Genomic DNA, 57,671 nt, shown 5'->3' on the forward strand with positions numbered 1-57,671 from the left:
GTCTCGATCCACAGCAGCTTCGCGCCGTCGAGCACGTCGAGCTGGGCGTCGCCGCCGGTCGGCGCGGTGCGTACCTCGATGCCGTACGCCTCCAGTTGCGCGCGCACCAGCGGCAGCACCTGGTAGCCGTCGCTGGGCAGCACGACCGCGTCCCCGGCGCGCAGCTGAGAGAAGAGCACCGACGAGATGGCGGCCATCCCGGAGGCGAACACGAGCGTCTCGACGCCGTCCCGGCCGGGCGCCTCCAGCTCGCCGATCGCCCGCTCCAGATGCGTCCAGGTCGGGTTCTCGTCCCGGCCGTAGGTGTACGGCCCGGTGGGCTCGCCCGGCAGGTGGAAGTGCGCGGCGAAGACCGGACCGGGCAGAGTCGGCTCGTGCTTCACCGGCTCGGGCAGCCCCGCCCGCACCGCGCGCGTGCCCTCGCCGACGCGCCTTCCGGCACCGGTACCGCCTGCGGCGCCCGCACTCGCACCGCCTGCGGCGCCACCGCCCGTACCGTCTGCTGCTTCACTCATGCCGCGCGTCCTTCCACGTGCTCGCTCACCACGGCGAGCAGTCCCGTGCTCGCTGCCTCCACCATCTCAAGGCACTCGACGAAACCGTCGCGGCCCCCGTAGTAGGGGTCGGGGACGTCGAGGTCGTTGCCCGCGGCGGGGTCGTACGACCGCAGCAGCCGCACCTTCGCCGCGTCCCGCTCGGTGGGCGCGAGGCGGCGCAGCGCCTCGAGGTGCCCGGCGTCGAGCGCGATGACGAGGTCGAGCCGGGAGAACCACGACGGCTGGAACTGACGTGCGATGTGCGCGCCGTCGTAGTCGTGCTCCTCCAGTACGGCCACGGTGCGCGGGTCGGCCGGCTCGCCCTCGTGCCAGCCGCCCGTGCCGGCGCTGTCGACCTCGACGAAACCGTCCAGCCCGGCCTCGGCCGCCCGCGCGCGGAAGACGGACTCGGCCATCGGGGAGCGGCAGATGTTGCCGGTGCAGACGAAACAGATGCGGTAGGTCATGGCGGTCACGAGGCTCAGTCCCCGTCGGGGAGGACGAGGTTGAGCGCCCAGGAGACGATCGAGATGATCAGGCCGCCCAGTACGGCCGTCCAGAAGCCCTCGACGTGGAAGCTCAGGTCGAGGGTGTCGGCGAGCCACGAGGTCAGCAGCAGCATCAGCGCGTTGACGATCAGGGTGAACAGACCCAGCGTGAGGATGAGCAGCGGCAGGCTCAGCAGTTGCACGATCGGCTTGACCAGGACGTTCACCAGACCGAAGATCAGTGCGACCAGGAGCAGCGTACCGACCTTCTTCCCGGTGCTGTCCCCGGTCAGGGTGATCTTGTCGAGCAGCCAGACGGCGACCGCCAGGGCGCCCGCGTTGGCGATCGTCTTGACTACGAAATTCATCATGTGTCTGATCGTGGCAGACGGGATCGGACACCGACACGGGCGCGAGGACGACGAGGCGATGAAGGCATTCCGGCTGGACGAACTGGAGGCGGAGCGCGCCGCCAACGAAGGTGCCTACCTGCAGTTCCTGCGCGAGCGGAACATGTCGGTCGGTCTGTACGCGCTCGACGCGGGCGAGCACGACCCGCAGAAGCCGCACAACCAGGACGAGGTCTACTTCGTCGTCAGCGGCCGTGCCGCGATCACGGTCGGCCTGGAGACCACCGAGGTGGCCCGGGGCAGCGTCGTGTACGTGCCGGCCGGCGTGGCCCACAAGTTCCACCACATCAGCGAGGACCTGCGGGTGCTCGTGGTGTTCTCTCCGCCGGAGAACTGACGTGCCGACTCGGGGTTCCCGGCTTCCGCTTCCCCGGATTCCCTAGGGGACCGGTCAGGGGAGGACAAGGGCTGCGAGGACCCCGGCGGGCACCGTGCCGGCCCTAGCATCGGGGCAGGACGTCACAGGACCCGGCGGAACCGGACGGCTCAGTGCAGCCGCGCGGCCGACGGGCGGAGAGAGAGGGGCGAGGACGATGCGAGAGATCTTCGCGGGTCTGCCGTGGTGGGTGAAGTGGGTCGCGGTGCCGGTCATCGCCCTGGTCGTGTTCGGCGGCGTGATAGCCAGCGTCGTGGGCTTCGTGATCGGGCTGCTGTTCAAGCTGCTGATCTTCGTGGCCCTGGTCGGCGGCCTCGTCTACGTCGTACGGAAGTTCACGACGAGTTCCTCGTCGCGCGGCGACTGGTGACCGCTGTGGGTGACGGGAACCGGTAACAGGAACCACCGGTTCCCTCGGGCGAGGGAAGTTTCCGGCCGGACGGCCTGCGAGCGGTGGCGGGGCCAATAGAGTCCGGAACTCGACGCGGGGGCGACCCCGCGAGCGGCGTACGCACCCGTACACCCCCTCCCGTGTTCACCCAGCACGGGCTGCCCCCCTCGCGCTTCGGGAGTGACCCTTGGCCACGGCAGACACCGCACCCGCGGACCACCACGCACCCCCCACGCCCCGGCACCACACCACCCTCATCGGATCCGTGCAGCGCGCCATGCGCCTGCTGGAGGCCGTCGCCGACCACGAGCACGGCGCCCCCGCCAAGCAACTGGCCCGGGAGACCGGTCTGGCGCTTCCCACGACCTACCACCTGCTGCGCACCCTGGTGCACGAAAGCTATCTGCGCCGGGAGAAAGGGCTGTTCTTCCTCGGCGAGGCGGCCGAGCGGCTGAGCAGCAGCGGAGCACAGCAGAAACGTCGCAGCACGGTCAACGAGGCTCTCGCCCGCTGGCGGGATTCGATCGGCGTGCCCGTCTACTACGCGATCTACCGCGAAGGCGAGATCGAGGTCATGTGCGTCTCCGACACCCCCGGCAATCCGGCGGTGGAGGAGTGGGCCGACTTCCGCGAGACCGGCCACGCGCACGCCATCGGCCAGTGTCTGCTGGCCCAGCTGGACGAGAGCACCCGCCGGGACCACCTCGACCGCTATCCCGTGCAGTCGATCACCCCGTACACCGTCCGTGACCATCGCTCCCTGATGCAACGGCTCGAACGGAAGAGCCGCATGGAACCGGTGACCGAGCGCCAGGAGTACGCGTTGGGGACGATCTGTGCGGCCATTCCCATCACTGTGGGTGATACCGCGGGGACGATGGCCATCTCGCTCCCCTGTCATCAGGTGGACCGACTGCTGCCCGCCGCCCGGCAGTTGCAGAGCGAGGTGGGCCGCGCTCTGGGATCACTGGCGCTCTCTATCAGTATCTGAAAACTCACTCCTTGTGATCTGGTGTGTACGTTCAGCAAGATGCACCAAGTGTCAGAGGTTCATTCCCGGCCAATCGAACGGCAAGTGACGGGGTAGGCGATGCGCGAGTCCGTACAGGCAGAGGTCATGATGAGCTTCCTCGTTTCCGAGGAGCTCTCCTTCCGCATCCCTGTGGAGCTGCGCTACGAGACGTGTGATCCGTATGCCGTGCGGCTGACCTTCCACCTGCCCGGGGATGCCCCGGTGACCTGGGCCTTCGGCCGGGAACTGCTGATCGACGGGGTCGGGCGGCCGTGCGGGGAGGGCGACGTGCGGGTCTCACCGGTGGAGCCCGAATCGCTCGGCGACGTCCTGATCCGGCTTCAGGTCGGCGGCGACCAGGCCCTGTTCCGCTCCTCCACGGCTCCACTGGTCGCCTTCCTCGACCGCACGGACAAGCTCGTGCCGTTGGGCCAGGAGGGTTCGCTCGCCGACTTCGACGCCCATCTGGACGAGGCGCTGGACCGGATCCTGGCGGAGGAGCAGAGCGCGGGCTGAGGCGTGCGGTGGGGAGGGTGGCGTAACGCTTCGCCTGGGGACGTTGGGGCCTGCGTGGCCGCCGGCTCCCCGTGCCTCCGTCTCGCCGGGGAGGCGCGGCGGGGTGGGGCGACAGGCGCGGGCCCCGGCGGTGACCGCGCGGCGGCCGGTGCCCGGGGCCGCGCCGGCGTACGGCAGGCCGACACGTCACCGGGCCTGGGCCTCGCCGCTCGCGACGTAGCCCTGGCCCCCTCGATCGGAGGCACCGCCGAGGAGCGGGCTGCCGGGCCCGGCGGTGCGGTCGCTCGTACGTGCGGTGGTCAGCGCTTGCGCCGCCGCCCCCGCCCCGTGCGGGCCGGTACGGACGCCTCCTCGCCGCCGGGGACCGCCGCCGCGGGCGCCTTGCCCGGGCGGTCGGCCGCCACCACCAGAGCCGCCAGCGCCGTGGTGACCGGCACCGAGGCCACCAGGCCGATCGAGCCGACCAGCGTGCGCACGATCTCCTCCGCGACCAGCTCGCTGTTGGCGACCGTCCCCACGCTGCTCTGTGCGATGGAGAAGAGCAGCAGCAGCGGCAGGGCGGCGCCCGCGTAGGCGAGGACCAGCGTGTTGACCACGGAGGCGATGTGGTCGCGGCCGATGCGGATGCCGGCCCGGTACAGCCCGCGCCGGCCCGTGCTCGGGTTGGCCTCGTGCAGCTCCCAGACCGCCGAGGTCTGCGTCACCGTGACGTCGTCGAGCACGCCGAGGGAGCCGATGATGACGCCGGCCAGCAGCAGACCGCTCATGTCGATCGACGGGTACAGGCCGTGGATCAGACCGGTGTTGTCGTCGGTGTTGCCGGTCAGCGCGGCCCAGCCGATGAAGAGTGAGCCGAGGACGCCGATCAGCAGCAGTGAGACCAGCGTGCCGAGCACGGCCACGGAGGTCCGCGCCGAGAGGCCATGACACAGGTACAGGGCGATCAGCATGATGGCGCTCGCCCCGACCACCGCTACGACCAGCGGGTTCGAGCCCTGAAGGATCGCGGGCAGGATGAAGAAGTTGAGCACCAGGAAGCTGATGGCCAGCGAGACGAGCGCCATGACGCCGCGCAGCCGTCCGACCGCCACGACGGCCAGTGCGAAGATGCCGGCGAGAAGGGCCATCGGGAGTCGGCGGTTCACGTCGGCCACCGAGTACTGGAGGTCCTCGGGGGCGGAGGGCTCGTAGGCGACCACGACCTTCTGGCCCTCGCTCAACTGCCGGGTCTGGTCCGGCTGCACGATCTCGGTGAACGTACGGCCCTTGTCTTCGCCGGTGTCGATCCGGATCGTCGCGCGCTTGCAGGATCCGTCTGCCTGCTGCTGGGCGGATGAGCCTTCGGCGGTGGAGGTGTCGCCGTTCGGTGTGGGCGCCGAGGGGTTGACCGAGTCGCAGGGCAACTCCTCGACCTTGGTGACCGTGGCCTGCTGCGTCTGCCGGTCGAACCCGACGCCGGTGCGCTCGTGCGGCGGGGCGCCACCGGGCCAGAGCACCGCGAGCCCGACCACGACGGCGACGGCGAAGGGGATGAGCACCGCCGCGATGACCTTGCGCAGGTGCATGGAGACGGGAGCCGCGGGGCCGTGGGCGTGACTGTGCGAGTGACCGTGACCGTGACCGTGTCCGCTGTTGCCGTGTCCTGGTCCGTCGCCGAAGCCGAAGCCGGAGCCGTGTCCGGGGTTGCCGTGTCCTGGTCCGTCGCCGGCACCCGGGCCGTGCCCGTGGCTGCCGCCCTGGCCGGGACCGAGCCCACGACCGTCGTCGGCCCCGTAGTGCCCGTGACCGCTCACCGGGCCGGTGCCCCGGCCCTGCCCCTGACCTTGCCCCTGCCCCGGCCCCTCGCCCGGTCCGAGACCATGCCTTGACGCGGCACCGTGGCCGGATCCCTGTCCTGACACGGCCCCCCGCCCTGACGCGGATCCCTGTCCTGATACGGCTCCCCGCCCTGACGAGGCCCCCTGCCCCGACCCGGCGCCGTGCCCTGACCCGCTGCCCTGGCCGAAGCCCCGCCCGGGCCCGCCCCCGGCGCCGGTTCCTCCGTGCTCGTGCCGGTCACCCGACCCGGAGCCGGGCACCTGACCGCCTTCGCCAGCGGGCCCCGGCCACTGGGGGCCCGTACCTCGATAGCCGACACCGGTTCCATATCCACCGCCGCCAGGCCCGCTCGCGGGACCGTGCCCGAAGCTTCCCGAGCCGGGAGCGTCGCCCCGCTCGCCCCGTCCTCTCCCCGGACCGGCTCCGGAAGCACCTTCCCCACCCCTGCTCGCGCCGCTTCCCGACCCCAGGGAGGAGCCGGTACCGCGCGGCGGTTCGTGCGGCGGGAACGGAGGCTGCTGATTCGTGGTCACCGACCGATCATCGCAAGAACGACCGGACCCCTCTGTTCACCGCGCCCGAACTGACGCTAGCGTGGGGGGCACCTTTGTACACGCGGGAGCTCGGAGCACCGGGCTGAGAGGGCGCTGACCTCCGTCTTCGTGATGTTTCACGTGGAACATGACTCGCTGCGAGTGATGTTTCCCATGAAACACCGGCAGACGGACACCGCTGCGTCGACCGCCGAACCTGTTACCGGGTAATGCCGGCGTAGGGAGATAGGTCTCATGGCCAATAAGGACGCACGCACGCCTGCCTCCACCCAGACGACCGACGACGCGAGCAACGGGGAGGCCGGGAAGTCCATCGGCTGGCACAAGGCGTACGTCGAGGGCTCACGCCCCGACCTGCGCGTGCCGGTCCGTCAGGTGCATCTCACCAACGGGCAGTCGGTCACCCTGTACGACACATCGGGCCCGTACACCGACCCGCTCGCCGATACCGACGTCCGTCGCGGCCTGCCGCCGTTGCGGGAGAACTGGATCACCGCCCGCGGTGACACGGAGGAGTACACGGGCCGTCCCGTCCGCCCCGAGGACGACGGAATCAAGCACACCTCGCCGCGTGGCGGGCTGCGCAACCTCGACGCGGTCTTCCCCGGCCGCCCCCGCCAGCCCCGTCGCAGCCGCGACGGCAAGGCGGTCACGCAGCTCGCCTACGCGCGCCGGGGCGAGATCACGCCCGAGATGGAGTACGTGGCCATCCGGGAGAACGTCTCGCCCGAGGTCGTCCGGGAGGAGATCGCGGCAGGCCGGGCCGTCCTGCCCGCCAACGTCAACCACCCGGAGATCGAGCCGATGATCATCGGCAAGCGGTTCCTGGTGAAGGTGAACGCCAACATCGGCAACTCGGCGGTGACGTCCTCCATCGAGGAGGAGGTCGAGAAGATGACGTGGGCGACCCGCTGGGGTGCCGACACGGTCATGGACCTCTCCACCGGCCGCAACATCCACACCACCCGCGAGTGGGTGCTGCGCAACTCCCCCGTCCCCATCGGCACGGTGCCGCTCTACCAGGCGTTGGAGAAGGTCGACGGCAAGGCCGAGGAACTGACCTGGGAGATCTACAAGGACACCGTCATCGAGCAGGCCGAGCAGGGTGTGGACTACATGACGGTCCACGCCGGCGTACGGCTGGCGTACGTTCCGCTGACGGCCAACCGCAAGACCGGGATCGTCTCGCGCGGCGGCTCGATCATGGCGGCGTGGTGCCTGGCGCACCACAAGGAGTCGTTCCTCTACGAGAACTTCGCGGAGCTCTGCGAGATCCTCGCCGCCTACGACGTCACGTACTCGCTCGGCGACGGCCTCAGGCCGGGGTCGATCGCGGACGCCAACGACGAGGCCCAGTTCGCCGAACTGCGCACGCTCGGGGAACTGAACCGGATCGCGAAGAGTTTCCACGTACAGACCATGATCGAGGGCCCGGGGCATGTCCCGATGCACAAGATCAAGGAGAACATCGACCTGCAGCAGGAGATCTGCGACGAGGCCCCGTTCTACACGCTCGGCCCGCTGACGACGGACGTGGCGCCGGCGTACGACCACATCACCTCGGGCATCGGTGCCGCGATGATCGCCTGGTGGGGCACGGCGATGCTCTGCTACGTCACGCCCAAGGAGCACCTGGGCCTGCCCAACCGGGACGACGTCAAGACCGGCGTCATCACCTACAAGATCGCCGCCCATGCGGCCGACCTGGCCAAGGGACACCCCGGTGCGCAGGAGTGGGACGACGCGCTGTCCGACGCCCGCTTCGAGTTCCGGTGGGAGGACCAGTTCAACCTCGCCCTTGACCCGGACACGGCCCGCGAGTTCCACGACGAGACCCTTCCGGCCGAGCCCGCCAAGACGGCGCACTTCTGCTCGATGTGCGGGCCGAAGTTCTGCTCGATGAAGATCTCCCAGGACATCCGCCGCGAACACGGCGGATCCCAGGCGGAGATCGAGCAGGGCATGGCCCAGAAGTCGAAGGAGTTCGCGGCGGCCGGCAACCGGGTGTACCTGCCGCTCGCCGAATGATCCGCTCTGCCGCTCGCTGACCGATCCGTTCTCCGACCGATCAGTTCTCCGACCGATCAGTTCGCTGGCTGATCAGTTCGCCGGCTGATCCGATCAACCAAGGGCCGTACGTCAGGGCTCATACGCCCGGTGATCGCTTCGCCCAGTGGCACCCACGGCTGATGGTCGTGGGTGCCACTGCTGTTTTCGGCCGTGTCGCTGCGCATCCGCGGGAGTCACCGCCGGCGCCGGAGGCTCGCACAGATTCCGGATACTGCCGACCGGTGATCCATTCGCTGAGCCGACGCGCGCATTCGTCGAGCCGGTGCGTCATCAGGTGGACGGTGGCGGAATCCAGTGCACCCCTTCCGTTTTTCTTGATCAATGCGCGCGCCGCGACAAAGAGGCAGTCGTCACTCCTCCCGGAAGCGCAAGCCTACTTTCGGCAGACGTCAACTTCCTTACATATTGGGCGGCTTGGCACTACCCTGGGGCTATGTCCGATGCGCCTCCTCTGGCTCTGATGTTGACTGCGCTCACCGTGGAGTATCAGGCGGTTCGGTCACATATCACCGACGTCGAAACACTCGTGCATCGGCACGGCACCATCGTCGAACAAGGCCTGCTTCCGGGTACCTCGTGGCGCGTCGCTCTCGTGGAAGCAGGTGAGGGATCACTGGGTGCCGCGGCCCTCACCACCCGCATGGTGGAGTGGCTCGCACCTCAGGCGGCCTTTTTCGTCGGAGTGGCGGGGGGACTGAAACCCGACATCGACGTCGGGGACGTTGTGGTGGGTACGAAGGTGTATGCCATCCACGGCGGCAAGCAGACGCCTACGGGATTTCTCGTGCGGCCCGAGGCTTGGCGGGCCTCGTACCGTTTGGAGCAGGCGGCCCGCGCCGCGCTGCGCGGCCGTACCGGCGTGCATTTCAAACCCATCGCCTCCGGGGACGTGGTACTCGCCGACGAGGCCTCGGACCTGGCCGCGCATCTGCGGGCCCATTACAACGACGCGGTGGCTCTCGACCTCGAGGACGCCGGGATCTCCCTCGCCGGCCACCTTTCCGGCGGGATGGACGTCCTCACCATCCGCGGTATCAGCGACACAGCGGATGCGGGAAAGGCGGCGGCCGAAGCAGGCGGCTCCCAGCAGCTCGCGGCCGAGAACGCGGCGGCCGCCGCGATGGACGTCCTGGCCGTGGTCGCGGCGGGACAGCGCGCGGCAGGCCCGAAGACGCCTGCCGCCGACCAGGGAACCTTGGCGTCCGCCCTGGTGGCGGGGCTCGCTTGGGACCGGCCCGACGGACGGGTCTCGGAGACCGAGCACACGGTGTTGAGGGCCCTGGCGAAGAAGGCGGCCGGCACCTACGACGGACGTCTGGACATGGCGGCGGTCGTCGACACGGCGACGGCAGCCACCGCGTCCCTGTCCGCCGAATCCGTGATGGGAGTGCTGCACTCCCTGATCAACCGCAACTGCCTGAAGCAGAGCCCCAGCGGCCGACTGGAAGTGACCTCAGTAGGACTTCAATCCATTGCTAGGGGAAGGACCGGACGTTGACGCGTCGCCAGTTCAGCATTTCCAATGTCTCTCATCTGGCAGGAGAGGGAATCCTCGACATTCCCAGTCTGTCGGTCCTTCGGTACAAGAACCCCGCTGCCCTGCTCGCGGAATTCAAGGACACCTGGGGGGTCGAGGCGCGCGCGGTCGCCCTGCCCGTGGCGGAGGCGGACGGCCTGCTGTACGACGTCGGTGGCCTGCGGGGCGTTCCCCTGTCGAGTCACGCACAACCGTCCCAGTCCCTCAAGGGGTTCGAGGACGTGGTGAAGGCGTTCCTCTCGGCCGGGGTGCACATCATGCTGACCCTCTGCCCGAACATGGGTTACATACCGGGTGAAGGACTTCAGCTGGCCGACATCACCGGCATCACGTCCGCCCAGCTGTGCATCGCGAACCCGCGGTCCGTCGAAGTGCTCGGTGCCATTCTCGGCACCGGTATCGACATCGTCCGGGACGTGACGGCCCGGTCGTCCGGCGTCAGGCTCCAGGGTGTGGCCGTGGACGTCACGGACCTGTGGGGCATGGGCGGCGAGCTGGGACGGGTCAGGGCGACATGCTTCTGCACCACGTGCACCCAGCATTTCTCCGACACGGCACCCGACCTGCTCAAACGGTTCAAGACGTTCCCCAACCCCTGGAGCCTGCTGCTGCGCCCCACGGGATCGGGAATCGACTTCGTGAGTGAGGTGCCCGTAGGTATCAGTCCGGAGGAGATCGTAGGGATCGCGCGCCAGCGGAACTACATCGAGCAGTTCCCGAAGGCGGAGCAGAGCGAATTGCTCGAGTATGCCAATCTCCTCCTGCGGTACATGCGGAGCAGGCATTCCCTCACGGTCGGGGCGATCGGCGCCCTCTTCGACTACGCCTGCAACGGCCTGGACGAGAAGCTGACCCGGATCGTGGTGATGGAGGGCGAGACGTACGGCTGGACCTCGGGCATCTGGCTGGAGGAACTCGACAACGCCTTCCGGGACGACGGGACCAGCGGCTACGACGAGGTGTGGCTGAACGTGACCCCCAGCTTCCTGCCGCAACGCGTCCCGTACCGCGCCTACATGTGGCGGCGGAGCCGGTACTTCATCAACAGCTTCTTCGAACTGGCCGGCAGTCTCGCGCACGCGTCGACGCGCGTCCACACGGGGCTGAGCAGGATGACCATCGAGGAGTGCCGCCGTATGGTCGCCGAGCAGTGGCAGCAGGCGTACGGAAGTGCTCTCAGCTCTCAGGCCGCACTCGTCGGACTGCCGGAACGGTCGGCCGCGGAAGGGTCGCAGCAGAACGTCCGGCGCGGTTTCGTGGGCGTCGGTCTGGACCGCGACTTCGGTGACCGTTTCAGCGACCAGCTCGTGATCCTGCCCAGCCGGGCGGACAGCCACGCCCGGGCGAGCTCCAACGACGTCGGCCTCGACATCCAGACGATCCTCAAGCGGATGCAGGACGGCGGGTAGGACGAGGGCGGCCGCCGCGGTGGAACGGCCGCTCGCCGACTGAGCCGGGACGGACCGACGGGGTGTGCGCGGGCGCGTCACCCCGTCGGCGTCCGGGGCGGACCGGACGGACGGCGCCGCCGGTCGGAACTCCGGCTTGCGCTCCCGTGGGGGCGCAAGCCGCAGGTCATTCCGGCTTGTGGTCCGGGCCTCCGAAGTCCGGACTGGTCCAGTCCGGACTCGTGTAGCTCGGGCGGGCGCCCGACGGGCCGTCGCCGGGGCTGGTGAAGCCCGGACGGTCGTAGCCCAGGTGCGGCATGCGGCTGGCCGGTAGCGTCGGCACCGGACGGTGCAGTGCGGCAGCGCTGGGGGTGGTGAGTGCCTCGCGGAAGAACGGCAGGATGCCGTTCTCCAGCAGGGCGTGCCGCCAGGCCTCCCTTGCCCTGGCCAGCTCGTCGCTGAGTTCGCCGTACGGTCCGGATTCGCGCGAGGGCCGGTTGCGCAGCGCGGTGAGCAGCAGCCCGACGGCGGCGAGCAGGATCGCGACCGCGGTGATGGCGCCGAACACCCATCCGGTGGAGACCATGGTCCGGGCGACGCCCGGCTCGGGGTCGAGCATCTTCAGGGTGTAGCCGACGAGCAGGAAGATCGCCGCGGCCGTGCCGGCCAGGACGGGTGCCAGGACCGCGACGACGGCGACGGCGCCCGCCCCGACGGCCTCGGTGGCGGTCTCCCCCATGGTGGTGGCGAGCCCCACGGCGCCCGTGCCCGGCTCGGTGGAGCCGGACTCGCGGGCGGACGACGGGGTGGACGGCGCCGGGCGGCGCAGTTCCTCGCGGACCGTCACGTAGTGCTGGTACTCGGTCGCCGCGGCCGCCGTGATGAGTGCGGTGGCGTTGAGCGCCATGGTGCGCAGCTGTTCGGGGCTGAGCCGCTGTCCCACAGCGGCCATTTCCGGTCGGTGGTGTGCGGAGCGCAGCGCCTCGTCGAGGAGCCGCTCGTAATCCTGGCGGTCCTCGCTCAGCAGGTGCTGCGGAACGCTGTTCATGTGCATCCCCCGATGCTCCGTAGGGCTTGGGCTCGCACGCTGACGAGCCGTCGGGCAGAAACGGAGGGGAGCCTGCTACGGATAAGGCGATGGTAGAGCGGCGACGGTGCGCCGTGACAGGGGATTTACAGAAATTGGGCCCTGGCCTGCGCCGTCGTACCCCGGTCCGGCGTCCGGGTACGCATGCCCGGGGAACGCTCAGGTGTCCAGCGGCAGTTGCTGGACCAGCAGCTTCCCGGCCATGGTCACCCCGCCGTCCATGGCGATGGCCAGGCCGTCGGCGTAGATGTGCGGTCCCTCGACCACCGGACCGGCGCTGTCCTCGCCGTCCTCGGAGCCCACCTCGCCCAGCAGGTAGGGAATGGGGCTGTGGCCGTGGACGATGCGGGTGCCGCCGTACGTGTCGAGCAGTGAGCGCACGGCGTCGGCGCCGCCCTCGTCGCGGAAGGAGAAGCGCTTGGTGAACTTGCGGAACAGGTCCCAGACCTCGTCCGCGTCGTTCCGGGTGAGGGCCTCGCGGACGCTGTCGTTGACGGCCTCGATGGAGTCGCCGTAGTCGAGGTACGCGGTGGTGTCCGAGTGGACGAGCAGATGACCGTCGGTCTCGGTGAGCGCGTCGAGGCGGGCCATCCACTGAAGGTGGTGGTCCTGGAGCCGGTCCATGTCGGTCTTCTGGCCGCCGTTGAGCAGCCAGGCGGCCTGGAAGGTGGCGGTGCCCGCGCCGGAGTTGACAGGCGTGTCGCCGAACCGCTTCGCGCCGATGAGCAGCAGTTCGTGGTTGCCCATCAACGCCTTGCAGTAGCCGCCGGCCGCGGCGGCCTCGGCGGACAGCCGCATCACGAGGTCGATGACGCCGATGCCGTCCGGACCGCGGTCGGTGAAGTCGCCCAGGAACCACAGCCGGGCGGTTCCCGCGCACCACTGGCCGGCGGCGTCGATGAGGCCCTTGTCCCGCAGGGCGGCGACCAGCTCGTCGAGGTAGCCGTGCACGTCGCCCACGACGTACAGCGGACCGGGGCCGGTGCCGGCCTGCTGCTGCGCGGCCGGCACGGCCGCCGGGTCGACGGTCACCTGAACCGTGTCACCCCGGTTGATGACGGGCAGGTCGCGCTCCGTGGGCGTGTACTCCTGCGGGTAGTCCACCGGCTCGGCGACGGGGCTCGCGACCTCGCCGGGGTGCGCGCCGCGGACGAACGGACCGGTCTCGTGGACGTAAGCGGGCACCCGGAAGTCGCGCAGCGTCGCCGTCCGCTCCACCTCGGGTCCCTGACCGGCCCCCTGAGTCATCGACCCCTCCACCATCGCGCCGCATCTGCACCGCATCGGACTGCCTGGTCGCAGCGGCCCGCGGTGTCGTGCGCCCATCATAGGAATGCGGATCGCGCCGTGTGATGACCCAGGGGTGGTGAATCGGAGCAGGACGTCGCCGCACCGCGGCTTTCGCCCCGATTGGGCTCAGCTTGCACCGGCCCGGTGGTGCGCCCTGCGTCACCCCGCCGGAGTGACGCGCCGCCGGCACGGGACTCGTCACGTCCCTCCGCGGCACCGGCGACGCCCTTCCCCCTGAACCGCCCGACCTGCCCCGACTCGTCCGCCTTCGCCTGACTCGTCCGCCCCGCCGGATGGGCCCTGGGGGCGGCGGGAATCGCCGGGGGTGCCTCGCCCGCTAGCCCTTGTCGGGCGTCCGCGGCGGGCTGACCGTGGTGCGCGGGGAGCGCCGCTGCGAGGAGGTGCGCACGATCAGCTCGGTCGGTATGACCTGCTCGACCGGGTGGTCCGCCTCGACGCCCTCGATGGCGTCGATGAGCAGCTGGATCACGGCCGTGCCGATCCGGCGCGGCTTCAGGGAGAGCGTGGTGATGGGCGGCTCGGTGTTGGCGTACACGGTGGACTCGCTGCAGCAGACCAGCAGCAGGTCGTCCGGTACGCGCAGTCCGTAGCGGCGGGCGGCGGCGAGCAGGTCGGTGCCGTTCGGGTCGAACAGGCCGTAGACCGCGTCCGGCCGGTCGGGCCGGGCGAGCAGCCGGTCGGCGGCGACGGCGCCCGCGCAGGGGTCGTGTGCCGGGTAGGCCTCGTAGACCGGATTCTGGCCGACCCGTTCGCACCAGCGCAGGTACGCCGTGGTGGACAGGTGGGTGTAGGTGTCGGTCGTGGTCCCGGTGAGCAGGCCGATCCGGCGGGCGCCGGCCTCGGCGAGGTGGTCGAGGATGCCGAGCACGGCGGCCTCGTGGTCGTTGTCGACCCAGGCCGTGACCGGGAGCGCACCGGCCGGGCGCCCGTCGGAGACGACCGGTAAACCCTGTCTGACCAGCTCGCTGACGACCGGGTCGTGGTCGGAGGGGTCGATGACCACGGTGCCGTCGAGCGCGACGTTCGACCACACGTCGTGGCGGGAGGTCGCGGGCAGGATGACGAGCGCGTAGCCACGGGCCAGCGCGGCCGAGGTGGCGGCCCGGGCCATCTCGGCGAAATACGCGAACTCCGTGAAGGTGAAAGGTTCATCCCCGTACGTCGTCACGGTCAGGCCGATCAGTCCGGACTTGCCGGTACGGAGGGTCCTGGCGGCCGCCGAGGGGCGGTAGCCCAGCCGGTCGGCGACTTCACGGACGTGGCGTCGGGTGGCGTCCGGGAGCCGGCCCTTGCCGTTGAGGGCGTCGGAGACGGTCGTGATGGAGACCCCGGCGGCGGCGGCCACGTCTCTGATGCCCGCCCGGCCCGGCCGATTGCCTCGACGAGAGGTTTCCGCGCGGCTCACCTGGTGCTTCCCTGCTGCTGTCATGGCGAGCCGATAGTAGGGCTCACGCAGTGGGGTAGTGCGGACGCATATGCACCCGTTGACAGGCACGTTTCTGCAAGGTGATGAGCGGGCAATTGCCTGAGAAAACAAGGGAGTTGCGCCGAGTCACCGCAGTACGTGACGTGTCGGCGCGTACCGGCCTGCCTAGACCTCGATGTTTCGAAGAGGTCTCAACTCACCTGACCGGAGGATGCGCGCTACGGCGCGAGCCACCGGCGCGTAGATATATGTGAGGCGCGCCCCTCACATCGTCCGCCTTCGTGCGCTGATGCCCATGATGCCGGTGGGACTCATGGGGTCCGTCCCCGGTTCATCCCCAGGACGTCCCCGGCCTGCTCCCAGTCCCTCCTCACCCGTACGCAGCCGCGCCGAATCCTCATAAGGTGAGAAGCATGGGAAGCCGGCGGCGGTCAGGGGCCGCCGGTGGTCGCGAGGAGGACTGCGGTGAGCCAGACGAGCCCCAAGCTGCGCGAGGAGCTGGAGGGGATCCCCACCTACAAGCCGGGCCGGCCGGCCGCGGCCGACGGACCGGTGGCGTACAAGCTGTCCTCCAACGAGAACCCCTATCCGCCGCTGCCGGGCGTGCTGGAGAGCGTGACGGCCGCCGCCGCGTCCTTCAACCGCTACCCGGACATGTACTGCACCGACCTGGTGAACGAGCTGTCCGACCGTTTCGGGGTTCCCGCGTCCCACCTGGCCACCGGCACCGGCTCGGTGGGCGTGGCCCAGCAGCTGGTGCAGTCGACCAGCGGGCCCGGCGACGAGGTGATCTACGCCTGGCGGTCGTTCGAGGCGTACCCGATCATCACCCGGATCAGCGGTGCCACGTCCGTGCAGGTGCCGCTGACGCCGGGGGCCGTGCACGACCTGGACGCCATGGCGGAGGCGATCACGGACCGGACGCGGCTGATCTTCGTCTGCAACCCCAACAACCCCACCGGCACGGTGGTCCGCCGGGCTGAGCTGGAGCGCTTCCTGGACCGGGTGCCGGGGGACGTGCTGGTCGTGCTCGACGAGGCCTACCGCGAGTTCATCCGCGACCCCGAGGTGCCGGACGGCTGCGCGATCTACCGGGAGCGGCCCAACGTCTGCGTCCTGCGGACGTTCTCCAAGGCGTACGGACTGGCCGGGCTGCGCGTCGGGTTCGCCATCGCGCACGAGCCGGTGGCGGCCGCGCTGCGCAAGACGGCGGTGCCGTTCGGGGTGAGCCGGCTGGCGCAGGACGCGGCGATCGCCTCGCTGCGGGCGGAGGACGAGCTGCTCGGCCGGGTCGGCTCGCTGGTGTGCGAGCGCATCCGTGTGGTCGACGGGCTGCGCGACCAGGGCTGGACGGTTCCGGAGACCCAGGCCAACTTCGTGTGGCTGCCGCTGGGCGAGCGCACGGGCGCGTTCGCGGCCGCGTGTGAGCAGGCGGGTGTGGTCGTCCGGCCGTTCCCGGGGGAGGGTGTGCGCGTGACGGTCGGCGAGGCCGAGGGGAACGACATCTTCCTGAAGGCGGCGGAAGGGTTCCGCAGGGAACTCTGACAAAACCGCGAAGAAGCTTCCAGGCAGCTTGGGGGAGCGCTGGGGAGCGTCGAGAAGCTCTGAGGGGGCGCTGGGGAACTTCGGGGAAGTTCTGAGGGAGCGCCGGGCAGCTTCGACGAGGCTGTGAGGGAGCGCGTGCGGCTTCGGCAGGGCTTCGGGCCTGTGCGCTGCGACGGGCCCGAGGTCTCGCTGCCCCACGCTCAGGCGTCCACGACCTCCACCCGGATCGCGGTCACCGTCGTGGACCGCCGCCAGGAGACGGGGATCGCCGTCGATGCGGCGGAGGCCGTCGCGCGGGCTCACGGCTCACGGGTTCACGGGTTCACGGGGCCCACAGGCCGGCTGGCGAGGCGGCACTCGTCGGCCCGGAAGATGGGCGTGGGCCCCTGAGGGAGGGCGAGGGCGTCGTCTCGGTCCACGACGCCAACAACCGTTGAAGTCGCCGTCGAGGGGTTGACGCGGACTGAGGGGACCCCCCCTGCACGGTTCGCGCACCTGTGCGTCATAATGGCTTGTGAATGTGAACGCGTTCACAAGCGCAGCCCGGTTGCCTTCGAAGTGAAGGGCAAAAGGGGCAAGTTGCCGCAGTGTCCACGGCGATGTAAGGAGAGGCGACGTGGAATTGGCTTTGGCGCCGGAAACCCTGGCGCGATGGCAGTTCGGCATCACCACCGTCTACCACTTCCTGTTCGTTCCCCTGACGATCTCGCTCGCCGCCCTCACGGCCGGCCTGCAGACCGCGTGGGTGCGCACCGAGAAGGAGAAGTACCTCAGGGCGACCAAGTTCTGGGGCAAGCTCTTCCTGATCAACATCGCCATGGGCGTCGTCACCGGCATCGTGCAGGAGTTCCAGTTCGGTATGAACTGGTCCGACTACTCGCGCTTCGTCGGTGACGTCTTCGGCGCGCCCCTCGCCTTCGAGGCACTGATCGCCTTCTTCTTCGAGTCGACCTTCATCGGCTTGTGGATCTTCGGCTGGGACAAGCTGCCCAAGAGGATCCACCTGGCCTGCATATGGATGGTGTCGATCGGCACCCTGCTGTCGGCGTACTTCATCCTCGCGGCGAACTCGTGGATGCAGCACCCGGTCGGCTACCGGATCAACGAGGAGAAGGGCCGGGCCGAGCTCACCGACTTCTGGGCCGTGCTGACCCAGAACACCACCCTGAACCAGGTCTTCCACAGCTTCTCGGCGGCCTTCCTGACGGGCGGCGCCTTCATGGTGGGCATCGCCGCCTTCCACCTGCTGCGCAAGAAGCACATCCCGGTGATGCGGACGTCCCTGCGGCTCGGCCTGGTCACCGTGGCCGTCGGCGGCCTGCTCACCGCGGTCAGCGGCGACACCCTCGGCAAGGTCATGTACGAGCAGCAGCCCATGAAGATGGCCGCCGCCGAGGCACTGTGGGACGGCGAGGAACCGGCGCCGTTCTCGGTGTTCGCCTACGGGGACGTCGACGAGGGGCACAACAAGGTGGCCCTGGAGATCCCCGGCCTGCTCTCCTTCCTGGCCCACAGCGACTTCGAGTCGTACGTGCCGGGCATCAACGACACCAACGAGGCCCTGCAGGAGCAGTTCGGCCCCGGTGACTACAAGCCCATCGTGCCCGTGGCCTACTGGGGCTTCCGCTGGATGATCGGCTTCGGCATGGCGTCGTTCTCCATCGGCCTGCTGGGGCTGTGGCTCACCCGGAAGAAGTTCCTGCTGCCGGCCGCGTCGCGCACCGGGGAGGACGAGGTCCCGCATCTGGTGCTGCTGAGGAAGCCGCTGCGGCCACGGCTCACCCGCCTGTACTGGCTGGTGGCGGTCTGGACGATGGCCTTCCCGCTGATCGCCAACTCCTGGGGCTGGATCTTCACCGAGATGGGCCGCCAGCCGTGGGTCGTCTACGGCCTGTTCCAGACCCGCGACGCGGTCTCCCCCGGGGTCTCCCAGACCGAGGTCCTCATCTCGATGATCGCCTTCACGACGCTCTACGCCGTCCTCGCCGTGATCGAGGTCAAGCTGCTCGTGAAATACGTCAAGGCCGGCCCGCCCGAGCTCACCGAGGCCGACCTCAACCCGCCCACGAAGATCGGCGGCGACCTCCGTGACGCCGACAAGCCGATGGCCTTCTCGTACTAGGCCGAGGGAGCTGCACCGTCATGGAACTGCACGACGTCTGGTTCGTCCTGATCGCCGTCCTGTGGACCGGCTACTTCTTCCTGGAGGGCTTCGACTTCGGGGTCGGTGTCCTCACCAAGCTGCTGGCCCGCGACCGGCCCGAGAAGCGGGTGCTGATCAACACGATCGGCCCGGTGTGGGACGGCAACGAAGTCTGGCTGCTGTCGGCCGGCGGCGCCACGTTCGCCGCCTTCCCCGAGTGGTACGCCACCCTCTTCTCCGGTTTCTACCTCCCGCTGCTGATCATCCTGCTCTGCCTGATCGTCCGGGGCGTCGCCTTCGAGTACCGGGCCAAGCGGCCCGAGGAGAACTGGCAGCGCAACTGGGAGCACGCGATCTTCTGGTGCTCGCTGATCCCGGCGTTCCTGTGGGGCGTGGCCTTCGGCAACATCGTCGGAGGCGTGCCGCTCGACCGTGACTTCGAGTACGTCGGCGGCCTCTGGGACCTGCTGAACCCGTACGCGCTGCTCGGCGGTCTGGTGACGCTGACGCTGTTCACCTTCCACGGTGCGGTGTTCACGGCGCTCAAGACGGTCGGGGACATCCGGGCTCGGGCTCGCAGGCTGGCGCTTCAGGTCGGCCTCACGGCGGCCGCGCTGGCCGCGCTCTTCCTGCTGTGGACGCAGGTCGAGAGCGGCAACGGCAAGAGCCTGGTCGCCCTGGTGGTGGCCGTGGCCGCCCTGGCCGTCGCACTGGTGGCGAACCAGGCCGGGCGTGAGGGGTGGGCGTTCGCGCTCTCCGGCGTCACCATCGTCGCCGCCGTCGCGATGCTCTTCCTGTCGCTGTTCCCGAACGTCATGCCGTCCTCGCTGAACGAGGAGTGGAGCCTGACGGTCACCAACGCCTCGTCGAGCCCGTACACACTGAAGATCATGACCTGGTGCGCGGCGATCGCCACACCGGTCGTCCTGCTCTACCAGTCCTGGACCTACTGGGTGTTCCGCAAGCGGATCGGTACGCAGCACATCGCCGAAGCCGCACATTGAGTCCGGCCGGGGTGTGTTTCACGTGAAACACACCCCATGGGACGGGAGGGCATGTTTCACGTGAAACCCATCGATCCGCGTCTTCTGCGCTACGCCCGCGCCACCCGGCGCTTCTTGGTGGCGGTCGTCGGCCTGGGTGCCGTCGGCGCCGGGCTGCTCATCGCCCAGGCCATGCTCATCGCCGAGACGGTCGTCGGCGCGTTCCAGCACGGGATGACCGTCACCGAACTGCGTACTCCCCTGGTGCTCCTGGTGGCCGTCGCCTGCGGCCGGGCACTGGTCTCCTGGCTCACCGAACTCGCCGCGCACCGGGCCGGCGCGGCGGTGAAGTCGGAGCTTCGGGGACGGCTGCTGGAGCGTTCCGCGCAGCTGGGCCCCGGCTGGCTGAGCGGGCAGCGCACCGGATCGCTGGTCGCCCTCGCCACGCGCGGGGTCGACGCCCTCGACGACTACTTCTCGCGCTACCTGCCGCAACTGGGCCTGGCGGTGGTCGTGCCGGTGGCCGTGCTGGCGCGGATCGTCACCGAGGACTGGGTCTCCGCCGCCATCATCGTCGGCACACTGCCGCTCATCCCGCTCTTCATGGTGCTGATCGGCTGGGCCACCCAGTCCCGGATGGACCGTCAGTGGATGCTGCTCTCCCGGCTGTCCGGGCACTTCCTGGACGTGGTCGCCGGGCTGCCGACGCTCAAGGTGTTTGGGCGGGCCAAGGCACAGGCCGAGTCGATCAAGCGGATCACCGGTGAGTACCGGCAGGCGACGATGCGGACGCTGCGCATCGCCTTCCTCTCCTCGTTCGCGCTGGAACTGCTCGCCACGATCTCGGTCGCACTGGTCGCCGTGACCATCGGCATGCGGCTGGTGCACGGCGAGATGGACCTCTCCGTCGGCCTGGTCATCCTGATCCTCGCGCCCGAGGCGTATCTGCCGTTGCGGCAGGTGGGAGCGCAGTACCACGCGGCGGCCGAGGGGCTCGCCGCGGCCGAGGAGATCTTCTCGGTCCTGGAGACGCCCGTGCCGGCGTCCGGGACCCGCACCCCGCCGGTGGGTGTGCTGTCGTTCGAGGGCGTGACCGTCCGCTACCCGGGGCGCGCCGCGGACGCCGTGTCCGACGTGAGTTTCGAGGTGGCGCCCGGGGAGACGGTCGCGCTCGTGGGGCCGAGCGGTGCGGGCAAGTCGACGCTGCTGAACGTGCTGCTGGGATTCGTACGGCCGGCCGAGGGGCGGGTGCGGCTCGGGGGAGTGGATGTCGCCGAGGTCGACCTGGAGCAGTGGCGGGCGCGGATCGCCTGGGTTCCGCAGCGGCCACACCTGTACGCCGGGACGATCGCCGAGAACGTCCGGCTGGCCCGGCCCGACGCGGATGACACTGCCCTGCGGCGGGCGCTGGCGGACGCGGGAGCACTCGCGTTCGTGGACGCCCTGCCGCAGGGCGCCGGCACCGTCCTCGGCGAGGACGGTGCCGGGCTGTCCGCGGGGCAGCGGCAGCGGCTGGCGCTGGCCCGTGCCTTCCTCGCGGACCGGCCCGTGCTGCTGCTCGACGAGCCCACGGCCGCGCTCGACGGGGAGACCGAGGCCGACGTCGTGGCGGCGGTACGGCGGCTGGCGGCGGGGCGGACCGTGCTGCTGGTGGTGCACCGGCCGGCGCTGCTCGGGGTGGCGGACCGGGTGGTGCGCCTGGACGGCACGGAAAGGGTGACGCGGCTCGACGGGGCGGGCCGGACGGCGGATCCGGTGAGGCGGCTCGACGCGGCGGACCGGACGGCGGACGAGGCCGTGCTGCCCGACGCGGACGATGAGGTGACGCGGCTCGACGCGGCCGTCTTCCCCGCCCACCCGGACGAGGCGGACCCGGCCACGCGGCCGGCCGGAGCGGGCTCGGTCCCCGGCACCCCTCAGCGGGAGCCCGGCGGTGACACCGCGACGGGCGGCGGCGGTGGCGTCCTGGCCCGTGTCCGTGCCCTGTCCGGTGCCCGGCGCGGCCGGCTGGCTCTGGCCCTGCTGCTCGGCAGCCTCGCCCTGGGCAGCGCGGTCGGCCTCATGGCCACCTCCGGGTGGCTCATCTCCCGGGCCTCGCAGCAGCCGCCCGTGCTGTATCTGATGGTGGCCGTGACGGCCACGCGCGCCTTCGGGATCGGGCGGGCCGTGTTCCGGTACGCCGAACGGCTCGTGTCGCACGACGCGGTGCTGCGGATGCTGGCCGACACCCGGGTGGCCGTCTACCGCCGGCTGGAGCGGCTGGCGCCCGCCGGCCTGCGCCGGGCCCGCAGGGGCGACCTGCTGTCGCGGCTCGTCGCCGACGTGGACGCCCTGCAGGACTACTGGCTGAGGTGGCTGCTGCCCGCCGGCGCCGCGGTCGCCGTCTCCACGGCCGCCGTCGGCTTCACCGGCCGGCTGCTGCCGGCGGCCGGAGCGGTGCTCGCCGCCGGACTGCTCGCGGCCGGCGCCGGCGTCCCGCTGCTCACCGCGGCGGTGGCGCGGCGCGCCGAACGCAGGCTCGCCCCCGCCCGAGGGGTGCTCGCCACGCGCGTGGCCGACCTGCTCACCGGCACGGCGGAACTGACCGTCGCCGGTGCCCTGCCCGCACGTACCGCCGAGACCCGGCGGGCCGACGCGGCGCTCACCCGGATCACCTCGCGCGCGGCCACGGCGACCGCGATCGGTGACGGGCTCACCGCTCTGATCTCCGGCCTGACCGTCACGGCCGCCGCTCTCCTGGGCGCACAGGCGGTCGCCGCCGGACGGCTGGACGGCGTAACCATGGCGGTCGTCGTGCTCACCCCGCTGGCCGCGTTCGAGGCGGTGCTCGGGATGCCGCTCGCCGCGCAGTTCCGGCAGCGGGTGCGCAGGAGCGCCGAGCGGGTGTACGAGGTGCTGGACGCCCCCGAGCCCGTACGTGAACCCGAGCGGCCCCGCCGGGCGCCCGCGTCGCCGTTCCCGCTCGTGGTCAAGGGCCTGACGGCCCGGCACGCCGGGCAGGACCGTGACGCGCTCGCCGACGTCGGGCTGACGCTCGACCAGGGGCGCCGGATCGCCGTGGTCGGCCCGTCCGGGTCCGGCAAGACGACCCTCACGCAGGTGCTGCTGCGCTTCCTGGACGCGGACGCCGGCTCGTACACGCTGGGCGGCGTGGACGCGTACGCCCTGGCCGGTGACGACGTACGGCGGCTGGTCGGGCTCTGCGCCCAGGACGCGCATCTCTTCGACAGTTCGGTGCGGGAGAACCTGCTGCTCGCGCGGCGGGACGCGACCGAGGAGGAGGTGCGGGACGCGCTCGCGCGGGCGCGGCTGCTCGACTGGGCCGAGGGACTGCCGCAGGGCCTGGACACGCTCGTCGGCGAGCACGGGGCACGGCTGTCGGGCGGCCAGCGGCAGCGGCTGGCACTGGCCCGCGCGCTGCTCGCCGACTTCCCCGTCCTCGTGCTCGACGAGCCCGCCGAGCACCTGGACCTGCCGACGGCCGACGCGCTCACCGCGGATCTGCTGGCCGCGACCGACGGTCGTACGACCCTGCTCATCACGCACCGGCTGGCCGGGCTGGCGGCCGTGGACGAGGTGGTCGTGCTGGACGAGGGGCGGGTGGTGCAGCGCGGGACGTACGCGGAGCTGGCGGTGGCCGAGGGGCCGTTGCGGACCATGGCCGAACGGGAGGCGGCGGCGGAGCTGCCGGCGGCCGTGGGCTGACCGGGCCGGTCGGCGCCCCGTGCGGGTGCCCCGCGCCCGGACTCGTCGACGGGCCGTCAGGTCGGTGCGGCCGGACCCCTGTTCGGCCGTAGCGGCTGCTCCATCCGTGCGCGCAGGTCCCCCATGCGTACGACTCGCGCAGGACCGCCGGCGGCCGCGCGGGCCAGGATCGCTCCCATGCGCTCATCCCGCCGTCCCCGCTGGCTCCTGCCGGCGCTGCTGTGCGCGCTCGCCGTGCTCGTGGCCCGGCCCACCGAGACGCCCGGGGGCAGCCCCGCCCGGGGCGGCGCCCACCCGGGGGCCAGTGCCGAGGTGGCGCGGCTGTACGAGGACGCGGCCGCGGCGACGCGGCAGTACGAGGAGGGCCGCCGCGCGGCCGAGGCCGAGCGGACGCGCGCCCGGCAGCTGGAGAAGCGGCTCGTCCGCGAGCGGCGGCAGCTCGCCGTCCTGCACGAGGACCTGGGACGGATCGCGCGCGCCCAGTACCGGAGCGGCGGGGACGTGTCCCTCACCGCGCGGATGCTCCTCGCGGACGACCCGGAGGGACTGCTGCGCGGGCAGCGCGCGGTGTCGGAGGCCGACCACGCCCTGAGGCACGCGATCAGCAGGAGCCGTCGTGCGGAGGCCCGGCTCGCGGCGGACGAGCGGAAGGCAGCGACGCAGTGGCGGGCCCTCCAGGTGCACAACGGCGAACTCGCGGAGCTGAAACAGCACATCGAGCGCAAGCTGGCCAGGGCCCGTGAGCGGCTCCGGGCGGAGGCCGACTCCTCGGCCGCGTCGGGCGCCTGCCGGAGCGCGGTCCGGCTCGCCCAGCCGGACAGGTCCGCCACGCGCGCGTGGGTGGCGCCGCTGAGGACGTATCAGCTGTCCGCGGCCTTCGGCAGCGGCGGCGCGCGGTGGGCCGACCGGCACACCGGGCAGGACTTCGCGGTGCCGATCGGTACGTTCGTGCGGACGGTCGGCGAGGGCCGGGTCGCGGCGGTCTCCTGCGGCGGCGCCTTCGGCATCCAGATCGTGATCGCGCACCCCGGCGGCTACTGGACGCAGTACGCCCATCTCTCCTCCGTCGCCGTCGAGCAGGGGGAGCGTGTGCGGCCCGGACAGCGCATCGGGCAGTCCGGCACGACCGGCAACTCCACCGGCCCGCACCTGCACTTCGAGGTGCGGGTCACGCCGGAATTCGGGTCGGGAGTGGATCCGTTGCCGTGGCTGGCGGCACGCGGGGTGCGCCTCTGACGACACACGGGACGGCGGCCCTTGGTGGCACGCGGACGGCGGCCGGGGCGCGGCACCGGGACGGCGGCCGGCCGTAACGACGGAGCGCTCGCGGAGGGTCAGGCCCGCCGCGCCAGCATCCGCTCGATCACGACCGCCACCCCGTCGTCGTTGTTGGCGACCGTCCGGCCCGACGCCGCGGCGATCACGTCCGGGTGGGCGTTGCCCATGGCGTACGACTGACCTGCCCAGGTGAGCATCTCCACGTCGTTGGGCATGTCACCGAAGGCGACGACCTCCTCGTGGGAGATGCCGCGCTCGGCGCAGCACAGGGCCAGCGTGCTGGCCTTGGAGACGCCGGGGCCGCTGATCTCCAGCAGGGCGCTGGGGCTGGACCGGGTGACGTTGGCGCGCTCGCCGATGGCCAGGCGGGCCAGGGTGAGAAAGGCGTCCGGGTCGATCTCGGGGTGGTAGGCGAGGATCTTGAGCACCGGCTCGCCCGCGCCGGGCGCGTCCGGCGTCAGCAGCCGCTCGGCCGCGGCCAGGCCGTCCGGGACCTCCATGTGCAGCTTGGGATAGCCCGGCTCCTGGTAGAAGCCGTACGTCTGCTCGACCGCGTACACCGTGCCGGGCGCCGCCTCCCGCAGCAGTCGCACGACGTCCAGCGCGTTCTCCCGGGCCAGCTCCCGCACCTTGACGAACCGATGGGCGCCGGGGCCGCCGTGCAGGTCGACCACGGCGGCGCCGTTGCCGCAGATCGCCAGGCCGTGACCGTGGACGTGGTCACTGACGACACCCATCCAGCGCGCCGGACGGCCGGTGACGAAGAAGACCTCGATGCCCGCCTCCTCGGCGGCCGCGAGGGCGGCGATCGTCCGTGGGGAGACCGACTTGTCGTCGCGCAGCAGCGTGCCGTCGAGGTCGGTGGCGATCAGCCGGGGCGGGACGGCGGCGGCCGGGATCTCGGGCTGTCGAGTCGCTGAGGTCACCCGGCCATTCTCGCGCATACGCCTGCACGGGCGGGCAGGAGTCAGCACGGGTGAGTGGAGAGACTGCTCACCCCTGACCGGTCCGGCTCAGCTCAGCTGGGCCGGCGCCTCCATCGCGATCCGCTCGAAGACCCGCTCCTCCGCCGCGAAGTCCGAGTCCGGGACGGGCCAGTGGACCACGATCTCCGTGAAGCCCAGCTCCCGGTGCCGCCCGGCGAAGTCCACGAACGCGTCGACGGACTCCAGCGGCCGGCCGCGGTCCGGGGTGAACCCGGTGAGCAGGACCTTGTCCATGCCGGAGGCATCACGGCCGGTCGCGGCGCAGGCGTCGGCGAGCCGCTCGGTCTGCCGGCGTATGGCCTGCACCGACTCCTCGGGCGTGCCCTCCGCGTACAGCGTGGGGTCACCGGTCGTCACCCAGGCCTGCCCGTGGCGGGCGGCGAGCTTCAGCCCCCGCGGGCCGGTCGCGGCCACCGCGAACGGCAGCCGGGGGCGCTGCACACAGCCGGGGATGTTGCGGGCCTCGTGCGCCGCGTAGTGGTCGCCCCTGTACGACACCGCGCCCTCGGTGAGCAGCCGGTCCAGCAGTGGCACGAACTCGGCGAACCGGTCGGCGCGCTCCTTGGGCGTCCAGGCCTCCTGCCCGAGCGCCGTGGCGTCGAAGCCGGTGCCGCCCGCGCCTATCCCGAGCGTGACGCGGCCGCCGGAGACGTCGTCCAGGGAGATCAGCTCCTTGGCGAGGGTCACCGGATGCCGGAAGTTCGGCGAGGTGACCAGCGTGCCCAGACGCATCCGGTCGGTGACGGCCGCGGCGGCGGTCAGGGTGGGCACGGCGCTGAACCACGGGCCGTCCCGGAAGCTCCGCCAGGACAGGTGGTCGTAGGTGTACGCGGCGTGGAAACCGAGCTGCTCCGCGCGCTGCCAGGCCGCACGGCCGCCCTCGTGCCAGCGGCGGCAGGGAAGGATCACAGTGCTCAGACGCAGACTCATGGACCCGAGCCTAAGCGGCAGCCGGTGTTTCACGTGAAACGGTCGTCGGGAAGACGCAGGTACTGCGGGGGTACGCCCTTGGTCAGCCACACGCCGTTCGCGCTGACCTGGAACACATGGCCGTCGCGGTGCATCGCGCCCGCGTCCACCGCAAGCACCACCGGGCGCCCTCGGCGGGCGCCGACCCGGGTCGCGGTCTCGCGGTCGGCGGAGAGGTGCACGTCATGGCGGTTCATCGGCCTGAGCCCCTCCGCGCGGATCGCCTCCAGGGCGGCGTCCACGGTGCCGTGGTAGAGGGAGGGCGGCGGGGTCGCCGGGGGCAGTCCGAGGTCGACCTCGACGCTGTGTCCCTGACTGGCCCGGATCCGGGTGCCCTCGATCGCGAAGCGCTTCTTGTCGTTCCTGGCGACCACATGGTCCAGCTCCTCGCGGGTGAACCGGAACCCGTGCGCGGCCGCCGCCGCGATCAGCGTGTCGATCTCGACCCAGCCGCTCGCGTCCAGCCTGATCCCGATGCGCTCGGGCTGGTGGCGCAGATGCTTGGAGAGGTACTTCGACACCTTCACGGTGCGTCTTTCGTCCATGCCCTCAGCATGCCGGGAGAGACGTGGATCACGCACGTGATGTAGTCCCAGAGGTTTGATCCACAATGAACTGAGGTTATCCACAGCGAAATGGCCCGGGCTGTGGACAAGTACCCCGGCGCATCACGCCTCTTCGTCGGCGTCCGGCCTCCGTGGCCCGCTCGCCGCGAGTTCGTCCAGCATCCGCGCCCGCACCTCCCGCTCGACGGCGAGCGCCACGAACGTCCCCGCCTGCTCGGCGCCGACCAGCGTCTCGACGGCCCGCACCGTGTCCGCCGGTATCCGCACCGGTCGCATCCCGTCCCCCGTGCCGGCGGCGACGCGTCCGCCGAGCCGCCGGCGCAGGTGCCGGGACGCCGACGCGCGCATCGCACGCGCCAGTTCGGCGTCCACCGTCTGGCGGGCGAGCGGGCGCAGCCGCCGTACCAGGGACGCCGCCTCCGCAGCGTCCGCGGCGGTCGCAGGGTGCGGTCCGTCGAGCCGGCGGGCGAAGACGTGCTCGGTGGTGAACTCCAGGAAGCGGGCGGTGATGTGCTCGACCTGTGCCCTCAGCTCCCGCAGATGACCGGCGATCGCGGACAGCGGCACCCCGGCGGCGTGCAGCTCCACCGCCACCGCCAGCTCCTGGGGGCCCGGGACGACGAACACGTCCGTGTCGCCCGGGACCGGCTCCAGTACGCCGAGCTCCACGGCCTGGGCGATCGCCGTGTCGTCGGAGGCGCCGCCGAAGCGCTCGGTCAGCTCGGCGCGGGTGATCCGCGACGGCTCCTCACCGGTCCAGGGGCTGTCCACCTCGGTGACCAGCCCGAGGATCCCGCCGAGGCCCCGCCCGGTGTCGTGGGCCTCCAGCAGCTCCTTGATCGAGGCCAGGGTGTAGCCGCGGTCCAGGAGGTCGGCGATCTGGTGCAGACGGTCGACGTGCGTGTCCGTGTAGGCGTTGGCGCGGCCTCGGCGCTCCGGGCGGGGGAGGACGCCGCGGTCCTGGTAGGCGCGGATGGTGCGGACGGTGGTGCCGGTGAGATGGGCGAGGTCCTCGATCCGGTACGTCCGCCCGCTCATACGTGGGCCCCGCTCGCAGACGGGAGTCCGCCCGGGCGGCCTTGGGCCTCGTTCGCAGACGGGAGTCCGCCCGGGCGGCGCTGGCCCCACCGCACAGAGGGCCTTCCGCCCGGGCGGCCCCGGACCCCGCTCACAGACGGATCTCCACCCGGGCGATCCTGCGCAACGCACCCGGCAGGAACCGCGCCAGCAGGTGGGCGGCGCGCGCCTCAGGCGTCACCGGCACCATCGCCTCGTTGCGCGCGACCGCGCGCAGGATCGCGTCGGCCACCTTCTCCGGCGGGTAGTTCCGCAGCCCGTACAGGCGGGCGGACCGCTCCCGGCGGCGCTTCGCCTCCACCTCGTCCACGCCCGCGAAGTGCGCCGTCGACGTGATGTTGGTGTGGACGAAGCCGGGGCAGATCGCGGTCACGCCGATGCCCCGCCCGGCGAGTTCGGCGCGCAGGCACTCGCTGAGCATCAGCACGGCCGCCTTGGAGGTGCTGTAGGCGGGCAGCGCCCGGGAGGGCTGGTACGCCGCCGCCGACGCGGTGTTGACGATGTGGCCGCCCTGACCGCGCTCGGCCATCTGCCGCCCGAACAGCCGGCAGCCGTGGATCACACCCCACAGGTTGACGTCGAGGACCTTGCGCCAGTCGTCCGGAGTGGTGTCCAGGAAGGGACCGGCCAGGCCGATCCCGGCGTTGTTCACCAGCACGTCCACGACGCCGTACGCGGCGGCGACCCGCTGCGCGAGCTTCTCCATCGCGTGCTCGTCGGAGACGTCGACCGTCTCGGCCCAGGACTCCCGCGCACCGCTCCGGCGGCATGCCCCGGCGGTCCGCGCCGCCGCCTCCGCGTCCCGGTCGACGGCGATCACGCGCGCGCCGGCCCGCGCGAAGGCCAGCGCGGTGGCCCTGCCGATGCCGCTGCCCGCGCCCGTGACCAGCACGAGCTGCCCGCCGAAGCGGTCGGCCCAGCGGCCCGTCGCCTCGATCACCGGTCTGCCGCCTTCGGTCGCGCGCACGAACTCCCCGATCCAGGCGGTGAGCTGGTCCGGACGCGTGCGCGGGATCCAGTGCCGGTCGGGCAGCGTCCGCCGGGTCAGGTGCGGAGCCCACCGCTCCAGGTCGTCGTAGAGCCGCTCGGACAGGAAGGCGTCCCCGAGGGGCGTGATGAGCTGCACGGGCGCGTGCGCGTACGCGTCCGGGCGGGGCATGCGCAGCCGGGGCCGCACGTTGTCCCGGTACAGCCACGCCCCGTGGGCCGCGTCGGTGGGCAGCGAGGGGGTCGGGTAGGCGCCGGAGGGGACCTTCTCGACGCGCTCCAGGATGCGCGGCCAGCGCCTGCCGAGCGGGCCGCGCCAGGCCAGTTCGGGCAGGACGGGCGTGTGCAGCAGATACACGTACCAGGACTTGGCGCCCTGTCCGAGGAACTGGCCGACCCGGCGCGGGGTGGGACGCCTGACCCGCTGCTTGAGCCAGTGGCCGAAGTGGTCCAGGGACGGCCCCGACATCGAGGTGAAGGAGGCGATCCGGCCCCTGGTGCGCGGCACGGTGACGAACTCCCAGGCCTGCACCGACCCCCAGTCGTGCCCCACCAGGTGCACCGGACGGTCCGGGCTCACCGCGTCCGCGACGGCCAGGAAGTCGTCCGTCAGCTTCTCCAGCGTGAACCCGCCGCGCAGCGGCCGCGGCGCCGTCGACCGGCCGTGGCCCCGGACGTCGTACAGCACGACGTGGAAGTGTCCGGCGAGGCGGACCGCGACCTCGGACCACACTTCCTTGCTGTCCGGGTAGCCGTGCACGAGGACCACCGTCGGCTGCTCCGGATCCCCCAGCTCGGCCACGCACAGCTCGACCCCGCCCGTGCGCACCCGGCGCTCCCGCGCTCCTGCAAGCACCGTCACTCCTCCTCCGCCCAGCGCCGCACTCCCACGCGGGGAGCCTCGCTCGCGTACCTCGTGACATCGATGAATGTGACAGTCGTCCAAGGCCGCGTCAAGGGACCGCGGGGGCCTGTGGACAAAAGGACCCGCGCGGGCCTGTGGACAGCCGCGCGGATGTGGACGACCAGGGACGCGCCGGTGGTGCCTCAGGGGAACGCTCAGGGTCCCGTCCTACTCGAGGCTGACCCGGAGACGGCCCCGCGGTCTGACGACTCACGTGGCGTGCATCACTATCGTCGACGACGTGACTGTGATCGCGACCGAAAGCCTGAGCAAGCGGTTCCCCCGGGTGACCGCGCTTGACCGGCTCTCCGTGGACGTCGGGCCCGGTGTGACCGGACTCGTCGGAGCCAATGGGGCCGGCAAGTCCACACTGATCAAGATCCTGCTGGGTCTGTCCCCCGCCACCGAGGGCCGCGCCGAAGTGCTCGGACTCGACGTCGCCACCGAGGGCGCCGCCATCCGTGAGCGCGTCGGGTACATGCCGGAGCACGACTGCCTGCCGCCCGACGTCTCGGCGACCGAGTTCGTCGTCCACATGGCGCGCATGTCCGGCCTCCCGCCGTCCGCCGCGCGCGAACGCACCGCGGACACCCTGCGCCACGTCGGCCTGTACGAGGAGCGCTACCGCCCCATCGGCGGCTACTCCACCGGCATGAAGCAGCGCGTCAAGCTCGCCCAGGCCCTCGTCCACGACCCGCGGCTGGTCTTCCTGGACGAGCCGACCAACGGCCTGGACCCGGTCGGCCGGGACGAGATGCTCGGCCTGATCCGCCGCATCCACACCGACTTCGGCATCTCCGTGCTGGTCACCTCGCACCTGCTGGGCGAGCTGGAGCGCACCTGCGACCACGTGGTCGTGGTCGACGGCGGCAAGCTCCTGCGCTCCAGCTCCACCACGGACTTCACCCAGACCACGACGACCCTGGCGATCGAGGTCACCGACACCGACGAGCACCCGGACGGCACCCGGGCGGTGCGCGAGGCGCTCCACGCGCGCGGGGTCGCCGTCGCCGCCGGCAGCGGACTGCCCGGCGCCGGCCACGTCCTGCTGCTCACCGCGCAGGGCGAGGAGACCTACGACCTGGTCCGGGACACGGTCGCCGAGCTCGGCCTCGGCCTGGTGCGCATGGAGCAGCGCCGGCACCACATCTCGGAGGTCTTCACGACCGAGAGCCGCACCGACACCGACGAGCAGCGGAAGGAGGCGGTCCGCCATGGCGGTTGAGCAGCCCGTGACCACGGCGCCGGGTGACCAGACCCGCATCCACAACATCGGCTACCGCGCGTACGACGGCCCGCGCCTGGGCCGCGCCTACGCGCGCCGCTCCCTCTACTCGCAGTCGCTGCGCGGCTCCTACGGCCTCGGCCGCTCGGTGAAGTCCAAGGTGCTGCCGATGCTGCTGTTCGCGGTGATGTGCGTGCCCGCGGCCATCATGGTCGCCGTCGCGGTCGCCACGCGGGCCGACGACCTGCCCGTGGACTACACGCGCTACGCGATCATGATGCAGGCCGTGATCAGCCTGTACCTCGCCGCCCAGGCGCCCCAGTCGGTCTCGCGGGACCTGCGCTTCAAGACGGTCCCGCTGTACTTCTCGCGGCCCATCGAGGCCGCGGACTACGTACGCGCCAAGTACGCGGCGCTGGCCTCGGCGGTGTTCGTCCTCACCGCCGCCCCACTGCTCCTCCTCTACGCGGGCGCGCTGCTGGCCAAGCTCGACTTCGCCGACCAGACCAAGGGATTCGCACAAGGACTCGTCTCCGTGACACTGCTCTCACTGCTCCTGGCCGGCATCGGCCTGGTCATCGCGTCGGTCACCCCGCGCCGCGGCTTCGGCATCGCCGCCGTGATCGCCGTGCTGACCATCTCCTACGGCGCGGTCTCCACCCTGCAGGCCATCGCCGACGCGCAGGGCACCTCGGACGCCATCGCCTGGATCGGCCTGTTCTCGCCCGTCAGTCTCATCGACGGCGTGCAGTCCGCCTTCCTCGGCGCGGTCTCGACGTTCCCCGGCGGGATCGGCCCCACGGCCGCCGAGGGCGCCGTCTACCTCGTCGTCACCCTGGGCCTGATCGCCGCGAGCTACGGCCTGCTGATGCGCCGCTACAAGAAGGTGGGACTGTGACCACGCTCTCCCTCGACCACGTCTCCCGCTGGTTCGGCAACGTGGTCGCCGTCAACGACGTCACCATGACCATCGGCCCCGGCGTCACCGGCCTGCTCGGCCCCAACGGCGCCGGGAAGTCCACCCTGATCAACATGATGGGCGGCTTCCTGGCCTCCTCCACCGGCACGGTCACGCTCGACGGCCGGCAGGTGTGGCGCAACGAGTCGATCTACCGGCACATCGGCATCGTCCCCGAGCGCGAGGCGATGTACGACTTCCTCACCGGGCGCGAGTTCGTCGTCGCCAACGCCGAGTTGCACGGCCTCGGCGCCAAGGCGGCCCAGAAGGCGCTCGCGACGGTCGAGATGGAGTACGCGCAGGACCGCAAGATCGCCACGTACTCCAAGGGCATGCGGCAGCGCGTGAAGATGGCGAGCGCGCTGGTGCACGAGCCCTCGCTGCTCCTGCTCGACGAGCCCTTCAACGGCATGGACCCGCGCCAGCGGATGCAGCTGATGGACCTGCTGCGGCGGATGGGCGACGAGGGCCGCACGGTGCTGTTCTCCTCCCACATCCTCGAAGAGGTCGAGCAACTCGCCTGGCACATCGAGGTGGTGATCGCCGGACGGCACGCGGCCAGCGGTGACTTCCGCAAGATCCGCCGCCTGATGACCGACCGCCCGCACCGCTACCTGGTGCGCTCCAGCGACGACCGCGCCCTCGCGGCCGCGCTGATCGCCGACCCGTCGACGTCCGGCATCGAAGTGGACCTGGCCGAAGGAGCATTGCGCATCCAGGCCGTCGACTTCGGCCGCTTCACCGCCCTGCTGCCCCGGGTGGCCCGGGACCACGGCATCCGTCTGCTGACGGTCTCGCCGTCCGACGAGTCCCTCGAGTCCGTGTTCTCGTACCTGGTCGCGGCGTAGGAGGCCGAAGATGTACGACCCCACAGTCGCCCGGCTCACCTACCGGGCCCTGCTCGGCCGGCGCCGGGCCCTCATCCTCGGCGCGCTGCCGCTGCTGCTGATCGCCATCTCGGTGGTCGTGCGCGCCCTGACCGGCGCCGACGACCAGACCGCCGCCGACCTGCTCGGCGGGCTGGCGCTCGCCACGATGGTGCCGATCATCGGCGTCATCGCGGGCACGGGCGCGATCGGCCCCGAGATCGACGACGGCTCGGTCGTGTACCTGCTGTCCAAGCCGGTGAAACGGCCGACGATCATCTTCACCAAGCTGATCGTGGCGATCGCGGTGACCATGGTGTTCTCGGCGGTGCCCACGCTGATCGCCGGCTTCGTCCTGAACGGCAACGGCCAGCAGATCGCCGTCGCCTACACGGTGGCCGCGCTGGTCGCCTCGATCGCCTACGCCGCGATGTTCCTGCTGCTCGGCACGGTCTCCCGGCACGCGGTGGTGTTCGGCCTGGTGTACGCGCTGGTCTGGGAGGCGCTGTTCGGCTCCCTGGTGGCCGGGGCGCGCACCCTCAGCGTCCAGCAGTGGTCGCTGGCGGTGGCCCACAGGGTGGGCGACGGTCAGCTGGTGACCTCGGACGTCGGGCTGCCGACGGCGACGGTGCTGCTGGTCGCGGTCACCGTGCTCGCCACCTGGTACGCCGCGCAGAAGCTGCGGACGCTGACGCTGGCCGGCGAGGAGTGAGGGACCGGGCCCCGGCGGCCCGGACCTGACGGCGCCTTGACCTCCGTCCGCGCACACTGGGCGGAGGCAGGCACCGCACGGACGGGAGGACGCGATGGCAGCCGGGACGCCGCAGCACGGGGACCAGGAACCATCCGGGGACGACGCCTGGGACGACGTGGTCCTGGACGACGACTTCGTCCGCGCGGCCGGGACGGCGGAACCCTCGGGGCGCGCCCGCATGCTGGCCGCCCGCTGGCGCCGTGAGCAGCCCGAGCCGCAGCCGTGGCGGTCCGACGAGCCGCCGGCGGGCTGGTTCTTCAGCAAGGTCCGCCGGCGCAGATGGCGGCGGCGGTAGGGCGATTCCGGCCGCGCTTAATTCGGTGGCGCCCAACGGGGCGCGCGGGCATGCTGGTTGCGTCCAGGACGCCGGGACCGAGCCGGCGCCGCGTACCGGGAGAGGAGCCGGACGATGTCCATGCACGGCAGTACGTCCGGCTCCCGTCAGGGCAGCCTGCGGCGGACTCCGGAGTAGCCGTTACCGCTCCGTCGAGCCCGCCCCGCACGGGGAACTGCCCGGGGCGGCCGCTTCGAGCACGCGATGTCGCTCTCGCGTGGGCCGCCCACCCGGAGGATTGGCCGAGTGGTAAGGCACTGGCTTGCTAAGCCATGGTCGGGCCTGGAAAGCCCGCGCACGTTCGATCCGTGCATCCTCCGCCGCCCGCAGCGGGCCGCGCATCCGCATCCTCCGCGGCCCGCTGGGGTCTGCGTGGCTGCGTCCTTCGCGGCCCGCTGTGGCCCGCGCATCCGCGTCCTCCGCGGCCTCGCTGCGGTCTCCCCGCCCTGCACCTTCGCGGCCCGCCGTGGCCTGTGTGCCTGCGTCCTTCACGGCCTGCTGCGGTCTGTGTGCCTGCGTCCTTCACGGCCTGCTGCGGTCTGTGTACTGCATTCTCCTGCGCCCGCACCGACTCGCGTGCCTGCACCCTCCACCGCCGCACCCTCAGCCGCCCGCACCGATCCGCGCCCGTACCGATCCGCGCCCGCACCGGCCCGGTCCGCACCGCACCGGCCCGCACCGCACCGGCCCGGACCGCGCCGCGCCACACCGGACGCGCTGACCCGCTCGGCCGGCTCGTAAGGCCCGCCGCGGACCGCGTCCGGAACAAGGGCCGGCCTCAGCCCGCCAGCAACCGCTCCAGCACCACCGCGATCCCGTCCTCCTCGTTGGACGCGGTCACCTCGTCCGCCACCGCCCGCAGTTCCTCGTGGGCGTTGGCCATCGCCACGCCCCGGGCCGCCCAGGCGAACATCGGTATGTCGTTGGGCATGTCGCCGAAGGCGATGGTGTCCGCGGCCTGCACGCCCAGGCGCCGGGCGGCCAGGGACAGCCCCGTCGCCTTGGACAGGCCGAGCGGGAGGAGTTCGACGATGCCCTGACCCGCCATGGTGACGGTGACGAAGCCGCCCGCGGCCCGCTGGGCCTCCTCCGCGAGTTCGTCGTCCGTCAGCGTCGGATGCTGGATGTAGATCTTGTTCAACGGCGCGGACCAGAGGTCCGCCGCCTCGGTGAACGGCGTCGCGGGCAGCCCGCCCTGGAGCGCGTAGCCCGGCCCGATCAGCACCTCGCCGTCCAGGCCGTCACGACTGGCCGCCAGGTGGAGCGGACCGACCTCTGCCTCGATCTTGGCCAGGGCCACCCCCGCCAGCTGCCGGTCCAGGGTCACCGACGTCAGCAGCCGGTGCTCGCCGGCGTCGTACACCTGTGCGCCCTGGCCGCAGACCGCGAGGCCGGTGTAGCCGAGGTCGTCGAGGATGTGCCGGGTCCAGGGGACCGCGCGGCCGGTGACGACGATGTGGGCGGCGCCCGCCGCGGTGGCCGCGGCGAGCGCGTCCCGGGTGCGTCGCGAGACCGTGTCGTCGGAGCGCAGGAGCGTGCCGTCGAGGTCGGTGGCGATCAGCCGGTACGGGAACCCGGTGGCGGAGTCCGCGCCGCTCACGGGGCCACCGGCGCCAGGACCTCCCGGCCGCCGAGGTACGGGCGGAGCACCTCGGGCACCCGCACCGAGCCGTCGGCCTGCTGGTGGTTCTCCAGGATGGCGACGATCGTGCGCGGTACGGCGCACAGGGTGCCGTTGAGCGTCGCCAGCGGACGCACCTTCTTGTCCTCGCGCACACGGATCGACAGCCGGCGGGACTGGAACTCGGTGCAGTCCGAGGTCGAGGTCAGCTCACGGTACTTGCCCTGGGTCGGGATCCACGCCTCGCAGTCGTACTTGCGCGCGGCGGAGGCGCCGAGGTCACCGGAGGCCACGTCGATCACCCGGAACGGCAGCTCCAGCGAGGTCAGCCACTGCTTCTCCCACTCCAGCAGGCGCTGGTGCTCAGCCTGCGAGTCCTCGGGGGCGACGTAGGAGAACATCTCGACCTTGTCGAACTGGTGCACGCGGAAGATGCCCCGGGTGTCCTTGCCGTGCGAGCCGGCCTCGCGGCGGAAGCAGGGCGAGAAGCCCGCGTAGCGCAGCGGCAGCTTGCCGGCGTCGAGGATCTCGTCCATGTGGTACGCGGCCAGCGGCACCTCGGACGTGCCGACCAGGTACAGGTCGTCGTCGGCGAGGTGGTAGACGTCCTGGGCGGCCTGCCCGAGGAAGCCGGTGCCGGCCATGGACTGCGGGCGGACCAGCGCGGGGGTGAGCATCGGGGTGAAGCCGGCCGCCGTGGCCTGCGCCATCGCGGCGTTCACCAGGGCCAGCTCCAGCAGCGCGCCGACGCCGGTGAGGAAGTAGAAGCGCGAGCCGGAGACCTTCGCGCCGCGCTCGACGTCGATCGCGCCGAGGATCTGGCCGAGCTCCAGGTGGTCCCGGGGCTCGAAGCCCTCGGCGCCGAAGTCGCGGATCGTGCCGTGCGTCTCCAGGGTGACGAAGTCCTCCTCGCCGCCCACGGGGACGTCCGGGTGGACGAGGTTGCCGAGCTTGAGGAGCAGTTCCTGGGTCTCGGTGTCGGCCGCGTCGCGCTCCGCGTCGGCGGCCTTGACGTCGGCGGCGAGCTGGCTCGCGCGCTTGAGCAGCTCGGCCTTCTCGTCGCCGGAGGCCTTGCCGATGAGCTTGCCGAGGCCCTTCTGCTCGTTGCGCAGCTCGTCGAAGCGGACGCCGGACGACCTGCGCCGCTCGTCGGCAGACAGGAGGGCGTCGACGAGCGCGACGTCTTCTCCACGGGCACGCTGGGAGGCGCGCACACGGTCGGGGTCCTCACGGAGCAGGCGAAGGTCAATCACGCGCTCCAGGCTACCGGTGCGGGGTGAGGGCCCACGACTCACTATTTCGTACTGCGGCTTACGCGGCGGTATGCGGGAATTGTCGGCAATTGCGCGTTCTGGTCAATAACGATCTCCCTGGTCCCTTGTTCGGGGCAGTCGCGGAGGTGCCGGTTGACTGGATTCCCCTGCGCGGGAAGGGACTTGGGATCTTGGTTGTCCACAGGAATCCCCACCCGCCGAAAAGTTATCCACAGGGTGTGCGGAAGAACTGTGGATTTCGAATTGATCAATCCGGCGGACCCCGGCAGAACCTTGGATTCCCAGGGGAAACTTCCCTTACGCCCACTTTTGGGTGGAAGTACATCGTCCCAAAGGGTTACCTGAAGGAAAAGGGTGGACGAAGGGTGACCTGCGCGCCGATGGATGCCAGAGAGGGTTGTAGGGCGATTTGTCGACAGCATCATGATTCACTGTCGACTTGTCCCCAGGTCGAGAAGCGGACCTGTGGATAACGCCTGTGGATAACGGCACTCTGCAGGTGGGACCGGTCGGTGGCCGGTCAGAACCGGCCGTCCTGGCACCGGGCCACCCAGTCCGCCGCCGAGGTGAACTCGGCGTCCGACGTTCCGGGCCGGGGCGGCGACACCTCCCCGGGCTGCATGCCCGCGCGCGGGTACGACCCGAGGAAGCGCACCTGGAGGCAGATCCGCTTCAGCCCCATCAGGGCGTCGGCGACCCGGCGGTCGGAGATATGGCCCTCGGCGTCGATGCAGAAGCAGTAGTTGCCGATGCCGGCACCGGTGGGCCGGGACTGGAGCAGCATCAGGTTGATGCCCCGGGTGGCGAACTCGCCCAGCAGATCGCGCAGGGCACCGGGGTGGTCGTCGCGCTGCCACAGCACCACGGACGTCTTGTCCGCACCGGTCGGCGCGGCGGGCCGGGCGGGCCGGCCGACCAGCACGAACCGGGTCTGCGCGTTCTCCGCGTCGTGGATCTCGGTCTCCAGGGCCACCAGACCGTACCGGGAGGCCGCGAACTCGCCCGCGAAGGCGGCGTCGTACTGGCCCTCCTGGACCAGGCGTGCGGCGTCCGCGTTCGAGGCGGCCGACTCCCAGACGGCGTCCGGCAGGTTCCGCTGCAGCCAGTTGCGCACCTGCGGCTGGGCCGCCGGGTGCGCGGAGACCGTCTTGATGTCCGCCAGCTCGATGCCGGGCCTGACCAGCAGCGCGAAGGTGATCGACAGCACCACCTCGCGGTAGATCATCAGCGGCTGGCCCGCGACCAGCTCGTCGAGGGTGGTGGTGATGCCGCCCTCGACGGAGTTCTCGATCGGCACGAACGCGGCCTCGGCCTCACCCACGCGGACCGCGTCCAGCGCGGACTGCACGGACACGTAGGGGATCAGCTCACGGGTCGCCGCCTCCGGCAGCGTCCGCAGAGCGACTTCGGTGAAGGTGCCTTCGGGACCGAGATACGCATAGCTCGCTGGCATGTCCTCACCCTAATGGGCGCCGGGCGCCCGGCTCACGCGTTGTGCGGGGGCCGCCTCCCGTGAGTGAACACGCCCTCTTTCTGGGGTGACCAGGGAAGAAGCGGCCCGTGCACGCGGCGATGCGAGGGACGGCTCACCCCTCCAGCAACGCCTGCCCCACGTATCCGCCGTCCGCCGCCCCGCCCGGCACGGCGAACAGCCCGCTCGCCTCGTGCCGGATGAACGGCGACAGCGCGTCCCCCCGGTCCAGCTTCCGCTGCACGGTCACGAACCCCCGCAGCGGATCCGCCTGCCAGCAGATGAACAGCAGCCCCGCGTCCGGCACCCCGTCCCCGTCGAAGCCGTCGTGGTACGAGAACGGGCGCCGCAGCATCGCCGCGCCCCCGTTCTGGTCGGGCCGGCTGATCCGCGCGTGCGCGTCGACCGGGACCACCGGGTTCCCCTCGGCGTCCGTCTTCTCCAGGTCCATCTCGGTCGTCTCGGACCCGCCCGTCAGCGGCGCCCCGTCGGACTTGCGCCGCCCGATGACGTCCTCCTGCTCCTTGAGGGAGAGCCGCTCCCAGTCGTCGAGGAGCATGCGGATCCGGCGGACGACGGCGTAGGAGCCGCCGGCCATCCACGCCGGGTCGGAAGCGCCGGACTCCGGCACGAAGACCCGCCGGTCGAAGTCGGCGTCCGCCGGCTTCGGGTTCCGCGTCCCGTCGACCTGGCCCATGAGGTTGCGGGCCGTCATGGGGTGGGCGGTGGCACCCGGCGACCGGTTGAAGCCGTTCATCTGCCAGCGGACCCGGGCCGCGCCGCCCGCGTCCTTCTGGATCGCGCGCAGGGCGTGGAAGGCGACCAGGGCGTCGTTCGCGCCGATCTGCACCCACAGGTCACCGTTGCTGCGCGCCGTGTCGAGTTGGTCGGAGGAGAAGGCGGGCAGCGGGTCGAGGGCGACCGGCCGCCGCTTCTCCAGCCCCGTACGGCCGAAGAAGCTGTGCCCGAACCCGAAGGTGAGCGTCAGCGACGACGGTCCGGCGTCCCGCGCCACGTCCGTGTCGCCGTCCCCGGCGGGCTCGCCCGCCATCAGCCGCCGGGCCGTCCCGGACCAGCGGCGCAGCAGGGCGGCCGCCTCCCTGCGGCCCGCGCCGGCGGCGAGGTCGAAGGCGACGAGGTGGCCGCGCGCCTGCATCGGCGTGGTGATCCCGGGCTGATGTTTCCCGTGAAACATCACCTGCTCGGCACCCAGCGAGGTGAGCGGTGTCGCCCGCGCGGGCGCGGCGGCGTACCCGGCGGCACCGCCCGCCGCGCCCAGCACCAGCCCGCCGGCGCCGGCGGAGGCGAGCAGCGTCCGGCGCGAAAGGCCCTCCCTGGGGGACGCGTCGGACGAGACGGCCCTCTGGGGAGGCGCGTCCGCCGGGACGGCCCCCGGGGGCGGTGTCCCGACCGTGCGGGCCCTTGCGGTGGACCGGTCAGCCGTGTGGTCAGCCATGGTGATGTTCAGCCGATCTGCGCGTTCTTGGAGACGGTCACTTGGTCGATGTCGGAGGTCCGCACGGTCACGGCGATCTTCCACTCGCCCGCCATGGGGATCTGCACTCCGCTCGCCGACCAGTGTCCGGTGGTGATGTGGTCGGGAACGACGGGCAGCGGCCCGAGATTCCTGGACTCCAGGGTGAAGGCGACCTTCACCTCGGGGGGGTCGAAGGCCCGCCCGTTGGGGCGCTGCACATAGACGTGCATCTCGTTGCCGCCCACCCGCGCGGGGTCGATGTCGAGCCGTACGACGCCCTTGCCGTCCGTGCCGCCGGCGTCGAAGGCCATGTCCAGGGTGACCACCCCGGTGGCCGAGGACGCGGCGGACGACGAGGACGCGGCGGCCGCCTCGGCCTCCTCGACCGTGCGTCCCGGCTCGGCGGACGTCAGGGCGGTCGTCACCGCGAGCAGGACCACCGCGACGCCCGCCTCGGCCAGCACCGAGCGGCGCAGCCCGTAGCGCTGCGGATCGGCGTCCCGCTCCCGCTTCCGCCGCGCCGCGGCCACGGCGGCCCGCTGCCGCGCGAGCTGAGCGGCCCGCCGCGAGTCCCCGGACCCGCTGCTCTTGCCCGGCTCGTCCCCACCGGCACCGGCGGCACCCCTCTGGGAACCCCCGGACCCGGACCCGGCCCGCGCCCCTGACCCGTTCCGCGCCGCCGCCTTGGCACTCTCCCGCTCGCGGCCCTTGCCCGCCGCACCGGCGGCCACGCTCTCCGCCAGCTGCCCGGTCCACCGCCGGGAGATCCACGCCACGCCGACCAGCAGCACCACCAGCCCCACCTTGACCAGCAGCAGCTGTCCGTACCGCGTCCCGGTGAGCGCCGACCAGGAGCCGACCTGGCGCCACGACTGGTACAGGCCGGTCGCCACGAGCGCGAGCACACTGCCGAAGGCGATCCGCGAGAACCGCCGCACGGCACGCGCCGGGAGCGGGGTCTGCACCGGCGCCCGGTACAGCGACACCAGCAGCGCGCCCAGCCCGCCGAGCCAGGCCGCCACCGCCAGCAGGTGGACGACGTCGACCGGCATCGCGATCCCCGGCTGGAGCCCGGAGGACGCGTGCTCGGCCATCGCCCAGGTCGCCGCGATCCCGGCGGCCACGACACCCCCGCCGAGCGCCAGCGCGAACGTCAGATCCCGCTTCTCGCCGTCGTCCCGTTTGTCGTACGCGCCGAAGAGCACGGCGATGAACAGCGCCGCCGCCGCGAGCAGCAGCAGCCGCGAGACGAGCGCCGCCCCCGTCTTGGTCTGGAGCACCTGCCCGAGCAGATCGAGGTCGAAGACGTCACCGAGCGCCCCCGAGCGGGTGTAGGAGCCGCGCAGCGCCAGCAGCCCCAGCGTCGCCGCGGTGAGCGCCATCCAGCCCGACACGACGAGCCGCTGCACGGCCCGCACGCCCGAGCCGCGCGGCCAGCAGGCCAGGACGAAGGCCACCCCGCCGGCCAGCACGGCGTAACCGGCGTACGAGACATAGCGCCCGAACCCGTACAGCCATCCGACGACCCCGCCCCCGGCGGTCCGCTCCGCCGGTGTCACGGAGGTCGACGAGGGGGCGCCGATGGAGAAGGTGTAGGCGCCGGACACGGGATGGCTGTCGGCGGACACCACCTGGTAGGCCACCGTGTACGTGCCGTCGGACAGGCCCGGGCGCAGCTTCACCGCGTACGTCGTGCCGCCGACGGCGCGCGCCTCGCCGGTCTGGGCCCGCTCACCCTTGGGGTCGAGCACCTGGAGCGAGTCGTCGGAGAGCGAGACGGCCTCGGAGAAGGTGAGCGAGACCTGCGCCGGGGCCGTGTCGACCACCGCCCCCTGCCGGGGGTCGCTGCCGGTCAGCGCGGCGTGCGCGGACGCGGGCGCCGCGCCGCCGAGGAGCAGCGCCGCGGCGGCCAGGAGCAGCAGTACCAGGCTCCGGACGCGGGGAACGATGGTCGGTGTCACGGTGGTCCCTCCCTCAGTGCCCGGAGTGCGGGGTGTACGTCGCGGACTCCACCGGCATCTCCACCGTGACGGGGTCGGCGCCGGCGAAGCGCAGTTCGACGGAGACCGTCTCGCCCTGCCTCGGCCTGCGCTTCAGCTGCTCGAACATCAGGTGGCTTCCGCCGCTCTCCAGGACGAGTTCACCGTGCGCGGGCACCGCGAGCCCGGTGGCCTCCCGCATCGCCGAGTCGACCGTCTCGTGCACGGTCACCTCGCCGATGTCGCTGGTCACGGATGTCAGCTCGGCCGCCGTACCGCCCTCGTTGGCGATGGTCAGGAAGCCCGCCGCCATGGAGTCCGAGACGGGCTGCGGCATGTAGGCGGCGCTGACGGAGAGGTCCGCCGGCGCGTCGGAGCCGCAGCCCGCGAGCACCAGCGCCCCCGTCAGCGCGGCCGCCGACACGGCCGTCCGCCTCACGGGTTCTCCCCCTTGACGAGCTTGGGGAGGTCCTTGATGTAGTCGTCGACGGTGGCGTCCTCGCCGTACAGGACGTATCCGGCGTCGGTCTTCGGCGAGAAGGCGACGACCTGGGTGCCGTGCGTGGAGACCGTCTTGCCCTTCTCCTGGTGCGGCGGCTCGATGGAGATGCCGAGCGTGCGGGCGCCGGCCTGGATGGTGTCGAAGTCCCCGGTCAACCCGACGACCTGCGGGTCGATGCCCTGGAGCCACGTGCCGAGCGCGGCCGGGGTGTCCCGCTCCGGGTCGGTGGTGACGAACACGATCCGCAGCTCGTCCTGCGCCGCGCGGGGCAGCTCGGTCTTGGCGACGGCGATGTTGTTCATCGTCAGCGGGCACACGTCGGGGCAGTTGGTGTAGCCGAAGTAGATCAGCGTGGGCCTGCCCGCGGTCTCCTTGCGGAGGTCGTACTCCTGGCCCTCGGTGTCCGTCAGGACCAGGTCCGGCTTCTCGAACGGCTGGTCGAGGACGGTGCCCGGCTTGTCGGAGCCGGCCTCCTCGGAGACCACGGTGACGGGCGCACCGCCGTCGTCCTGCGTGCCGCAGGCGGACAGGGTCAGGGAGGCGGCGGCGAGCAGCGCGGCCGCCGCGAACGTCTTCTTGCGCATAGAAAAATGTCCCAGATGTGAGATAACCGATGGGGCCGGGGGCGCATGGCCCCGCACGCACCACGGCATCACGCGCGGCGATGCCGTACGGCGGGGGCGTACGCCCCGGCGCACACCGTCGGAGCGGGAGGGGTCAGGCGGCGGTGCCGCGCCGACGGCCGGCCAGCACGCCGTACGCCACCCCGGCCGCGCCGACGACGATGCCGACGACCCCGAGGACGCGGGCGGTGGTGTCGGTGCTGTCGGCCGGCTCGGCGGCCTCGGTGGTGGTGCCGGCGGCGGCCGAGGCGTCGGCGGCGGGCTCCTCGGCGGAGTCCGCGGCGTCCGACGACCCCGCCGAGCCGTGGTGGCCGTCCTCGGCGGCGGACAGCTCCAGCACGGGCGCCGGGTTCTCCGGCTCCTCCTGGCCCTCCTGCGGCACCTCGATCCAGCGCACGACCTCGTCGTTGGAGTACGTCTGGACCGCCTTGAAGACGAGTTCGTCGGCGTCCTCGGGCAGCGCGCCCACGGAGACCGGGAACTTCTGGAAGTAGCCCGGCTGGATGCCCGTGCCGTCGGCGGTCCAGGTGACCTTGCTGACCGCCTCGGTGATCTGCCGCCCGTGCGCCTCGATCGGCTTGTCCAGCGTCGACTTGGTCACCTTGATCTCCCAGCCCGGCACCGGCTCCGGCATGACCGAGGACAGCGGGTGCTCGGCCGGGAAGGAGATCTCCAGCCGGGTGGTCGAGGCGTTGTCGCGCTCGTTGGGGACCCTGAAGCCGACGACCGCGTAGGCGCCCTGGGCGGCGGTGCCCTCCGGCTCCACGCTGACGTGCGCGAAGGCGGGGGCGGACAGGACGACGACGGCCGAGGCGGCGACGGCACCGGCGGCGGCGAGACGAGAGGCCTTCATGGTGATGAGCACTCCACTTCAGTGAGGATTCCGTTGGTGAAGAGGGATACGCGCGCGTGGCGGTGCCCGGCGAGGGCCGCACCCGGTGCGACGGGTACGCGCGCGTGCCGCGCGACGGCGGCGGCCCACGGAAGGAAGTGGCGGCGCGCGTCGCGTCAGGCGGCGAGGACGAGCACGGCGGCAGGCGGTCCGCGCCGGATCACCGTGTGCTGGAGTGCGGCGGTACGAAGCTCGGGGACCGCGTGCGCGGGTGCGCGCCGCAAGCGCGGGCGGGCGTCCGGCGCTGCGGGGAGCCCGGCCCGCAGCGCGCGCGCCAGCGCGAACGCCGCGCGCAGGGAGCGCACGAGCGCCCCCTCCGCGACCCCCTCGGCGACCGACTGCGCCGACAGTTCGGCGATCCGCAGCAGGGCGAGGTCGCCGCGGCGCAGCAGCCACCCCGCGGCGACCGCCGCGAGGACGTGACCGAGCAGCATGGGCAGGGACGGCAGCAGGGCGGCGGCGGAGCCGGCGGCGGTGGACAGGGCGTCCGCCGGGGGGTGCGCGGCGTGCGCGCCCGGACCGGAGCCCTCGTACAGCCGGGCGTCCACGAGGATCCGCCGGGCCTGCGCCGGGCTGAGCGCCGCCGCCGTGGTCCCGCACACCAGCCGTGCGGCCTGCGCGACCAGCGCGGCGTCGGAGGCCGCCGCGCCACCGGCGGACGCGGCCGCCGTGCCGTGCTGGCCCAGTCCGAAGAGCGTGTGCAGCACGGTCTGCCCGGCCGCGAGCAGCGCCACGATCCCCGGCAGCGAGCGCTCCCGCCCGGCGAGCGGCGCGGCGACCGCCAGCACGCCCAGGAACCCGGCGCCCAGCGTCCACAGGGGGACGGTGGCGCAGGAGGCGATGGCGTGGCCGGCCCCGGACAGCACGACGCAGACCGCGGCGAAGACCGCGGCCCGCGGAAACCGGAGCCCGGCTCCGGGGCGCGCCGTGCGCGGGTGGGGGGCAGACATGGCGGGGTCATCATCGCACTGGGCGACTCCCGCCCGTACGGCAGGTCCGCAACATTCCGGTCGACACGGAAGATCCCGTTCTGTACCGGCCTGCCCGGCCCCGCACGGCCCGCCTGCCATCGGTCGTCACCCACCTGGCACACCCCGGCCCCACATACACCGTCCGCCACCTTCAGAACATCCCCCGTATGGGCGGCATCACGTTGATTCTGCGCTTACACACTCCTACGCGCGGTAATAGGTAACGGTATGTCGAGCCGCAGCCAGGAGGCTGGAGCATGAGCATCTGGTGGTCACTCCATCTGCGGCGTGAGGCCGCGAGCGTGCCGCTCGCCCGGCGTCTGCTGCTCGGCACGATGGAGACGGCGGGCGTCGACCCGGACGTCTCGTACGACCTCTCCGTCGCCCTCACCGAGGCGTGCGCGAACGCCGTGGAGCACGGCGGGGGCAGCGCACACGGCCGCTCCTCGGAGGCGTACCGGGTCACCGCCTACCTCGACGGCGAGAAGTGCCGCATCGAGGTCACCGACTCCGGCCCGGGCTTCGACCGCTCGCACCCGCACCCGCGGCCCGCCCGCCCCGACGCCGAACACGGCCGCGGCATGTGCCTCATCGAGGAACTGGCCGACCACGTCCACTTCGGCAACAACCCCGGCCGGGACGGCGCCGTGGTGAGCTTCGACAAGATCCTCAAGTGGAGAGCGGACGCCCCGCTGATGACGGCGTCCTGACCGGGCGGCCACCGGACCCCACCGCCCGCGGACTCCACTGCCCGCGGACTCCACTGCCCGCGGACCCCGCTGCCCGCGGACCCCACTGTTCGCGGACGACGGACGACGACGGACGACGACGAACGGCGGTGGACGACGACGGCCGGGCAGCCCGTGGGCACCCGGCCGTCCCCGCACGCCACCCCGTGGCGGCTCAGCCCTTCAGGGAGGCCATCCAGGCCTCGACCTCGTCCGCCCGCCGCGGCAGCCCGGCGCTGAGGTTGCGGTTCCCGTCCTCGGTCACCAGGATGTCGTCCTCGATGCGCACGCCGATGCCCCGGTACTCCTCCGGCACGGTCAGGTCGTCGGCCTGGAAGTACAGCCCCGGCTCGACGGTCAGGCACATCCCCGGTTCGAGGACCCCGTCCACATACGTCTCGGTCCGCGCCGCCGCGCAGTCGTGGACGTCCATCCCGAGCATGTGCCCGGTGCCGTGCAGGGTCCACCGCCGCTGCAGCCCCAGCTCCAGCACCCGCTCGACGGGCCCCTCGACCAGACCCCACTCGACCAGCTTCCCGGCGAGCACCCGCTGGGCCGCGTCATGGAAGTCCCGGTACTTCGCCCCCGGCCGCACCGCCGCGATCCCGGCCTCCTGGGCCTCGTACACCGCGTCGTAGATCTTCCGCTGGATCTCGCTGAACCGCCCGTTGACGGGCAGCGTCCGCGTGACGTCGGCGGTGTAGTACGTGTGCGTCTCCACGCCCGCGTCCAGCAGCAGCAGATCGCCCCGGCGCACCGGGCCGTCGTTGCGCACCCAGTGCAGCGTGCAGGCGTGCGGCCCGGACGCGCAGATGGAGCCGTAGCCGACGTCGTTGCCCTCCACGCGGGCGCGCAGGAAGAACGTGCCCTCGATGTACCGCTCGGAGGTCGCCTCGGCCTTGTCCAGGACCCGCACCACGTCCTCGAAGCCGCGCACGGTCGAGTCGACGGCCTTCTGCAGTTCGCCGACCTCGAAGGCGTCCTTGACCAGCCGCATCTCGGACAGGAAGACCCGCAGCTCCTCGTCCCGCTCGGCGGTGACCTTGTCGGTCAGCGCGGCCTCGACGCCGGCGTCGTGGCCGCGGACGACCCGCACCGGGCCGGTGGCCTCCCGCAGCGCGCCGGCCAGCTCGCGGACGTCCGACGCGGGGATGCCGTACAGCTGCTCCGCCTCGGTCAGCGAGTGCCGGCGGCCGACCCACAACTCGCCCTGACCGTCCAGCCAGAACTCGCCGTTCTCCCGGTTGGAGCGGGGCAGCAGGTAGACCGTCGCCTGGTGGCCGTCGCCCTTGGGCTCCAGGACCAGTACGCCGTCCTCGGTCTGGTTGCCGGTGAGGTACGCGTACTCCACCGAAGCGCGGAAGGGGTACTCCGTGTCGTTCGAGCGGGTCTTGAGGTTGCCCGCGGGGACGACCAGGCGCTCGCCCGGGAAACGCGCGGAGAGCGCGGCGCGACGGGCGGCGGTCTCGGCGGCCTGCGGGATCGGCCGCAGGTCGCGCAGTTCGGTGTCGGCCCAGCCGGACTTCATGTTCTCGGCCAGCTCGTCGGACACGCCCGGGTACAGTCCGTTCTTCCGCTGCTTGACGGGCTCTTCCTCAGAAGCATCCACCGGGGTCTCCGGGAGCTCTTCGGCCACGGTCATCCTCCTAGACACGGCACTGGACCTCCTCCATCGTACGGTCGCGGGAAGGGGAGCCCCAGGGGCCCGAGGACGTGTCGCCGGGCCCGTCCGCGGGCGGGGCGTGCGCCGGAGCGGCGCCGCCCGGGAACGCGCGCTCACTCGAAACGCGCCGCCAGCAGCACCACGTCCTCCTCGCTGTCCGCGACGTCCAGTCCGTCCGGCAGTACGGTCCGCAGGACGTGGTCGACGAGCGCGTCCGGGTCCCGGCGCTTGGCCCGCGGCAACCCGGCCGCCGCCGCGTGCAGCCGGGCGAACGCGCGGTCGGCGGGGTCTCCGGTGCGCTGCAGCAGTCCGTCGGTGTAGAGCAGAACCGTCTCTCCGGGGTCCGCCTGCACCTCGATGCTGGGCGCCTCCCAGCAGGCGAGCATGCCCAGCGGCGCCGAGACCGACGTCTCCACGAACTCCGTGCGCCGCTCCCCGATCAGCAGCGGCGGGCAGTGCCCGGCCCCGGCCAGCGTGATCTTGTGCAGGGCGGGTTCGACGTAGGTGAACAGGGCGGTGGCCGAGCGGGCGGGCTCGGTCAGCCGGAGCAGCAGCTCCAGGTCGGACAGGACGGCGACCGGGTCCTCGCCCTCCATCACGGCGTACGCGCGCAGGGAGGCCCGCAGCCGGCCCATCGCGGCGACCGCGCTCGGCCCCGACCCGGTGACGGACCCGACGGCGAGGCCGAGGGCCGCGTCCGGCAGCGGCAGCGCGTCGTACCAGTCGCCGCCGCCGCGCGGGCCGGTGCGGTGCCGTGCGGCGAGCTGGACGCCGGAGACGCGGGGGAGCCGGGAGGGGAGCAGTTCCTCGGAGATGGTCGCCATGCACGCGCGCGTGCGCTCGATCTCCAGCAGCCGGGCCAGCTGCGCGCCGGCGTACCGGGCGTACAGGCCGACGAGGTGGCGCCGGCGCGCGACCGGCTCGGCGGGTTCGTCGTAGAGCCACACGGCGGCGCCGAGACGTCCCGCGGCGTCGGCGGACAGGGGGAGGGCGTAGCTGGCGGCGTAGCCGAGGCGGCGGGCCACCTCGCCGTGGCGGGGGTCGAGCCCGTCCTCGGCGAACAGATCGGGCCGCACGATCTCCCGGATCCCGCCCGGCGGCCCGAGCGGGGCGTCCAGCAGGTCCCCGTACGGCAGGGAACCGCGCGGCACGGTCTCGATGTGCCCGAGATCCGCCGGGGCGAGGCCCATGCCGACCGTGCTGCGCGGGCCGAGTCCGTCGGCCGGTTCCAGTACGACCAGTCCGCGCCGGGCGCCCACCAGGGCCGCTCCGGCCCGCAGCAGTTCCTGCAGCGCGTCGGCCAGGGTGGCCGTACGGGTGAGGCGCTCGGTCAGTTCGTGCAGCGTGGTGAGGTCCGACACCCAGCCGGCGAGCCGGTCCTGGAGAAGGGCGCCGGGGCCGGCGGTGACGGCGGGAGCGGGGGGTGAGGAAGGTGCGACAGTGTGTGCGGGGGCCGGAACCGCTGAATCGATTCCAGCCACTTTCGGAGGGTGCGGGGCGTTCATGGCGTCCGGCTTTCCGACCGGTGCGTTTCGCTCAGAAGCATCGCAAACCCCCATGTCATTTTGCGCCGCTAGCAGTGTCTCCACATGTACACGCACTCGTGAGGAGATGTCCAGCATTGTCCTGCTGGGATTGCTGGTGTCCGTGTGTCTGGCGTGGTTCCGGGACGGATGTCCCCGGATCTCTTGCGGAAAGCGGAAGTTGGCTGAAAACTGCTTTGGGCAAGGCCCTATTGCGGTCGACTGGGCTTGCTCGACGGAGCGTCACAACGGTCGTGATGGGTACGTACTCGGTGAAGGCCAGGGGTGGTTGGGGGCACCCGGAACCTGGCGACGGACCCGGGCGTCTTAGCCACCGACGACCGAGCCCCATCCTCCCGTGACAGCGGCGAAGAGAACCACGCGGCACGGCAAACGCCATACTTCGCCACCCCACGCCACGCCCACGCTTGTGCGGGACGCGGCAGGGACGCGGACGCAGCCAACGCTCGGCCCCCAGGGGTTCCCCGTGCACGACAGCCCGGGTGTGATGCGCCAACAGGTACGCACAGTGAAGTGATCGACACATGGTGTGATGTGACCCACGGTGTTGCCAGGCGTGCAACGGAAAGGAACGAGCGCACATGCGCGAGATCCTCGGAAGGCGACGCAGGCTCCTGTCCAGGCGAGACAACGGGAGGCCTGAGGTGATCAGCGCGGCCCTGACCTTCGCGACGGAATGGAAATGGCCCGTACTCCCGGGCGTCACGGCGGACCCGCAGGGCCGGGCCCGGTGCGGCTGCCCCGACCCGGAGTGCACGGTGCCCGGCGCGCACCCCTTCGAACCCGGGCTGCTCGCGGCCACCACCGACGAACGCATGGTGCGCTGGTGGTGGGCCAACCGCCCGACGGCGCCGATCGTCCTGGCCACCGGCGGCACGGCACCCTGCGCGGTCAGCCTGCCGGCCCCCGCGGCCGCGCGCGCCCTGGCCGCACTGGACCGCACCGGCATGCGCCTCGGCCCGGTCCTCGCCTCCCGCACCCGCTGGGCCGTGCTCGTCCGGCCGTACTCCATGGAGCAGCTCGGCGAACTGCTCTACGCCAAGGACCACGTCCCCGGCTCCCTGCGCTTCCACGGCGAGGGCGGCTACCTCGCGCTGCCGCCCTCCGAGACCGGCCAGGGGCAGATCCGCTGGGAGCGCGCGCCGCTGCCCGGCTCGGCCGCCCCGTGGCTGCCCGACGTGGAGGCCGTGGTGGACGCCATGGTCGACGCCCTCACCCGTACGGGTGTGAGCGCCCCCGAGTTCTGAGGGTGTCGGGCGCGCGCGGAACCGGCGCCCGGCCCCGGTCGTTATCGTCCCCCCATGAAGGTCCGCCTGCTCGCCCTCACGGCCGTCGTGACATGCGCGGTGGCGCTGCCGCTGGCCATGGCGTCCGGGGAGCCCGTGGGTGACGACCGCGACGGGGCCGTACGGGCGTCGGGGCGCCAGGACGCCAAGGTGCCGGCCGCCGAAGGGGCTCGCGGCGACGCCCCGGCGCCCGGTGAGGAGGCCGCCGCCGCACCCGGCCCCGCCCGCTCACCCCACCTGCTCGACCTGGGCCTGGCCACCGCCACCCGCTGCGGCCCCTCCCTCACCTCCCCCGACGGCATCGAGGCGCAGACCTGTGTGCTGACCCAGGGCGAGCAGACGTGGGCGCGCACCTACTACCGCAACGCCACCGGCGAGGCCCTGGACGCCGTGCTGAGCCTGCTGACGCCGGACGGGCGGGCCGTGCAGATGCGGTGCCCGGTGGGCACCGAGGACGAACCGGCCAGTTGCGAGACGCCCCGGGAGCGGACCCGGGACGAACCCGCGGACTACACGGCGGTGGCGGAGTTCGCGGCACCCGGCGGGCGGGGGCCCGCGCTGCTGCGTTCGGGCAGCAACTCCGCGGCGCCTACCGGTAGTTGATCACCGAAGGACGTTGCGTGAGCGACTCCGTACAGGGAAAGGCCCGGTTGCTGGCGACGGGGGATGCACCAGCAACCGGGCTACTCGAACGGTAACAAGAGATCGGCGGTTCGCAAATTCGGTCCGCCGTTTTCCTCGGCTATTCGGACACCGACTGGCTTGACGGCGGCGGCAGTTGTGGCTTGAGTCGCCCGTTCCGGTGAGGCTGTTCGGCTGACCGGCCAGTCAGCCGAACACCGCCCGGGCCGCGCCCCGTCAGTTGAGGGTCACCTGCCGGTTGGTCAGCCCGCCCCGCGCGCGGCGCTCGTCCGGGGTGAGCGGCGCGTCCGTGGCCAGCGCGGCGGCGAGCCGCTCGGCGAACTCCGCCGCCGGCTTCTCGATGTCGTCGGCGGTGACACCGCTCGGCAGGTCCCACACCGGCACGGTCAGCCCGTGCGCCCGGAAGGAGCCGACGAGCCGGGTGCCCTCGCCGAGGTGCGACCGGCCCGCCGCGTGCAGCCGTGCCAGGGCGTCCAGAAGTTGCTCCTCCGGGTGCGGCATGACCCAGCGCAGGTGGTTCTTCTCCGGGGTCTCGCACCAGTACGCGGCGTCGACGCCCTGGAGCTTGACCGTCGGGATGGCGGCGGCGTTGGCCCGCTCCAGGGAGGCGGCCACGTCCGGCGTGGCGCTCGCCGGGTCGGGCACCCAGAACTCGAAACCTGGGTGCACGGCGGGCTCGAACGGGGCCTTCGGGTCGAGCAGGTCCTGCAGGCGGGGACCGTCGGACGGGGCGCGGCGGCCCTTCACCGGGGTGCCGGGCCGCGTCTGAAGGGCGCGGATCAGGGTGTCGGCGAGGTCGCGGCTGATGTCGCCGGACGCGGTGTCGTTCTGCAGGCCGAGCAGGACCGAGCCGTCGTCGCGGCGCAGGGCGGGCCAGGCCATCGGCAGCACCGTCGCGAGCGTGACGGAGGGGACGCCCTCGGGGAGGCCGTCCTTCAGGGTCAGCTCGGCGGTGGCCGCCGGGACCAGCTCGCGCAGGGCGACCCAGTCGCACTCGCCGGGAAGCCCCTCGAACGGGCGGTGCACCAGCTCGGTCGCGGCCTGTGCGGCGGCGCGGCCGTGGCACGCCTTGTAGCGGCGGCCGCTGCCGCAGGGGCAGGGCTCACGGGCGCCGACCACCGGGATCTCTCCGTCCGTGAGCTGCGGGCGCGTGGCCTTCGTCTGGGGTCGCTTCTTGGCCATGGTGGGTGTCTCCCGGTGACGGCTCGTCTCGTACGGCGGGAGCCTAGCCGCTTGGGCACGGAGGGACGGGACCCTGTGGACGACGGGGGCGTTGTGGACGGCGCGGGTCACCGGGCGGGCCCCGGGGTGGCTCGCGGGCCACCACTTGGATCGGCCTTCGGCCGACTCGCGGACGGGCCCTCGATCGGCTCTCGGGCCGGCTTTCCCGGGCCGGCTTCTGATCGGAGCTCCGGCCGCGGAGCTCCGCGGCCGGCTTGTGGATCGGCTCTCCGGTCGGCTCCAGGGGGCTGGTGGATCGGCTCTCCAGCCGGCTCCAAGGCCCGCTTGCGGATCGGCTCTCGGGCCGGCTCCCGCGCCGACGCGTCTCAGTCCAGGTCGTCGAAGGCGCGTGTGAAGTCCAGCTGGGGCATCGCCGAGACCGGCGGGGCGGTGACACGCGTGGCGAAGTCGTCGCGCCGGTGTGCCGCACCGGGATCGCGCACGCAGTCGTGGACCACCACCCAGACCGTGACCTCGCCCTGGGTGTCGTCCCGTACGCCCCAGTCGTCGGCCAGCGCCGTGATGATGTTCAGCCCGCGGCCGCCGTGCGCGGTGACCGACGGGGTCGACGGGGCGGGGCGGGTCGGTCCGCCGCCGTCGGTCACCTCCACGACCAGCCTGCCGCCGGGATCCACGCGCCACGCGGCCCGGACGTCGCCGTCCCCGGCCAGGGCGTCGCCCAGTGGCCGGCCGTGTTTGCACGCATTGCTCAGCAGTTCGGAAAGGATCAGTACGGCATCGTCGATGACCGATTCCGCCACGCCACCCTTGCGCAGCTGATCGCGCATCCGGTGCCGTGCCTTGCCCACGCCCGCAGGGCCATGGGGTACGGCCATGCTCGACGACGTGGGCACCTCCTGTGCCACCACCAACGCCACCCCCGAGACCTCCTTCGCCCCACGCCACGGTGTGGATGCCCCATTGGCCTGTACCGGAAACCGGCCAATCCCGGTCCGGCGACGCATTCCCAACGATCGAATACGGACCGAACGCGCCGGAGCACTCCCCGTGATAGACCGGTCAGCGTGTGGCTGGATGTCGACGGTTTAGCCGAGACTGGAGGATGGTGCAGACGGGCCGCCAGGTCAAGGTTCGTTTCACGGGTCAGCGACCGAGCTGGTGCAGCACCGCGCGCGGACGGTTGGTGATGATGGCGTCGATGCCCAGGTCAACGCAGAGATCCACGTCCTCGGGCTCGTTCACGGTCCAGACGTGCACCTGATGGCCGGCCCGCTTCAGGCGCTCGACGTACGTCGGGTGATTGCGCACGATCCGGATCGAGGGGCCCGCGATCCGGACACCGGTGGGCAGCCGCCCGTCGCGCAGCCGGGGCGAGACGAACTGCATCAGGCAGACCGTCGGCAGGGTCGGCGAGGCCGCCCGGACCCGCTGCAGGGAGCGCGCCGAGAAACTCATGACCCGTACCGCGGACTCCTCGGGCGACGCCGGGGCGTCCAGTCCGAACCGCTTCAGGAGCATCAGCAGCCGCTCCTCCACCTGCCCCGCCCAGCGCGTGGGGTGCTTGGTCTCGATCGCCAGCTCCACCCGCCGCCCGGCGTCCGCGACGAGGGCGAGCAGCCGCTCCAGGGTCAGGACGGAGGTGTCCGCCGGGTCCTCCGGGCGGTGCACCCAGTCGGGCTCCTCGTCGCGGTGGTGCGGTGACCCGCGGTCCCTCCAGGAGCCGAAGTCCAGGGCGGCGAGATCGGCGAGCTCCAGGGCGGAGACGGCACCGCGGCCGTTGGACGTACGGTTGACGCGGCGGTCGTGCACGCACACGAGGTGGCCGTCGGCGGTCAGCCGGACGTCGCACTCCAGGGCGTCGGCCCCGTCCTCGATCGCCTTCCGGTACGCGGCCAGGGTGTGCTCCGGGGCGTCCTCCGAGGCGCCTCGGTGGGCGACGACCTGGATCCGGTGCTGTCGTGCGTGGGTCACCCGCGTCATGGTGCCACCGGGGTGGGGTAGCCGTGGGGCGGAGGCGATTCGGTGGCGGTGAAAATGCGGCTTTATGGCCGGACTGGTCCTATGTAAAGGTAAGCCGAACACCCACAGCAACCGCTTATGGTGCCCTGACGGCCTGTGGGAAAAGCTGACGGCATACAACTTTCGTCAGCGAAAAGGCACAGCCGCATCGCGCCCGACCGAACAGCAGTGGACCGAGGAGACAAGCTGTGAGCACCGAGAACGAGGGCACTGCGGTACCCCCGGCCCCGTCCGCACCTCCTGTGCCGGTGGACACTCCCGCAGCCTCCCCGCAGCACCCCGCGCACGCCCCCGCCCACCCCCCGGCCGCCGACGCCCCGCCGGCGCCGATGCCCGCGACGCCGTCCGGCGGCCCGGGCGGCCCGGAGCAGCCGTCGCACGCCCCCGGCGCGCCGGGGTACGGGGCGGCGCAGGCCCAGGGCGGCGCTCCGCACCCCGAGCCCGAGGGCGGCTGGCCGCCTCCGTCGCCGCCCGCGCACGCGTACCCCGCGCAGGGCGCCGGCGGTGCGGGCGACGGCTCCGGCTGGGGGGCGTCGTACGAGCAGCCCGCGCCGAAGCCCGCCGGCCGGCGCGGCGGGCTGCTCGCCGCGGTCCTGGTGGCCGCGCTGGTCGCGGGCGGCCTGGGCGGCGGTCTCGGCTACACGCTGGCCCGCAACGACGACTCCAGCTCCACCACCGTCTCCGCCTCCGACAGCGGCGGCGACATCGAGCGCGACCCCGGCACGGTCGCCGGGGTGACCGCCAGGGCGCTGCCGAGCACGGTCACCATCGAGGCCGAGAGCAGCAGCGGCGAGGGCGGCACGGGCACGGGCTTCGTCTTCGACACCGAGGGCCACATCATCACCAACAACCACGTGGTGGCCGACGCGGTGGACGGCGGCAAGCTGACGGCCACGTTCCCGAACGGCAAGAAGTACGACGCCGAGGTCGTCGGCAACGCGCAGGGCTACGACGTGGCGGTCATCAAGCTCCTGAACGCTCCCTCGGGCCTGAAGCCGCTCACCCTGGGCGACTCCGACAAGGTCGCCGTCGGTGACTCGACGATCGCGATCGGCGCCCCCTTCGGCCTGTCGAACACCGTCACGACGGGCATCATCAGCGCCAAGGACCGCCCGGTCGCCTCCAGCGACGGCACCGGCAGCCAGGCGTCCTACATGAGCGCGCTGCAGACCGACGCCTCGATCAACCCCGGCAACTCCGGCGGCCCGCTGCTGGACGCCAAGGGCAACGTCATCGGCGTCAACTCCGCGATCCAGTCGAGCGGCAACGGCGGCTTCGGCACCGGCCAGTCCGGCTCCATCGGCCTGGGCTTCGCCATCCCGATCAACCAGGCGGAATACGTCGCCCAGGAGCTGATCAAGACCGGGAAGCCGGTGTACGCCAGGATCGGCGCGTCCGTCTCGCTGGAGGACTCCACCGGCGGTGCGAAGATCACCGACACGGGCGCGGGCGGCTCGGACCCGGTCGAGGCGGGCGGCCCCGCCGACCAGGCCGGCCTGAGGCCCGGTGATGTCATCACCAAGCTGGACGACACGGTGATCGACAGCGGCCCGACCCTGATCGGCGAGATCTGGACCCACAAGCCCGGCGACAAGGTCGAGATCACCTACGAGCGCGACGGCAGGACGAACACCGTCGACGTCACCCTCGCCTCCCGCGTCGGCGACAGCTGACCCACCCGCGCGCCCGCCATGCCGGGGGCGCCCCTCACGCACCGAGAGGCGCCCCCGACTGCACACCAGGCGTTGCAGGCCGGATCGGGGATGCGGCGCCGGAGGGCCGCCGGGGCGACCGTGCCCACCGCGCCGCGGGTGGGGCCGGTACCCTGTATCCGCTCCGTTTCTGCCAGAGCTGACTGGCGGGTCGGGGCGTGCCGTCGAAGACGGGGGCGAGGTCGTAGCAGCGCAGCTCACGCATGATCGCTGCGGCAGAGGCCTGCCACTGATTCTCGGCCGGAGAGCTGTTGTACGGGCGTCCGATCAGGTCGTTCGGGTGTACGTGCAGCTCCGAGGCGAGCAGGTTAAGCAGGCCGGCGCGGTCCAGCTCGATGTGCCCGCGTTCCATCTTGGAGACCCACCCCTGAGTCTTGCTCCAGGGCAGCAGCGAGGTCAGCTTGTGTCACGCCGAGGCGGAGCCGTGCGCGGCGTGCGCGACGGCCGATCTCTTCGGCTTCTTCCAGCATCAGCGCACCCCCCTTGGGTGAGGCGCCGGCGGTCCAGAGGGCGGCGAGGCATCGTGCTCCATCCGTCGGGGCTTCTACCCTTGACGGTACCCAGGCTGCGTGCCGCGGGTGGAGTGCCTCCGGTCAGGAACCCCCCAGAACGACGCAGCGTTGCTCGCGTTGCGTGGAGTGACCTCCTCACTGTTGCTGCCTCTGGCGAGTTAGCCGGGCGGGAGTCCCCGCACTGGTACAAACTGAAGTGGTGGATCACATTTGTGCCACCACTCTGGCAACACCCTGGTCATGACAACTGGCGGGAGAAGAGCATCCGGGGAGAACGTCCCGGACCGGACCCAGTCCTTCGGGGAAGAGGTGCTGGGGACGCTGCTTGACCGCGCCCATGTGCTGCCGCCTCATCGCATCGGCCCGATTGTCGCGGACGCGGTTGGCAAGCTGGGCGGGCGTGATATCTCTGTGCTGCTTCAGGACTACGGACAGTGGCTCCTCGTGCCACTGCGCAGTGACGGCCTGGTCGCCGGGGATCCGCAGTCGATCGATGAATCACACGCTGGCCAGGCATTCCTTGACACCCGTCCTGTCGAGGTATCGCTCGCCGACGGAGTGCGTGTTCACGTGCCGCTCCTGGACGGCGGGGACCAGGTGGGTGTCATGTCCGTCACCCTGGAGAGGGTCGATGACGACGCTCGGCGCCTGCTGCGGCGGATCGCCTGTGTGGTTGCGGACCTGTTGGTCACCAAGCACGGCTACACCGACTTGTTCTTCCTCTCCAGGCGCCGGGAGCCGATGAGCGTGGCAGCGGAGATCCAGTGGTCACTGCTCCCCCCGCTGGCGATGATCATGCCGCGCGTGGCGGTGGCGGGCGTTCTGGAGCCGGCCTATGACGTGGCAGGGGACAGCTTCGACTACGCCCTCAACGACGACATGCTGCACGTCGCGATGATCGACGCGATGGGGCACGGCCTGAGTGCCGCCGTGATGGCGACCGTCGCCATCGGTGCCTACCGGCACGCACGCCGCAGTAGCATCAGCCTGTCCGAGATCTACTTCTTCATGGACCGGGCCGTGGCGGACCAGTTCGGCCCCGACCACTTCGTCACCGCGCAGATGATGCGTCTCGACACCGCGACGGGACGGCTGCGGTGGGTCAACGCCGGACACCCCGCGCCTTTGCTCATACGCGGCGACCAGGTCGTCAGCCGCCTCGACAGCCCCACTACCCTGCCGGTCGGGTTCGGCGGTGAAAAGCCTGTGATCAGCGAACGCACACTGAAACCGGGCGACCGCATCCTGTGTTTCACTGACGGGCTCATCGAGCAGCACGAGCCTGGCGAGCAGCCCTTCGGCGAGCACCAGCTGATCGACTGGGTCAACCGTGTGGCAAGCGTCAGGACGAGCCCACGGGCGATGTCACGATC

General features: G+C 71.9%; 48 protein-coding genes, 1 tRNA gene and 1 pseudogene (2 of these 50 cut by a window edge). 23 read left to right on the top strand and 27 right to left on the bottom strand.

The genetic code is table 11. The features are described from left to right. The 3 genes in view from ACFF45_RS00760 to ACFF45_RS00770 are tightly spaced (at most 14 nt apart) and all read right to left on the bottom strand, a layout consistent with a single transcriptional unit that may run on beyond the window. On the bottom strand, positions 1–515 hold the 5' portion of the coding sequence (locus ACFF45_RS00760; protein ID WP_381340419.1) for a cystathionine gamma-lyase. Its footprint begins 691 nt before the window's first position; only the first 515 of its 1,206 coding nucleotides appear in the window; it begins with the start codon at positions 513–515; its stop codon lies off the left edge, out of view. After that, positions 512–1,003 (bottom strand): low molecular weight protein-tyrosine-phosphatase, encoded by a 492-nt coding sequence (locus ACFF45_RS00765; protein ID WP_381340559.1) that lies wholly within the window; start codon positions 1,001–1,003, stop codon positions 512–514. The genes ACFF45_RS00760 and ACFF45_RS00765 overlap by 4 nt, the downstream gene beginning before the upstream one ends. A 14-nt stretch (positions 1,004–1,017) precedes the next feature. Continuing rightward, positions 1,018–1,395: a phage holin family protein gene (locus ACFF45_RS00770; protein ID WP_381340422.1), complete on the bottom strand. Its 378-nt coding sequence runs from the start codon at positions 1,393–1,395 to the stop codon at positions 1,018–1,020. 58 nt (positions 1,396–1,453) lie between these two features. Here ACFF45_RS00770 and ACFF45_RS00775 point away from each other — a divergent pair, with 58 nt between their 5' ends. The 4 genes from ACFF45_RS00775 to ACFF45_RS00790 all read left to right on the top strand — a co-directional run bounded on the left by ACFF45_RS00775 (position 1,454) and on the right by ACFF45_RS00790 (position 3,729). Beyond that, positions 1,454–1,771 carry a cupin domain-containing protein gene (locus ACFF45_RS00775; protein WP_381340561.1) on the top strand — a complete coding sequence of 106 codons (318 nt, stop codon included), beginning with the start codon at positions 1,454–1,456 and terminating at the stop codon, positions 1,769–1,771. A gap of 196 nt (positions 1,772–1,967) precedes the next feature. After that, complete coding sequence (locus ACFF45_RS00780; protein WP_381340424.1) at positions 1,968–2,180, top strand: DUF5326 family protein; 213 nt, start codon at positions 1,968–1,970, stop codon at positions 2,178–2,180. 298 nt (positions 2,181–2,478) lie between these two features. After that, entirely contained in the window at positions 2,479–3,192 is a 714-nt protein-coding gene (locus ACFF45_RS00785) for an IclR family transcriptional regulator (protein ID WP_381340564.1), read from the top strand. A gap of 99 nt (positions 3,193–3,291) precedes the next feature. Further along, on the top strand, positions 3,292–3,729 hold the full coding sequence (locus ACFF45_RS00790; protein WP_381340427.1) for an SsgA family sporulation/cell division regulator: 438 nt from the start codon (positions 3,292–3,294) through the stop codon (positions 3,727–3,729). Positions 3,730–4,028: 299 nt separating this feature from the next. On the opposite strand, the gene ACFF45_RS00795 is transcribed toward ACFF45_RS00790, so the two are convergent. Further along, a complete protein-coding gene (locus ACFF45_RS00795) occupies positions 4,029–5,522 on the bottom strand; it encodes a YibE/F family protein (RefSeq protein ID WP_381340429.1) in 1,494 nt (497 codons plus the stop codon). An 813-nt stretch (positions 5,523–6,335) separates the two neighbouring features. Between ACFF45_RS00795 and thiC the strand changes: the two genes are divergently transcribed. The 3 genes from thiC (at position 6,336) to ACFF45_RS00810 (ending at position 11,117) form a co-directional block, all read left to right on the top strand. Next, positions 6,336–8,129: a phosphomethylpyrimidine synthase ThiC gene (thiC, locus tag ACFF45_RS00800; RefSeq protein ID WP_381340432.1), complete on the top strand. Its 1,794-nt coding sequence runs from the start codon at positions 6,336–6,338 to the stop codon at positions 8,127–8,129. Positions 8,130–8,604: 475 nt separating this feature from the next. Then, positions 8,605–9,669, top strand: a complete 1,065-nt coding sequence (locus ACFF45_RS00805; protein ID WP_381340435.1) for a 5'-methylthioadenosine/S-adenosylhomocysteine nucleosidase — start codon at positions 8,605–8,607, stop codon at positions 9,667–9,669. After that, a complete protein-coding gene (locus tag ACFF45_RS00810; protein WP_381340438.1) occupies positions 9,666–11,117 on the top strand; it encodes a hypothetical protein in 1,452 nt (483 codons plus the stop codon). The genes ACFF45_RS00805 and ACFF45_RS00810 overlap by 4 nt, the downstream gene beginning before the upstream one ends. A gap of 166 nt (positions 11,118–11,283) precedes the next feature. Here ACFF45_RS00810 and ACFF45_RS00815 read toward each other — a convergent pair whose 3' ends face one another. The 3 genes from ACFF45_RS00815 to ACFF45_RS00825 form a co-directional block, all read right to left on the bottom strand. Beyond that, entirely contained in the window at positions 11,284–12,150 is an 867-nt protein-coding gene (locus ACFF45_RS00815; RefSeq protein ID WP_381340441.1) for a hypothetical protein, read from the bottom strand. Between the two features lie 192 nt (positions 12,151–12,342). Then, entirely contained in the window at positions 12,343–13,446 is a 1,104-nt protein-coding gene (locus tag ACFF45_RS00820; RefSeq protein WP_381340443.1) for a metallophosphoesterase, read from the bottom strand. Positions 13,447–13,810: 364 nt separating this feature from the next. Beyond that, complete coding sequence (locus ACFF45_RS00825) at positions 13,811–14,923, bottom strand: LacI family DNA-binding transcriptional regulator (protein ID WP_381340446.1); 1,113 nt, start codon at positions 14,921–14,923, stop codon at positions 13,811–13,813. 462 nt (positions 14,924–15,385) lie between these two features. Between ACFF45_RS00825 and hisC the strand changes: the two genes are divergently transcribed. The 5 genes from hisC (at position 15,386) to ACFF45_RS00850 (ending at position 24,532) form a co-directional block, all read left to right on the top strand. Continuing rightward, entirely contained in the window at positions 15,386–16,465 is a 1,080-nt protein-coding gene (hisC, locus tag ACFF45_RS00830; RefSeq protein ID WP_381340449.1) for a histidinol-phosphate transaminase, read from the top strand. Between the two features lie 616 nt (positions 16,466–17,081). Then, complete coding sequence (locus ACFF45_RS00835) at positions 17,082–18,587, top strand: cytochrome ubiquinol oxidase subunit I (protein WP_381340452.1); 1,506 nt, start codon at positions 17,082–17,084, stop codon at positions 18,585–18,587. A gap of 20 nt (positions 18,588–18,607) precedes the next feature. After that, positions 18,608–19,612, top strand: a complete 1,005-nt coding sequence (gene cydB, locus ACFF45_RS00840) for a cytochrome d ubiquinol oxidase subunit II (RefSeq protein WP_381340455.1) — start codon at positions 18,608–18,610, stop codon at positions 19,610–19,612. Positions 19,613–19,663: 51 nt separating this feature from the next. Beyond that, positions 19,664–23,296, top strand: coding sequence for a thiol reductant ABC exporter subunit CydD (gene cydD, locus ACFF45_RS00845; RefSeq protein WP_381340458.1), 3,633 nt, complete (start codon positions 19,664–19,666; stop codon positions 23,294–23,296). Between the two features lie 177 nt (positions 23,297–23,473). Next, the gene (locus tag ACFF45_RS00850; RefSeq protein ID WP_381340461.1) at positions 23,474–24,532 is read left to right on the top strand and encodes a M23 family metallopeptidase; all 1,059 of its coding nucleotides are present in this window, start codon (positions 23,474–23,476) and stop codon (positions 24,530–24,532) included. A gap of 98 nt (positions 24,533–24,630) precedes the next feature. Here the strand turns inward: ACFF45_RS00850 and ACFF45_RS00855 are convergent, their stop codons facing one another. The 5 genes from ACFF45_RS00855 to ACFF45_RS00875 form a co-directional block, all read right to left on the bottom strand. Further along, positions 24,631–25,518 carry a Cof-type HAD-IIB family hydrolase gene (locus tag ACFF45_RS00855; RefSeq protein ID WP_381340463.1) on the bottom strand — a complete coding sequence of 296 codons (888 nt, stop codon included), beginning with the start codon at positions 25,516–25,518 and terminating at the stop codon, positions 24,631–24,633. A 69-nt stretch (positions 25,519–25,587) separates the two neighbouring features. Then, on the bottom strand, positions 25,588–26,490 hold the full coding sequence (locus ACFF45_RS00860) for an LLM class flavin-dependent oxidoreductase (RefSeq protein ID WP_381340466.1): 903 nt from the start codon (positions 26,488–26,490) through the stop codon (positions 25,588–25,590). Between the two features lie 29 nt (positions 26,491–26,519). Beyond that, positions 26,520–27,074 carry an RNA 2'-phosphotransferase gene (locus ACFF45_RS00865; RefSeq protein ID WP_381340468.1) on the bottom strand — a complete coding sequence of 185 codons (555 nt, stop codon included), beginning with the start codon at positions 27,072–27,074 and terminating at the stop codon, positions 26,520–26,522. Positions 27,075–27,197: 123 nt separating this feature from the next. Continuing rightward, a complete protein-coding gene (locus tag ACFF45_RS00870) occupies positions 27,198–28,133 on the bottom strand; it encodes a MerR family transcriptional regulator (RefSeq protein ID WP_381340471.1) in 936 nt (311 codons plus the stop codon). 130 nt (positions 28,134–28,263) lie between these two features. Next, complete coding sequence (locus ACFF45_RS00875) at positions 28,264–30,021, bottom strand: SDR family oxidoreductase (RefSeq protein ID WP_381340473.1); 1,758 nt, start codon at positions 30,019–30,021, stop codon at positions 28,264–28,266. 289 nt (positions 30,022–30,310) lie between these two features. On the opposite strand from ACFF45_RS00875, the gene ACFF45_RS00880 reads away from it, so the two are divergent. From ACFF45_RS00880 to ACFF45_RS00905, 6 genes are all read left to right on the top strand, one after another. After that, positions 30,311–31,288, top strand: a complete 978-nt coding sequence (locus ACFF45_RS00880; RefSeq protein WP_381340566.1) for an ABC transporter ATP-binding protein — start codon at positions 30,311–30,313, stop codon at positions 31,286–31,288. Continuing rightward, complete coding sequence (locus ACFF45_RS00885) at positions 31,278–32,186, top strand: ABC transporter permease (RefSeq protein WP_381340475.1); 909 nt, start codon at positions 31,278–31,280, stop codon at positions 32,184–32,186. The genes ACFF45_RS00880 and ACFF45_RS00885 overlap by 11 nt, the downstream gene beginning before the upstream one ends. Continuing rightward, on the top strand, positions 32,183–33,094 hold the full coding sequence (locus ACFF45_RS00890; RefSeq protein WP_381340478.1) for an ABC transporter ATP-binding protein: 912 nt from the start codon (positions 32,183–32,185) through the stop codon (positions 33,092–33,094). The genes ACFF45_RS00885 and ACFF45_RS00890 overlap by 4 nt, the downstream gene beginning before the upstream one ends. Positions 33,095–33,104: 10 nt before the next feature. Next, positions 33,105–33,824, top strand: a complete 720-nt coding sequence (locus tag ACFF45_RS00895) for an ABC transporter permease subunit (protein WP_381340480.1) — start codon at positions 33,105–33,107, stop codon at positions 33,822–33,824. Between the two features lie 94 nt (positions 33,825–33,918). Next, on the top strand, positions 33,919–34,161 hold the full coding sequence (locus tag ACFF45_RS00900) for an SGM_3592 family protein (RefSeq protein WP_381340482.1): 243 nt from the start codon (positions 33,919–33,921) through the stop codon (positions 34,159–34,161). 271 nt (positions 34,162–34,432) lie between these two features. Next, positions 34,433–34,520 (top strand) — tRNA-Ser (locus ACFF45_RS00905). 458 nt (positions 34,521–34,978) lie between these two features. On the opposite strand, the gene ACFF45_RS00910 is transcribed toward ACFF45_RS00905, so the two are convergent. The 9 genes from ACFF45_RS00910 to ACFF45_RS00950 form a co-directional block, all read right to left on the bottom strand. Then, on the bottom strand, positions 34,979–35,800 hold the full coding sequence (locus ACFF45_RS00910; RefSeq protein ID WP_381340485.1) for an HAD family hydrolase: 822 nt from the start codon (positions 35,798–35,800) through the stop codon (positions 34,979–34,981). Next, positions 35,797–37,074, bottom strand: a complete 1,278-nt coding sequence (gene serS / locus ACFF45_RS00915) for a serine--tRNA ligase (RefSeq protein ID WP_381340487.1) — start codon at positions 37,072–37,074, stop codon at positions 35,797–35,799. Before serS ends, ACFF45_RS00910 begins: the two co-directional genes overlap by 4 nt. A 541-nt stretch (positions 37,075–37,615) precedes the next feature. After that, the gene (gene pheA / locus ACFF45_RS00920; protein ID WP_381340490.1) at positions 37,616–38,548 is read right to left on the bottom strand and encodes a prephenate dehydratase; all 933 of its coding nucleotides are present in this window, start codon (positions 38,546–38,548) and stop codon (positions 37,616–37,618) included. A gap of 133 nt (positions 38,549–38,681) precedes the next feature. Beyond that, positions 38,682–40,022, bottom strand: coding sequence for an iron uptake transporter deferrochelatase/peroxidase subunit (gene efeB / locus ACFF45_RS00925; protein ID WP_381340492.1), 1,341 nt, complete (start codon positions 40,020–40,022; stop codon positions 38,682–38,684). 8 nt (positions 40,023–40,030) lie between these two features. Further along, positions 40,031–42,004 (bottom strand): copper resistance CopC/CopD family protein, encoded by a 1,974-nt coding sequence (locus tag ACFF45_RS00930; protein ID WP_381340494.1) that lies wholly within the window; start codon positions 42,002–42,004, stop codon positions 40,031–40,033. A gap of 13 nt (positions 42,005–42,017) precedes the next feature. Then, complete coding sequence (locus tag ACFF45_RS00935; protein ID WP_381340497.1) at positions 42,018–42,461, bottom strand: copper chaperone PCu(A)C; 444 nt, start codon at positions 42,459–42,461, stop codon at positions 42,018–42,020. Beyond that, complete coding sequence (locus ACFF45_RS00940) at positions 42,458–43,108, bottom strand: SCO family protein (RefSeq protein WP_381340499.1); 651 nt, start codon at positions 43,106–43,108, stop codon at positions 42,458–42,460. The genes ACFF45_RS00935 and ACFF45_RS00940 overlap by 4 nt, the downstream gene beginning before the upstream one ends. Positions 43,109–43,241: 133 nt before the next feature. Continuing rightward, positions 43,242–44,000, bottom strand: a complete 759-nt coding sequence (locus tag ACFF45_RS00945) for a YcnI family copper-binding membrane protein (protein WP_381340502.1) — start codon at positions 43,998–44,000, stop codon at positions 43,242–43,244. Between the two features lie 155 nt (positions 44,001–44,155). Further along, positions 44,156–44,989, bottom strand: a complete 834-nt coding sequence (locus tag ACFF45_RS00950) for a hypothetical protein (RefSeq protein WP_381340504.1) — start codon at positions 44,987–44,989, stop codon at positions 44,156–44,158. A gap of 278 nt (positions 44,990–45,267) precedes the next feature. Here ACFF45_RS00950 and ACFF45_RS00955 point away from each other — a divergent pair, with 278 nt between their 5' ends. Next, a complete protein-coding gene (locus tag ACFF45_RS00955; RefSeq protein WP_381340507.1) occupies positions 45,268–45,720 on the top strand; it encodes an ATP-binding protein in 453 nt (150 codons plus the stop codon). Positions 45,721–45,913: 193 nt separating this feature from the next. Here ACFF45_RS00955 and ACFF45_RS00960 read toward each other — a convergent pair whose 3' ends face one another. Then, complete coding sequence (locus ACFF45_RS00960; RefSeq protein WP_381340570.1) at positions 45,914–47,380, bottom strand: aminopeptidase P family protein; 1,467 nt, start codon at positions 47,378–47,380, stop codon at positions 45,914–45,916. Between the two features lie 134 nt (positions 47,381–47,514). Next, positions 47,515–49,023: a PP2C family protein-serine/threonine phosphatase gene (locus ACFF45_RS00965; protein WP_381340509.1), complete on the bottom strand. Its 1,509-nt coding sequence runs from the start codon at positions 49,021–49,023 to the stop codon at positions 47,515–47,517. 503 nt (positions 49,024–49,526) lie between these two features. Here ACFF45_RS00965 and ACFF45_RS00970 point away from each other — a divergent pair. Both ACFF45_RS00970 and ACFF45_RS00975 read left to right on the top strand, forming a co-directional pair. Further along, the gene (locus ACFF45_RS00970; RefSeq protein WP_381340512.1) at positions 49,527–50,192 is read left to right on the top strand and encodes a bifunctional DNA primase/polymerase; all 666 of its coding nucleotides are present in this window, start codon (positions 49,527–49,529) and stop codon (positions 50,190–50,192) included. Between the two features lie 54 nt (positions 50,193–50,246). Continuing rightward, entirely contained in the window at positions 50,247–50,834 is a 588-nt protein-coding gene (locus tag ACFF45_RS00975; RefSeq protein ID WP_381340515.1) for a hypothetical protein, read from the top strand. A gap of 255 nt (positions 50,835–51,089) precedes the next feature. On the opposite strand, the gene ACFF45_RS00980 is transcribed toward ACFF45_RS00975, so the two are convergent. From ACFF45_RS00980 to ACFF45_RS00990, 3 genes are all read right to left on the bottom strand, one after another. Next, positions 51,090–52,055 carry a DUF5926 family protein gene (locus tag ACFF45_RS00980; protein ID WP_381340518.1) on the bottom strand — a complete coding sequence of 322 codons (966 nt, stop codon included), beginning with the start codon at positions 52,053–52,055 and terminating at the stop codon, positions 51,090–51,092. A gap of 365 nt (positions 52,056–52,420) precedes the next feature. After that, complete coding sequence (locus tag ACFF45_RS00985) at positions 52,421–53,059, bottom strand: ATP-binding protein (RefSeq protein WP_381340520.1); 639 nt, start codon at positions 53,057–53,059, stop codon at positions 52,421–52,423. Positions 53,060–53,198: 139 nt separating this feature from the next. Beyond that, positions 53,199–54,026 (bottom strand): glycerophosphodiester phosphodiesterase, encoded by an 828-nt coding sequence (locus ACFF45_RS00990; protein WP_381340523.1) that lies wholly within the window; start codon positions 54,024–54,026, stop codon positions 53,199–53,201. Between the two features lie 236 nt (positions 54,027–54,262). Here ACFF45_RS00990 and ACFF45_RS00995 point away from each other — a divergent pair, with 236 nt between their 5' ends. Further along, positions 54,263–55,747, top strand: coding sequence for a S1C family serine protease (locus ACFF45_RS00995; protein WP_381340525.1), 1,485 nt, complete (start codon positions 54,263–54,265; stop codon positions 55,745–55,747). A gap of 166 nt (positions 55,748–55,913) precedes the next feature. Here ACFF45_RS00995 and ACFF45_RS01000 read toward each other — a convergent pair. Then, positions 55,914–56,256, bottom strand: a pseudogene (locus ACFF45_RS01000) (helix-turn-helix domain-containing protein); the annotation flags it as partial. Between the two features lie 282 nt (positions 56,257–56,538). On the opposite strand from ACFF45_RS01000, the gene ACFF45_RS01005 reads away from it, so the two are divergent. Continuing rightward, on the top strand, positions 56,539–57,671 hold the 5' portion of the coding sequence (locus ACFF45_RS01005; RefSeq protein ID WP_381340527.1) for a PP2C family protein-serine/threonine phosphatase. The gene runs 109 nt beyond the window's last position; 1,133 of the gene's 1,242 nt are visible here — the first part of the coding sequence; the start codon lies at positions 56,539–56,541; its stop codon lies off the right edge, out of view.

Origin of the sequence: Streptomyces cinereospinus, from assembly GCF_042430725.1 — a bacterium.
GTDB lineage: Bacteria > Actinomycetota > Actinomycetes > Streptomycetales > Streptomycetaceae > Streptomyces > Streptomyces cinereospinus.

Bases quoted from the DNA above. Each gene is read 5' to 3' on its own strand.
- ACFF45_RS00765 (WP_381340559.1), bottom strand. From the start codon at position 1,003: ATGACCTACCGCATCTGTTTCGTCTGCACCGGCAACATCTGCCGCTCC.
- ACFF45_RS00770 (WP_381340422.1), bottom strand. From the start codon at position 1,395: ATGATGAATTTCGTAGTCAAGACGATCGCCAACGCGGGCGCCCTGGCG.
- ACFF45_RS00775 (WP_381340561.1), top strand. From the start codon at position 1,454: ATGAAGGCATTCCGGCTGGACGAACTGGAGGCGGAGCGCGCCGCCAAC.
- ACFF45_RS00780 (WP_381340424.1), top strand. From the start codon at position 1,968: ATGCGAGAGATCTTCGCGGGTCTGCCGTGGTGGGTGAAGTGGGTCGCG.
- ACFF45_RS00785 (WP_381340564.1), top strand. From the start codon at position 2,479: ATGCGCCTGCTGGAGGCCGTCGCCGACCACGAGCACGGCGCCCCCGCC.
- ACFF45_RS00790 (WP_381340427.1), top strand. From the start codon at position 3,292: ATGCGCGAGTCCGTACAGGCAGAGGTCATGATGAGCTTCCTCGTTTCC.
- thiC (WP_381340432.1), top strand. From the start codon at position 6,336: ATGGCCAATAAGGACGCACGCACGCCTGCCTCCACCCAGACGACCGAC.
- ACFF45_RS00805 (WP_381340435.1), top strand. From the start codon at position 8,605: ATGTCCGATGCGCCTCCTCTGGCTCTGATGTTGACTGCGCTCACCGTG.
- ACFF45_RS00815 (WP_381340441.1), bottom strand. From the start codon at position 12,150: ATGCACATGAACAGCGTTCCGCAGCACCTGCTGAGCGAGGACCGCCAG.
- ACFF45_RS00820 (WP_381340443.1), bottom strand. From the start codon at position 13,446: ATGGTGGAGGGGTCGATGACTCAGGGGGCCGGTCAGGGACCCGAGGTG.
- ACFF45_RS00825 (WP_381340446.1), bottom strand. From the start codon at position 14,923: ATGACAGCAGCAGGGAAGCACCAGGTGAGCCGCGCGGAAACCTCTCGT.
- cydB (WP_381340455.1), top strand. From the start codon at position 18,608: ATGGAACTGCACGACGTCTGGTTCGTCCTGATCGCCGTCCTGTGGACC.
- cydD (WP_381340458.1), top strand. From the start codon at position 19,664: ATGTTTCACGTGAAACCCATCGATCCGCGTCTTCTGCGCTACGCCCGC.
- ACFF45_RS00850 (WP_381340461.1), top strand. From the start codon at position 23,474: ATGCGCTCATCCCGCCGTCCCCGCTGGCTCCTGCCGGCGCTGCTGTGC.
- ACFF45_RS00855 (WP_381340463.1), bottom strand. From the start codon at position 25,518: ATGCGCGAGAATGGCCGGGTGACCTCAGCGACTCGACAGCCCGAGATC.
- ACFF45_RS00860 (WP_381340466.1), bottom strand. From the start codon at position 26,490: ATGAGTCTGCGTCTGAGCACTGTGATCCTTCCCTGCCGCCGCTGGCAC.
- ACFF45_RS00865 (WP_381340468.1), bottom strand. From the start codon at position 27,074: ATGGACGAAAGACGCACCGTGAAGGTGTCGAAGTACCTCTCCAAGCAT.
- ACFF45_RS00870 (WP_381340471.1), bottom strand. From the start codon at position 28,133: ATGAGCGGGCGGACGTACCGGATCGAGGACCTCGCCCATCTCACCGGC.
- ACFF45_RS00885 (WP_381340475.1), top strand. From the start codon at position 31,278: ATGGCGGTTGAGCAGCCCGTGACCACGGCGCCGGGTGACCAGACCCGC.
- ACFF45_RS00895 (WP_381340480.1), top strand. From the start codon at position 33,105: ATGTACGACCCCACAGTCGCCCGGCTCACCTACCGGGCCCTGCTCGGC.
- ACFF45_RS00900 (WP_381340482.1), top strand. From the start codon at position 33,919: ATGGCAGCCGGGACGCCGCAGCACGGGGACCAGGAACCATCCGGGGAC.
- pheA (WP_381340490.1), bottom strand. From the start codon at position 38,548: ATGCCAGCGAGCTATGCGTATCTCGGTCCCGAAGGCACCTTCACCGAA.
- efeB (WP_381340492.1), bottom strand. From the start codon at position 40,022: ATGGCTGACCACACGGCTGACCGGTCCACCGCAAGGGCCCGCACGGTC.
- ACFF45_RS00940 (WP_381340499.1), bottom strand. From the start codon at position 43,108: ATGCGCAAGAAGACGTTCGCGGCGGCCGCGCTGCTCGCCGCCGCCTCC.
- ACFF45_RS00945 (WP_381340502.1), bottom strand. From the start codon at position 44,000: ATGAAGGCCTCTCGTCTCGCCGCCGCCGGTGCCGTCGCCGCCTCGGCC.
- ACFF45_RS00950 (WP_381340504.1), bottom strand. From the start codon at position 44,989: ATGTCTGCCCCCCACCCGCGCACGGCGCGCCCCGGAGCCGGGCTCCGG.
- ACFF45_RS00955 (WP_381340507.1), top strand. From the start codon at position 45,268: ATGAGCATCTGGTGGTCACTCCATCTGCGGCGTGAGGCCGCGAGCGTG.
- ACFF45_RS00960 (WP_381340570.1), bottom strand. From the start codon at position 47,380: ATGACCGTGGCCGAAGAGCTCCCGGAGACCCCGGTGGATGCTTCTGAG.
- ACFF45_RS00965 (WP_381340509.1), bottom strand. From the start codon at position 49,023: ATGCTGGACATCTCCTCACGAGTGCGTGTACATGTGGAGACACTGCTA.
- ACFF45_RS00970 (WP_381340512.1), top strand. From the start codon at position 49,527: ATGCGCGAGATCCTCGGAAGGCGACGCAGGCTCCTGTCCAGGCGAGAC.
- ACFF45_RS00975 (WP_381340515.1), top strand. From the start codon at position 50,247: ATGAAGGTCCGCCTGCTCGCCCTCACGGCCGTCGTGACATGCGCGGTG.
- ACFF45_RS00980 (WP_381340518.1), bottom strand. From the start codon at position 52,055: ATGGCCAAGAAGCGACCCCAGACGAAGGCCACGCGCCCGCAGCTCACG.
- ACFF45_RS00985 (WP_381340520.1), bottom strand. From the start codon at position 53,059: ATGCGTCGCCGGACCGGGATTGGCCGGTTTCCGGTACAGGCCAATGGG.